45 protein-coding genes and 4 pseudogenes (2 of these 49 only partly in view) are annotated in these 57,671 nt (G+C 33.6%); 34 read left to right on the forward strand and 15 right to left on the reverse strand.

Features of this window, described 5'->3' with window-relative positions:
• On the forward strand, window positions 1-1,829 hold the 3' portion of the coding sequence (locus ACTSKG_RS18460; protein ID WP_464755983.1) for an AAA family ATPase. It extends 754 nt beyond the left edge of the window; 1,829 of the gene's 2,583 nt are visible here — the last part of the coding sequence; the start codon falls outside the window, past its left edge; it ends in the stop codon at window positions 1,827-1,829.
• A 5-nt stretch (window positions 1,830-1,834) separates the two neighbouring features.
• Window positions 1,835-3,124, forward strand: coding sequence for an McrC family protein (locus tag ACTSKG_RS18465; protein WP_464755984.1), 1,290 nt, complete (start codon window positions 1,835-1,837; stop codon window positions 3,122-3,124).
• 36 nt (window positions 3,125-3,160) lie between these two features.
• On the opposite strand, the gene ACTSKG_RS18470 is transcribed toward ACTSKG_RS18465, so the two are convergent.
• The 3 genes from ACTSKG_RS18470 to ACTSKG_RS18480 all read right to left on the reverse strand — a co-directional run bounded on the left by ACTSKG_RS18470 (window position 3,161) and on the right by ACTSKG_RS18480 (window position 7,797).
• Window positions 3,161-4,357 (reverse strand): hypothetical protein, encoded by a 1,197-nt coding sequence (locus ACTSKG_RS18470; protein WP_464755985.1) that lies wholly within the window; start codon window positions 4,355-4,357, stop codon window positions 3,161-3,163.
• A gap of 223 nt (window positions 4,358-4,580) precedes the next feature.
• Window positions 4,581-6,413, reverse strand: coding sequence for a nuclease-related domain-containing DEAD/DEAH box helicase (locus tag ACTSKG_RS18475; RefSeq protein WP_464755986.1), 1,833 nt, complete (start codon window positions 6,411-6,413; stop codon window positions 4,581-4,583).
• A gap of 664 nt (window positions 6,414-7,077) precedes the next feature.
• Complete coding sequence (locus ACTSKG_RS18480) at window positions 7,078-7,797, reverse strand: DUF6615 family protein (protein ID WP_464755987.1); 720 nt, start codon at window positions 7,795-7,797, stop codon at window positions 7,078-7,080.
• A gap of 463 nt (window positions 7,798-8,260) precedes the next feature.
• On the opposite strand from ACTSKG_RS18480, the gene ACTSKG_RS18485 reads away from it, so the two are divergent.
• The 10 genes and pseudogenes from ACTSKG_RS18485 (at window position 8,261) to ACTSKG_RS18530 (ending at window position 22,080) form a co-directional block, all read left to right on the forward strand.
• Window positions 8,261-10,372, forward strand: coding sequence for a type I restriction-modification system subunit M (locus tag ACTSKG_RS18485; RefSeq protein ID WP_464755988.1), 2,112 nt, complete (start codon window positions 8,261-8,263; stop codon window positions 10,370-10,372).
• Window positions 10,373-10,381: 9 nt separating this feature from the next.
• Window positions 10,382-11,581, forward strand: a complete 1,200-nt coding sequence (locus tag ACTSKG_RS18490) for a restriction endonuclease subunit S (RefSeq protein WP_464755989.1) — start codon at window positions 10,382-10,384, stop codon at window positions 11,579-11,581.
• A gap of 20 nt (window positions 11,582-11,601) precedes the next feature.
• Window positions 11,602-14,580: a type I restriction endonuclease subunit R gene (locus ACTSKG_RS18495; RefSeq protein WP_464755990.1), complete on the forward strand. Its 2,979-nt coding sequence runs from the start codon at window positions 11,602-11,604 to the stop codon at window positions 14,578-14,580.
• Between the two features lie 594 nt (window positions 14,581-15,174).
• A complete protein-coding gene (locus ACTSKG_RS18500) occupies window positions 15,175-16,044 on the forward strand; it encodes an ImmA/IrrE family metallo-endopeptidase (protein WP_464755991.1) in 870 nt (289 codons plus the stop codon).
• A gap of 518 nt (window positions 16,045-16,562) precedes the next feature.
• A complete protein-coding gene (locus tag ACTSKG_RS18505) occupies window positions 16,563-16,796 on the forward strand; it encodes a hypothetical protein (RefSeq protein ID WP_464755992.1) in 234 nt (77 codons plus the stop codon).
• A 299-nt stretch (window positions 16,797-17,095) separates the two neighbouring features.
• On the forward strand, window positions 17,096-17,896 hold the full coding sequence (locus tag ACTSKG_RS18510) for a Hachiman antiphage defense system protein HamA (protein ID WP_464755993.1): 801 nt from the start codon (window positions 17,096-17,098) through the stop codon (window positions 17,894-17,896).
• The gene (locus ACTSKG_RS18515; protein WP_464755994.1) at window positions 17,856-20,258 is read left to right on the forward strand and encodes a DEAD/DEAH box helicase; all 2,403 of its coding nucleotides are present in this window, start codon (window positions 17,856-17,858) and stop codon (window positions 20,256-20,258) included. The genes ACTSKG_RS18510 and ACTSKG_RS18515 overlap by 41 nt, the downstream gene beginning before the upstream one ends.
• Window positions 20,259-20,896: 638 nt before the next feature.
• Window positions 20,897-21,064, forward strand: a complete 168-nt coding sequence (locus tag ACTSKG_RS18520) for a hypothetical protein (RefSeq protein ID WP_464755995.1) — start codon at window positions 20,897-20,899, stop codon at window positions 21,062-21,064.
• Window positions 21,065-21,395: 331 nt separating this feature from the next.
• Window positions 21,396-21,560: pseudogene (locus tag ACTSKG_RS18525) on the forward strand (GMP synthase (glutamine-hydrolyzing)); the annotation flags it as partial.
• A gap of 370 nt (window positions 21,561-21,930) precedes the next feature.
• Window positions 21,931-22,080: a hypothetical protein gene (locus ACTSKG_RS18530; protein ID WP_464755996.1), complete on the forward strand. Its 150-nt coding sequence runs from the start codon at window positions 21,931-21,933 to the stop codon at window positions 22,078-22,080.
• A 96-nt stretch (window positions 22,081-22,176) separates the two neighbouring features.
• On the opposite strand, the gene ACTSKG_RS18535 is transcribed toward ACTSKG_RS18530, so the two are convergent.
• Genes ACTSKG_RS18535 through ACTSKG_RS18545 form a run of 3 tightly spaced genes read right to left on the reverse strand, consistent with a single transcriptional unit; the run spans window position 22,177 to window position 23,516 of the window.
• Window positions 22,177-22,821 carry a restriction endonuclease gene (locus tag ACTSKG_RS18535; RefSeq protein ID WP_464755997.1) on the reverse strand — a complete coding sequence of 215 codons (645 nt, stop codon included), beginning with the start codon at window positions 22,819-22,821 and terminating at the stop codon, window positions 22,177-22,179.
• 29 nt (window positions 22,822-22,850) lie between these two features.
• Window positions 22,851-23,009 carry a hypothetical protein gene (locus ACTSKG_RS18540; RefSeq protein WP_464755998.1) on the reverse strand — a complete coding sequence of 53 codons (159 nt, stop codon included), beginning with the start codon at window positions 23,007-23,009 and terminating at the stop codon, window positions 22,851-22,853.
• Between the two features lie 57 nt (window positions 23,010-23,066).
• Window positions 23,067-23,516: a helix-turn-helix domain-containing protein gene (locus ACTSKG_RS18545; RefSeq protein ID WP_464755999.1), complete on the reverse strand. Its 450-nt coding sequence runs from the start codon at window positions 23,514-23,516 to the stop codon at window positions 23,067-23,069.
• A 551-nt stretch (window positions 23,517-24,067) separates the two neighbouring features.
• Here ACTSKG_RS18545 and ACTSKG_RS18550 point away from each other — a divergent pair.
• Window positions 24,068-24,217 (forward strand): hypothetical protein, encoded by a 150-nt coding sequence (locus ACTSKG_RS18550; RefSeq protein ID WP_464756000.1) that lies wholly within the window; start codon window positions 24,068-24,070, stop codon window positions 24,215-24,217.
• A gap of 142 nt (window positions 24,218-24,359) precedes the next feature.
• Window positions 24,360-24,788 carry a protein-tyrosine phosphatase family protein gene (locus ACTSKG_RS18555; protein WP_464756001.1) on the forward strand — a complete coding sequence of 143 codons (429 nt, stop codon included), beginning with the start codon at window positions 24,360-24,362 and terminating at the stop codon, window positions 24,786-24,788.
• Between the two features lie 43 nt (window positions 24,789-24,831).
• On the opposite strand, the gene ACTSKG_RS18560 is transcribed toward ACTSKG_RS18555, so the two are convergent.
• A complete protein-coding gene (locus tag ACTSKG_RS18560; protein ID WP_464756002.1) occupies window positions 24,832-26,325 on the reverse strand; it encodes a BCCT family transporter in 1,494 nt (497 codons plus the stop codon).
• A gap of 635 nt (window positions 26,326-26,960) precedes the next feature.
• Between ACTSKG_RS18560 and ltaS the strand changes: the two genes are divergently transcribed.
• The 4 genes and pseudogenes from ltaS (at window position 26,961) to ACTSKG_RS18580 (ending at window position 30,978) form a co-directional block, all read left to right on the forward strand.
• Window positions 26,961-28,913, forward strand: coding sequence for a lipoteichoic acid synthase (gene ltaS / locus ACTSKG_RS18565; RefSeq protein WP_464756003.1), 1,953 nt, complete (start codon window positions 26,961-26,963; stop codon window positions 28,911-28,913).
• Window positions 28,914-29,526: 613 nt separating this feature from the next.
• Window positions 29,527-29,961 (forward strand): MarR family winged helix-turn-helix transcriptional regulator, encoded by a 435-nt coding sequence (locus ACTSKG_RS18570; RefSeq protein WP_464756004.1) that lies wholly within the window; start codon window positions 29,527-29,529, stop codon window positions 29,959-29,961.
• 139 nt (window positions 29,962-30,100) lie between these two features.
• Window positions 30,101-30,269: pseudogene (locus ACTSKG_RS18575) on the forward strand (ring-cleaving dioxygenase); the annotation flags it as partial.
• A gap of 103 nt (window positions 30,270-30,372) precedes the next feature.
• Complete coding sequence (locus tag ACTSKG_RS18580) at window positions 30,373-30,978, forward strand: NADPH-dependent FMN reductase (RefSeq protein WP_464756005.1); 606 nt, start codon at window positions 30,373-30,375, stop codon at window positions 30,976-30,978.
• 531 nt (window positions 30,979-31,509) lie between these two features.
• On the opposite strand, the gene ACTSKG_RS18585 is transcribed toward ACTSKG_RS18580, so the two are convergent.
• Window positions 31,510-31,935: an exosporium protein C gene (locus ACTSKG_RS18585; RefSeq protein WP_464756006.1), complete on the reverse strand. Its 426-nt coding sequence runs from the start codon at window positions 31,933-31,935 to the stop codon at window positions 31,510-31,512.
• A gap of 257 nt (window positions 31,936-32,192) precedes the next feature.
• On the opposite strand from ACTSKG_RS18585, the gene ACTSKG_RS18590 reads away from it, so the two are divergent.
• From ACTSKG_RS18590 to ACTSKG_RS18655, 14 genes and pseudogenes are all read left to right on the forward strand, one after another.
• Entirely contained in the window at window positions 32,193-34,289 is a 2,097-nt protein-coding gene (locus ACTSKG_RS18590) for a HelD family protein (protein WP_464756007.1), read from the forward strand.
• A gap of 206 nt (window positions 34,290-34,495) precedes the next feature.
• A pseudogene (locus ACTSKG_RS18595) lies at window positions 34,496-34,628 on the forward strand (serine/threonine transporter SstT); the annotation flags it as partial.
• Between the two features lie 383 nt (window positions 34,629-35,011).
• Entirely contained in the window at window positions 35,012-36,640 is a 1,629-nt protein-coding gene (locus tag ACTSKG_RS18600; RefSeq protein WP_464756008.1) for an ABC transporter substrate-binding protein, read from the forward strand.
• Between the two features lie 96 nt (window positions 36,641-36,736).
• Window positions 36,737-37,687 carry an ABC transporter permease gene (locus tag ACTSKG_RS18605; protein WP_464756009.1) on the forward strand — a complete coding sequence of 317 codons (951 nt, stop codon included), beginning with the start codon at window positions 36,737-36,739 and terminating at the stop codon, window positions 37,685-37,687.
• Window positions 37,688-37,745: 58 nt separating this feature from the next.
• The gene (locus tag ACTSKG_RS18610) at window positions 37,746-38,681 is read left to right on the forward strand and encodes an ABC transporter permease (protein WP_464756010.1); all 936 of its coding nucleotides are present in this window, start codon (window positions 37,746-37,748) and stop codon (window positions 38,679-38,681) included.
• A complete protein-coding gene (locus ACTSKG_RS18615; protein ID WP_464756011.1) occupies window positions 38,678-39,694 on the forward strand; it encodes an ABC transporter ATP-binding protein in 1,017 nt (338 codons plus the stop codon). Before ACTSKG_RS18610 ends, ACTSKG_RS18615 begins: the two co-directional genes overlap by 4 nt.
• Window positions 39,681-40,727 (forward strand): ABC transporter ATP-binding protein, encoded by a 1,047-nt coding sequence (locus ACTSKG_RS18620; protein WP_464758067.1) that lies wholly within the window; start codon window positions 39,681-39,683, stop codon window positions 40,725-40,727. The genes ACTSKG_RS18615 and ACTSKG_RS18620 overlap by 14 nt, the downstream gene beginning before the upstream one ends.
• 72 nt (window positions 40,728-40,799) lie before the next feature.
• Window positions 40,800-41,813 (forward strand): mannonate dehydratase, encoded by a 1,014-nt coding sequence (locus ACTSKG_RS18625; protein WP_464756012.1) that lies wholly within the window; start codon window positions 40,800-40,802, stop codon window positions 41,811-41,813.
• Between the two features lie 109 nt (window positions 41,814-41,922).
• Window positions 41,923-42,855, forward strand: a complete 933-nt coding sequence (kdgD, locus tag ACTSKG_RS18630; RefSeq protein WP_464756013.1) for a 5-dehydro-4-deoxyglucarate dehydratase — start codon at window positions 41,923-41,925, stop codon at window positions 42,853-42,855.
• A 9-nt stretch (window positions 42,856-42,864) separates the two neighbouring features.
• Complete coding sequence (gene gucD, locus ACTSKG_RS18635; RefSeq protein ID WP_464756015.1) at window positions 42,865-44,334, forward strand: alpha-ketoglutaric semialdehyde dehydrogenase GucD; 1,470 nt, start codon at window positions 42,865-42,867, stop codon at window positions 44,332-44,334.
• An 82-nt stretch (window positions 44,335-44,416) separates the two neighbouring features.
• Window positions 44,417-45,805, forward strand: coding sequence for a glucarate dehydratase (gudD, locus tag ACTSKG_RS18640; RefSeq protein ID WP_464756016.1), 1,389 nt, complete (start codon window positions 44,417-44,419; stop codon window positions 45,803-45,805).
• 58 nt (window positions 45,806-45,863) lie between these two features.
• Window positions 45,864-46,841: a 2-hydroxyacid dehydrogenase gene (locus ACTSKG_RS18645; protein ID WP_464756017.1), complete on the forward strand. Its 978-nt coding sequence runs from the start codon at window positions 45,864-45,866 to the stop codon at window positions 46,839-46,841.
• A gap of 212 nt (window positions 46,842-47,053) precedes the next feature.
• Window positions 47,054-47,746, forward strand: a complete 693-nt coding sequence (locus ACTSKG_RS18650; RefSeq protein WP_464756018.1) for a FadR/GntR family transcriptional regulator — start codon at window positions 47,054-47,056, stop codon at window positions 47,744-47,746.
• Between the two features lie 592 nt (window positions 47,747-48,338).
• The gene (locus ACTSKG_RS18655) at window positions 48,339-49,517 is read left to right on the forward strand and encodes a NupC/NupG family nucleoside CNT transporter (RefSeq protein ID WP_464756019.1); all 1,179 of its coding nucleotides are present in this window, start codon (window positions 48,339-48,341) and stop codon (window positions 49,515-49,517) included.
• Between the two features lie 524 nt (window positions 49,518-50,041).
• Here ACTSKG_RS18655 and ACTSKG_RS18660 read toward each other — a convergent pair.
• The 3 genes and pseudogenes from ACTSKG_RS18660 to ACTSKG_RS18670 all read right to left on the reverse strand — a co-directional run bounded on the left by ACTSKG_RS18660 (window position 50,042) and on the right by ACTSKG_RS18670 (window position 52,642).
• Window positions 50,042-50,239, reverse strand: coding sequence for a hypothetical protein (locus tag ACTSKG_RS18660; RefSeq protein ID WP_464756020.1), 198 nt, complete (start codon window positions 50,237-50,239; stop codon window positions 50,042-50,044).
• A 78-nt stretch (window positions 50,240-50,317) separates the two neighbouring features.
• Window positions 50,318-51,741, reverse strand: a pseudogene (locus tag ACTSKG_RS18665) (YfcC family protein).
• Between the two features lie 502 nt (window positions 51,742-52,243).
• Window positions 52,244-52,642, reverse strand: a complete 399-nt coding sequence (locus ACTSKG_RS18670; RefSeq protein WP_464756021.1) for a cytidine deaminase — start codon at window positions 52,640-52,642, stop codon at window positions 52,244-52,246.
• Window positions 52,643-53,183: 541 nt separating this feature from the next.
• Between ACTSKG_RS18670 and ACTSKG_RS18675 the strand changes: the two genes are divergently transcribed.
• Together ACTSKG_RS18675 and ACTSKG_RS18680 are read left to right on the forward strand one after the other, a co-directional pair.
• Window positions 53,184-53,438, forward strand: a complete 255-nt coding sequence (locus ACTSKG_RS18675; protein WP_464756022.1) for a hypothetical protein — start codon at window positions 53,184-53,186, stop codon at window positions 53,436-53,438.
• Window positions 53,439-53,590: 152 nt separating this feature from the next.
• Window positions 53,591-53,797: a DUF4083 family protein gene (locus ACTSKG_RS18680; RefSeq protein ID WP_464756023.1), complete on the forward strand. Its 207-nt coding sequence runs from the start codon at window positions 53,591-53,593 to the stop codon at window positions 53,795-53,797.
• Window positions 53,798-53,897: 100 nt separating this feature from the next.
• Here ACTSKG_RS18680 and ACTSKG_RS18685 read toward each other — a convergent pair whose 3' ends face one another.
• The 4 genes from ACTSKG_RS18685 to ACTSKG_RS18700 form a co-directional block, all read right to left on the reverse strand.
• Window positions 53,898-54,746, reverse strand: coding sequence for a YitT family protein (locus ACTSKG_RS18685; RefSeq protein WP_464756024.1), 849 nt, complete (start codon window positions 54,744-54,746; stop codon window positions 53,898-53,900).
• Between the two features lie 347 nt (window positions 54,747-55,093).
• Window positions 55,094-56,479: a DHA2 family efflux MFS transporter permease subunit gene (locus ACTSKG_RS18690; protein WP_464756025.1), complete on the reverse strand. Its 1,386-nt coding sequence runs from the start codon at window positions 56,477-56,479 to the stop codon at window positions 55,094-55,096.
• A 2-nt stretch (window positions 56,480-56,481) separates the two neighbouring features.
• Window positions 56,482-57,045 carry a TetR/AcrR family transcriptional regulator gene (locus ACTSKG_RS18695; RefSeq protein WP_464756026.1) on the reverse strand — a complete coding sequence of 188 codons (564 nt, stop codon included), beginning with the start codon at window positions 57,043-57,045 and terminating at the stop codon, window positions 56,482-56,484.
• 489 nt (window positions 57,046-57,534) lie between these two features.
• A protein-coding gene (locus ACTSKG_RS18700) for an efflux RND transporter permease subunit (RefSeq protein ID WP_464756027.1) crosses the window boundary here: on the reverse strand, window positions 57,535-57,671 show its 3' portion. Its footprint extends 2,899 nt past the window's final position; 137 of the gene's 3,036 nt are visible here — the last part of the coding sequence; its start codon lies beyond the right edge, outside the window; its stop codon occupies window positions 57,535-57,537.

Consider the following 57,671-nt stretch of genomic DNA (forward strand, 5'->3'; position numbering starts at 1 on the left):
AATTAGATGAAAAAAAGGCAAAGCAACCGGACTTTGATCGTCATCATAAAATTTTAACTAAGCCATTAATTCAAGAAGATCAATATTGTTACTACATAAAAATGAATAAAAGCCGAGATTCTGAAGTTTCGTATGAAACACCAGCTGAGATCCAAACGAAAATTCAAGATGGCGAATATAAAAAGGTACAAATGGTGTATCACCTGACAAATGAAGAAATTCGATTACAATCGTTAACTAATGAAATGATCTATCAGAAATTAGATACCGCGTTTGGAAATTTAATAGCATACTACAATTTAGTCGTAGACAAAGTTAAAAGTAATAAACCGGATTTGGAGGTAGTTACTATGTTCGATAAAAATATGATTCTATACGGCCCTCCAGGCACAGGGAAAACGTATAATACGGCAATTTACGCTGTAGCTATTATTGAAAAAAATTCCATCGAATCTTTATTGAGAGAAGATTATCAAACTATTTTAAAGCGCTATAACGACTATAAAAAAGCAGGACAAATTAATTTTACAACATTCCACCAATCGTTTGGTTATGAGGAATTTATTGAAGGGATCAAGCCCTCTTTAGATGAAGATCAAGACGAACAACTTCAGTATAAGATTGAATCGGGTATTTTTAAGGCTTTTTGTGAGAACGCACAGCAGCTTAAAGTTACAAATAATAACGAAGCACTAGAGATTGACGCGCGTGTGTGGAAAGTATCACTAAAAGGAAGTGGTATGAATGAGATAAAGGAAGATTGTTTTGAAAATAATCGCATTCGCATTGGGTGGGATCGTTTTGGTGAAGATTTAACAGAAGGCGAAAAAGGTCCGTCAGGTATCGTCAAAGGTAATTTGAATCGTTTTTATGATGACATGAGTATTGGAGACATTGTATTTTCATTGGCTGACCAAAAGCATATTGATGCAATTGGCGTTGTTACAGGTGAGCCTGAGTGGTTAGGTGATGAAGAATCCTACAAGCGCAGTCGTTCTGTTAAATGGATTTCTAAAAATATTCATGAATATGTGTATGATTTAAACGGCAAGAAAAACTTAACGCAACGAACTGTTTATGAATTGAAAAGAATGTCTAGTGATAGTGTCAACGAGCTCTTGTTAAGGCATTCTCAAGACGAACAAATCACAGTGGAAGAAAACAATAGAAACTATGTCTTTATCATCGACGAAATCAACAGAGGTAATATCTCGAAAATTTTAGGTGAACTCATTACATTAATTGAAACGACGAAACGCCTTGGAGCTCCAGAGGAAATAAAAGTTCGTTTGCCGTATTCAAAAGAAGAATTCGGCGTGCCACAAAATGTCTACTTATTAGGGACAATGAACACGGCTGATCGCTCGATTGCGATGATGGATACGGCATTAAGAAGACGTTTCCGTTTTATCGAAATGATGCCAGATGTGCAACTTCTAAAAGAAATTAAAGTCGGGAATATCGATATTCAAAAAATGGTCTACTCAATTAACAAACGGATCGAAGTCCTATACGATCGTGAACACACTATTGGCCATGCTTACTTCATGTCATTAAAAAATGAACCGACGATTGAAAACCTAGAGAATATTTTTAAGAACGCGATTATCCCGCTTCTGCAAGAATACTTCTATGAGGATTACAGCAAAATTCAATTAGTCCTTGGAGATAATGCAAAAGCAGAAGATTTAAAGTTTATTTTAGATACACCAGTAAAAATGAATACTGTATTTAAAGCTAATCCTGACATCGATATCCCTGATACTAAGTTTACTATTCAATTAGCAGCTTTTAAAAAGCATGCTAGTTATATTGAAATTTACGAGTAAGTCATATGAAGAGAAAATTAGTTGAGTTAAGGGAATATGATGTCATCACAAGCAATCAAGAAACGAGTAAAGAGCTAGGGGCAGTCTATTTAGACAAGGCTTCGTTTAGTCAGTTAGAAAACCTAATTTTAACCTTCAACGAATCAAATGGAGCGGATGCGATTGATTTTTTGTCGATCTCATCGAAAAGAAATGTCGGTAAAATAATTCGAGCAAAAAACTATGTTGGTGTGCTTCAACTAAATAATGGTGTTCAGCTGCAAATACTCCCGAAAATACACGGTGGAACACAGGATGATTCGAAAAAGACATTTTTGAAAATGTTAAAGACACTAAGGGATTTTCCAAGCAAGACGTTTAATGAATCAAATTTAAATACAGAAAAAATGCCGATCTTTGAGATATTTATTCGATTGTATATACAGGAAGTGCAGCATCTTATTAAACGGGGATTGAAGTCAGCTTATTATGAAGTGGAAGACAATCTCAAAGTGTTTAAAGGGAAGATGAATTTCTCACAGCAAATTAAACATAATACAGTGCATAAGGAACGGTTCTATGTACAGTATGATGAATTTGGTTTGAACCGACCAGAAAATCGTTTGATAAAATCAACACTAGTAAAGCTAGCGAAAGAATCTGAGAGTGCAGAAAATATGAAAGAATTGCGAAAGCTACTAGCGAATTTTGAATTAGTTGAGCTATCGCATTTTATTGAAAAGGATTTCGGACAAGTGAAAATCGATCGAAATTCAAAGGACTATGAGACTGTTTTAAAGTGGTCTAAGATTTTTCTACGAAATCAAAGTTTTACAACGTTTGTTGGTACTTCATTTGTACAAGCGCTTTTATTTCCAATGGATCGATTGTTTGAGGATTATGTTGGGCGGAATTTGAGAAGACTGATTCAACAGAAGGAATGGTCAATTTCTTTGCAAGATCGACAGTATCATTTATTTGAGAAACAATTTGCAATAAGGCCAGATATCGTTTTACGAAAGGGAGTGGAACAACGAACTATCATTATTGATACGAAGTGGAAGATGTTAAAAAACACACCAAGTAGCAATTACGGAATTTCTCAGGTAGATATGTATCAAATGTATGCGTATGCGAAGAAATATGCAACCAATGAGGTTTGGCTTCTTTATCCGATTAACGATGAGTTTAAAGGGAATGAGGAAATCTATTTTACCAGTGATGATGGTGTGCAGGTGAAGGTGTTTTTTGTAGATTGTCATCGGATTGAGCTCAGTTTGAATGAATTTATAGTGAAATGTGAATTTCAAATATGAAAGAGAGCCCGATTATTAAGGCTCTCTTTCACCATTTTATGAGCAACTTTGGCAGCAAAATAAATTTAATTCTTCATTCATCGAAAAATCTTCAAGTGTTTCATACAGAGTGCATTTTGGACAGACTGCAACTAATGTTTTGTCTATATAGTCGCTAGCATCTTGCTCTAAATCATAGTTACTTAAAAACAAAATACTTTCGTAGTATATTCTTTCTAATAGAAAATCTGTTTCGTTCGTGGCATGATAACTTTCATAAAAAATAGTGTTTGTAGTACTATGATCTATAATAAAATTTCTGAAATACAAAATCTCAAAATAAGAATTCACTTCTTTTAATTGTTTTTCTAACTTAGTAGCAAAAATTGTTAAAACTTCCATATTAATTCCCTCATTCACTAGATAATGCCATTGAATTCGGACAGCTTGCTGTATATCCAAATGTGAGTTATCAACAAAGTAATCCCAAGTATCATCATAGAGCTCTTCAAATTTAGGTAACAATGCAACGATAAATTCCTCGTATTCTGATTCAGGATCCTTCAGTAAAAATTCGCCCATTTGAACAAAGATCTGTGAAATTTCATCTTTTAATTCATCACGCATTTCAACGTTTTCAATTTGATGAAACGTTTCTTTGAGCTCACGATAAATTTCTACATAATTAACATAATCAAAGGCACCATTTTCATCTAGGACACCATCAGGCATACATTTTTGAGAACAATATGGACCACGGTTATCATGTGCATAAAACGGTTCCTTCCAGAAAGACTTATTACATGTCTGGCATTTCCCATTATCAATCACGACTTCCTCAGATATATAAAGTTGTTTTAGTTTTGGGATATTTTCTTTTAGTATATTCAATTTAAATGATGGCTGCCTTTCATTATTGCGACGGATATCCATATCTAGTGGAGAAAGAACACCAAGCAATTTTTCAGTCAGTTTTTCAAATAGTTCTGGATCATCGCATAAATCAAACCATTTGTTTAATCTAGTCGTTGTTTCTCCACCATTTAAATTAGATGCATTTTTGTGCTTATGAATCGTGATATCTTCATACCCAATATAACGACTTGGGCCAAAAAGATCTAATTCCATTATGTAATACCATTGTTGTACACCATTCGTTTTAAGTGTCATTTCTCCATTTTGTAATTCTAGATTATATCGTTTTATATTTTGCTTTACTTGAACGAGGTCGGTTACTAAGTTTAAATATCCCATGTCTTTATCACTCCTGAGATGATTAATATATTAATTGAATATATTTACCTTATTGTAAGTTGGTCTGATAATAAAGAAATTAATTAAAGAGAAAGCAGACACATATTGAAGCTTGTAAATTATATAAATACAAAATTAAAAGCTATGAGAATTCATAGCCTCTTCAGAGAATTAATTAATTTTTTGAAGTTTAAATAGGACTATTAAATCGGCAAAACAATAATTAAAAATACTGAACTAATCCATCAAACTCACGGCAATTATTTATACAAGTAAAACTCCTAGAATCAGAAAAGGTATTAACTCTTGTAAGTGCAATAAAAAGTGCATTTCTAATTTCCTGTAGTTGATTCTTGTCATTTTGCATTCCTTCTAATAATAAAATTATATGTGAACTTTCCCAACCTTTATAACTGTGATAGCTGCATACTTTTAAACGTCCTTTGCCAGGTTGAAACTTCCATTTTTCATTACGACGAAGATGTTGATCACGTTGACCACTTAAGTCATATACATGTGAAATTGCATATGGCATATTTCTAAAAGCATTAACCATTTCAATACCTGTATTTTCATTCATTGTTATGATCGTAATATCTTCAATAGTACTAGTTCCTTCTAACAATATTTCTGTTATTTTTTGTTGTATTATGGGATATCGATTCTCAAATTGATGCACATTTATCCATTGGATTTTAGTAAATAGATCTCCTTGAGAATTATTAATTTCAATTTTATTTTCGATTCCAAATACATGGTTTAAACGTTCAATTTGGTGAATGATACTTTCAGGTAGTCTATGTGTAACTGATAGATGACCAACTTGTCCTCTGAAGCCTATTCCCTCAATTTCAGAAGGGTTTGTTATCCAGACCCCTTGATCTTCATATATACTTTGAGCTCTATCATACATTACTAAAATTTCCCCATCGGAAGTAAAAAAATTCTTCAAAAACATAATCCATGGGCCACTAAAGTCTTGTCCTTCATCAATCAGGATACAATCATACTTGAGATGAAACGGATGATGAATTCTGATTCTATTTATGATTTGATCCATTGCTTGATTTGTATATTGCTCAATGACTGACTTATGAACCTGTATACCTAACTCAGTCATTAAGATTTTCAAAAAGCCGTGAAAATGAGAGATGGTCAAATGACTTTTTAATAGTTTTCTATTACCTGCTCCGAACTGTTGGCTACACAAATCTCGAATATAATGTCTAAGTGTGATATTGAACGTTAAAATTAAAACACGATGTCCTTCTTTAATAGCTTCAGTGGCTTTAGTAGCTATTATTAAAGTTTTACCAGACCCAGCTACACCGCCCCATCGTCGTATACTTCCTTCTTTTATTGAAACTAAATTATTTTGTTCTTTTGTTAATTTAATGGGGTCTTTTCTTCCACGTGCATAGTCACTCGGACGTAAGATAGCCTCTAGACTATCTACTAATTTTTGCATTGATTGATAACGATCTCTTGCAAAATTAGAACTCTCATAAAATAAACATGCTGGGAACCTTCTATCATCCCTGTTTCCTCTAGTACAAAGTTCAATTAAATCTGCCTGACTCCAGATGAGAGATTTTCTTGGATCAGGATTATTGCAAAATTCAAGAGCTTGCTGTCTATTTGCATTATGAAAATAGACAATAGGTGTAATCATTCCTAAAGCTCTACTAGAATAATGCTCAGTTACTTCGATATATGAATCGAGTTCATATTTTGAAATGAGATCTTTGTATGATGTTACTTGTTTCACAGGGTTATCGGTAAAGTATTTTCCATTCGAACCTAATATTTGAGCATTATTTAAATATTGAGGGGGATTTAAATGCCAATCTTTTACTTCAATGATTAGTATCCCTTTTTCGCGATGAACTAAAATGAAATCAGGATGCATAGAGTTAATGATTGGTTGCTCATATAACGTCCAACCATCAAAAAGAGTTGAGGAACAAATTATTTCTTTTAAATAATTTTCCCCTGTTGTAATCGGTTCTCTTGAATTAGGATTTTCGATTATAGTGACACCCTTTTTAGTGAGCAATTTAGTTCACTCCTTCGAGATCATATATAGGTTTATTTTAATATAAAGTGGTATATATAGGAACTGATATTGTGAAATGTTAACTGATAGTTAAAATACAGGTGGCAGATTTCATGGGGGACACAATATCTAGCTTAAATGAGATTTTTACGCAACCAAACATGAGAGAGCAGGAATTCTATGCATTCGTTTTAGACAAAAACAGAAAGTATATCTTATAGATTACTTTAAATTAAGCTTTTATATTAGTATTCTTATTTAGATTTGAGTAATAGTACTTTTTTCTTTATAGTAAATCCTTCTGCATATTTAACCACCAGTTATAACTTTTGATTCAATAGGATTACGTTCGTGTTAACCAGCTATCCTGGGTTAGAAACATTCTTGTTAATTCAAACAAACGTGACTGTTATGTCTTTCGTGTTTGTTTCTGACACAGCGAACAAAGACAAATGAAAAAAGAAATGAGTTGCAAGAGCAGTGCAAACAGCTTATCGAAGATCAAAGACTGTTGGGCTCGTTTTATGACGAAGCGGAGCGAAAATTTAAAGAAGTGATAGCGGAAAGACAATAAAGAAGATTGTGGAGAACTAATTAAGAGCAACTTCGAATTGAAGTGCTCCTTTTTTAATCAATGAAGTTATGTATTCTTATTCATAATGAACTACAACTTAGTTAATAAGATAAATTTTGGTGTCGGAGTATTTTGAAAGTATGTACGGATATTTTCCCTACTTTGTTTCTTTAACACATAGTCTGGTAATTGATTTTCATATTTAATTACATCTTCATAATTCGGACGCTTATAACTAGCATTCTTATAACCCGAACCATTTATAAAGTTATTTATTTTACGATTATCGCAAAACCATGAATTCATTTCATATAAAGCTTTATTTTTTTGTAAGTATATAGGATCTTTGTATTGCGTAGTAATACTTTTTATATATTTAATATCCTCTGCAAATGAAAAAGTCCATGAATTCTTAATAGTTTTACCTACAAAGTTATAGAAACAATATAATGGAATCATTTTTTTTTTCTTTGAATAGTGTATTAGGCGATCAATCTGTGGAGTGTGTCCTCCAATTTTATGATCTATTTTATCGTATTCAATGCTATCCTTATACCGTTTTTTTGCTTGGATGTTTAATCCAATATAATATTTTGGGTAGATTTCTATCCACCATTCTATATCTGCTCCTGTTGTCGCTTCGCTTGTTGAATGTACTAATGTAGTATCACTACAATTTTTTTGAATCTGATAAACAATTTCTTCAGTTAATGATGGTTCATTATATTTACCACCAGATTTATAATAATCCATTCTCTTTTTAATTATTTTTTCAAGTTTCAATACATTTTTACATGTACATAAAGTCATAAAATATCCTCCTATCAATATTAATTAAGTAAATAATATCATTATTGAATAGAGTATAGTAGTATGGTCACAACTTGGCTAAGTTATTATAGTTAGCGTCAAACTTTCTATAATCAAGAATTTAAGCAAACAGTAGTTGAGTTTTATTCACAGGTACACCAGTCAGTCAATTATCTTGCGAATATTATTTCTGAAGTGACTATTTATAATTAAGTAGAAAGATAGGTAAGTCCGTGTATTGAAATTCTGTTGTGCTTTAAGCTTAAGTTTTGTAATAAATCGGTAAATTTGGATACTTAATATATTGAGCAATCTTTTTCTACCGTTTATCTCTCATAGAACAGTCATTTCTTTTTGTCGTTCAACCCCTCCAGCAAAAATAACACCGACTTTTGAAGATATTGAATGCTATAATTAACTTTGAATAATTTAGTTTATACGAATTTTTATAAGGAGTTTTTTTATGAGTAAACCTTTAGAAATATTATACGAAAATACGGAAATTAATGTTACAAAAGAAACAAATTTAGTACTTGCGATAGCAAATAAATTAAGAGGAACCTATAAGGCAGAAGATTATCAAGACGTGATTATACCAATGGTAATAATTCGCCGTTTTGAGTGTGCTTTAGAAGAGACTAAGGATGAAGTAGTGAGTACATATAAAACAAATCCAAACATTGCTCCTAAAGTATTAGAACGAAAAGCTGGTCACAGTTTTTACAATGTTAGCCCATTTAATTTAAAAAATTTACAAGATCAAGCTGATGATATTAAAGGGAATTTCAAAGAATACATCAAGGGATTTTCAACAAACATTAAAACAATTATTGAAGATTTACACTTTATGAAACAAATCGACAAGCTAGATAAAGCAAATAAATTATTATTGATTATCAAAGCTTTTGCTAATTTTGATCTATCGCCGAAAACCGTTGATAACATGCGAATGGGTTATCTTTTTGAAGATATTTTAAGACGTTACTCAGAAAACGTGAATGCTGGTGATCATTACACACCTCGTGAAGTAATTCGTTGCTTAGCCAATGTATTATTGGCTGAAGGTAGTGATGATATTTACGATGAAGGAAAAATTATAAAAATTGGAGATTTCGCTTGTGGTACAGGCGGTATGTTATCTACAGCCAATGATTTTATTTTGCGCAAAAATTCAACAGCCAAGATCCATTTGTATGGGCAAGAAATCTTAGATAGTTCATATGCCATTTGTCTAGCGGATATGTTGATTAAAGGTCAAGATGCAAGTCATATCCAATTGAAAAATACCTTAAAAGAAGATGCCTTTCCAGATGATGAATTTCGTTTTGTAATCATGAATCCTCCATTTGGTACACCTTGGAGTGGAGAGAAAGCCGAAAATGGAACGAAAGAAGCTGTTGAAGCAAGCAGTCGTTTTAAACATCGAGTAGGAATTGATGGACCAGAAATTACAATGACTCCAGCAAGTGGAGATGCCCAACTTTTATTTATGCAACATGCATTAGCAAAATTAAATAAAGAAAATGGTCGAGCAGCCATTATTACCAATGGCTCACCATTATTTTCAGGTGGGACAGGTTCGGGAGAAAGTCAAATTCGTCGTTGGATGTTAGAAAATGACCTAATTGAAGCAATAATTGGGTTTCCAGATCAATTATTCTATAATACAGGAATTTCAATCTATGCTTATATTTTAAGTAATAACAAACGCCCTGAACGAAAAGGGAAAGTTCAATTGATTGATGCAACAAGCTTCTATAAGAGAATGCGTAAATCAATGGGAAATAAAAGAAATGAATTATCAAATGATCATATTAAGAAAGTTACTCATCTGTATGCTGATTTTGAAGGAAACGAGTATTGTAAGATTTTTTCTAATGAAGACTTCTTGTATAAAGAATATAGCGTCTATCAACCGATGCAACGGAATTATCAGATAACAGAAGAACGTATTCAAGAAATGATTGATAACAATGATTTGAAAAATTTCTATGATAGGGAAAAAATGGAGGAATATCAATTGATGGATCCAATTCCTGCGAAAGAACAAAAAATATTAGATAAGTTTCTCGAAAATCAACAAACTTTTGAAGAAATAATCAAGCGATTAAGACTAAAAGTAAAGGTAATTGAGAAATACAAAGAACCAAAAGAGTTTACGAAAAAATTAAAAAATCTATTCAAAGATTTAAACGTTCCTACAGCAGTGCTCAATAACATAGTTAAATCAATGAGTCGTATCGATAAAACTGCTGAAATTCAAAAGGATAATAAAGGGAAAATACTTCCAGATAAAGACACAAAAGAGATTGAATTGATTCCATATAAACAATCTGTGGAAGAATATATACGGAAAGAAGTTTTACCACATAAACCTGATGCTATGGAGTTCTTTGAGCAAGACTTAAATAAGAAAACAAAGGGAAAATCAACTCCATCTATAAAAATTGGAGCAGAAATACCATTTACCCGCTACTTTTATAAATATCGAGAATCAAAGCCTTCAAAAGAGTTATTGAAAGAATTCAAAGAACTTGAATCAGAATTAAAAGAATTACTATCAGAATTAGGTTAGGTGATTGGTATGAGAAAGACTGGGATTGAGTGGAGTGGTGAAATTCCAAATGAGTGGGAATTTTATCGTTTAAAAGAAGTGGTTTCAATACAGAATGGTAAAGAAATTGAAGTCGAACTTGATGAGGGAATACCTGTCTATGGATCGGGGGGAATATTTAAATATACCGATGGTTATCTTTATGAGGGAAAGAGTGTTTTATTAGGTCGTAAAGGCACGATAGATAATCCACAGTACGTTGAAGGGAAATTCTGGACTATAGATACATCATATTACACTATTGTAAATGAAGAAAAATTGCTAACTAAACTTTTTTACTATATGTGTCAATGTTTTGATTATAAATATTTTCAAACTGGTAGTACATTACCCAGTATGACACAATTGGATTTAGGTTCTATTAAATTACCGATTGCTGATAGTTTTGAACAAAAAATAATCGTCGATTTTCTTGATAATAAAGTTGCAAAAATAGATAAAGTAATTTATTTACTAAAACAAGAAATTGAAAAACTTGAAGAGTATAAAAAATCAATAATTACAGAAGTAGTAACTAGCGGATTAATAAACGGCAAAGAAAATTGGCAAATTAAAAGATTAAAGTATTGTTTTTCTACAAACAAGGGGTTAAGCATTACAAAAGAAAATCTACAACCTGAGGGAATTCCAGTAATTAGTTATGGGCAAATTCATTCAAAATATGGAGTGAGGGTGAATCCAGAGGAAGATGACCTTCCTTTTGTTGATTCAGACTATTTAAAGAAAAAATCTACATTATTAGAGTATGGAGATTTTATTTTTGCTGATACATCAGAAGATATTATAGGCTCAGGAAATTTTTCAACAAATTTTGGTAAATGCAATTTTTTTGCTGGATATCATACTATAATTGTAAAACTTAAGGATTTTCATGACCATGATTTTAGATATTTTATGTATTTATTTGATTCGGAATGGTTCAGAAAGAATATCCAGTCTAGAGTAAGTGGAGTTAAAGTTTATAGTATCACTCAACAAATATTGAAAAATGCTGAAATTATAATTCCGCCGATAGAAGAACAAAAATTAATGGCTGATTATCTGGAGAGTAAAGTACCTGTATTGGAAAAATCTATTAAACTATTACGACTAGAAATTGAAAAGCAAAAAGAAATCAAAAAAACACTGATCTTTGAATATGTTACTGGTAAACATAGATTAATTAAATGATAGATTTGGAGTGGAAAATTGTGATTAAAAATCCAATTCGGGAGCGTTCAGATTACCAACGTTTTATAATTGATTATTTAGTTAGAAATAATGGATATGTAGAACGTAACTATACTGAATCCACTTATGATCAACACAAAGCAATGGATCAAGATGAATTCATTGCATTCCTTAAAGATACTCAACTTGTTGAGTATCAGGAGCTTTATAATTATTATGGGGAGGATACGGATAATGTTATTATTAGTACCATTTTAAAACAGATAGATACAAAGAATGGTACTTTTTTAACGACTTTAAAGTACGGAGTAGATATAGATAATACTCACTTTGAGTTGATGTATCGTAAACCAGGTAATGATTTTAATCGAACATGGAAAGAAAATTATGAGAAAAATCGTTTTACAGTGATGGAGGAAGTCTATCATAAAGAAGGGGAACGGATAGATTTAGTTTTATTCTTAAATGGATTACCTATTATCACGATGGAATTAAAAGCCAACACTTCAGGTCAATCTTATAAGGATGCGATTTGGCAATATCGAAAAGAGCGGGATTATAGAACACGTTTACTACGATTTAAAAAAGGTGCTTTAGTTCATTTTGCAATGGATTTTAAAGAAGCTTATATGTGTACAGAATTAAAAGGAGAAACAAGTTACTTCTTACCTTTTAATCGTGGATATAAAGAGGGAGCAGGCAATGAACCAAACGAAAGCGGGTTCGGCGTAGCCTATATGTGGGAAGAAATTTTTACAAAAGATATGCTGTTATCTTTGATTTCTAAGTTTATTTTTCTAGAAAGAAAAGAAGATAAGGTTAAGAAAAAAGTTGAAGAACGTTTGATTTTCCCTCGTTTCCATCAGCAAAGAGCAGTGCGGCGAGTAACTGACAGCATGCTTATGCATGGGACAAATCAAAACTATTTAATTCAACATTCAGCTGGTAGTGGAAAGACCAATACTATTGCATGGTTATCTCATCAATTGTCGCAGTTGATCGGTGAGGATGGAAAAGCGGTAGTAGATAGCACTATTATTATAACTGACCGAGTCGTTGTTGATCGTCAATTACAACGAGCAATTCAACAAATTGAGCATAAAGCTGGCTTAGTAAAAGTGATGGATGAAGATGCGACTAGCCAAGATTTAGCAGATGCATTAAATAGTAGTTACAAGATTATCGTTTCAACGATTCATAAATTTAGCTACATTGTCGACAATGTACGAGAGTTGGAAAATCAAAAATTTGCAGTTATTATCGATGAAGCACATTCTTCAACAAGTGGGCGAATGATGGATGGGGTGACCGAAGTACTAAGCAAAAAAGCACAACAAATTGCCGATGAAGATGGAGAAGAAATTGATGATCAAGAATTAGTGGCAGCCAAGATTGAATCAGATATTGAATCTCATGGGAAGCAAAAAAATGTATCGATGATCGCTTTTACAGCTACACCTAAACCAAAAACATTGAAAATTTTTGGTGTAAAAGGTACTGATGGTCATGAGAAAGAGTTTGATTTGTACTCAATGAAGCAAGCCATTGAAGAAAAATTCATTTTAGATGTTTTAGAAAATTATACAACCTTCTCAACATACTATAAAGTAATTAGCAAAGTGATAGATGATCCTTCTTTAGATACTTCGCAAGCTAAGAGAGCGATTATGCGTTTTGTTTCTCTACATGATGTAAACATTACACAAAAAGTTGAGATAATCGTAGAACATTTCAGAGAAAATATTCGAAATATGCTTGATGGACAAGCAAAAGCTATGATTATCACGAGTACAAGAGAAGCAGCAGTTAAGTATTATCATGCATTTAATAAATATGTTGCAGAACATCATTATGATAATATTACCCCTTTGGTGGCATTTAGTGGGAAGTTGAAATTAGATGAGGGAATAGAGCTAACTGAAACAGCCATTAATGGTTTTTCTGAAGAAGAGGTACCGAATAAATTTGATACCGAAGAATATCAAGTATTACTTGTAGCTAATAAGTACCAAACAGGGTTTGATCAACCAAAATTATGTGCTATGTACGTTGACAAAAAATTATCTGGGGTTACAGCGGTGCAAACATTATCCCGTTTAAATCGTACTTATCCTAATAAGTACACATTTGTATTAGACTTCGCTAATTCATTTGAAGAAATTAAAAAAGCATTCTCTAAATACTATACTAGAACATATTTGGGAAATGAAATTAACCCGCATGATATTTTTGAGATTGAAGAAAAAATAGAGTTAAGAAACATATTAGATTATGGTGATATCAATGCCTTCAATAACCTAATGTATTTAGAAAAACGTTTAAAAAAAGATCGCCAAAAAGTAGAATATTATCTAGACAGAGCTGTGAAGCGCTTTAATAAATTGAAAAAAGAAGAGAAGGAAGAAGCCTTTTTAGAACTAAAACATTTTGTAAGTTTTTATAATTTCTTAATTCAAGTGACTAGCCTTAAGAATTTGGATTTGCATAAAAAGTATAATTTTATCCGCTTTTTATTGAAAGAAATTGATTTATCGGGAGCAAATGCTGGCGTTGATTTGACGGGGAAGATAGATGCGGAATTTGGAAAACCGAAGATTACTGCTGAAATTACTGGTGGAGATATCAAAGATGGTAAAGGTGAATTGAGACTTCCTGGAGCAGACACACCAAGACCATATGAACCAATTATCAAGAAATTATCTGAAATTATTGAAGAATTCAACATGATGCATGGCACTAATTTTGATAGTGACATTGAAATAGAATCTGTAATGCATGTAAAAGAAATTTTGGTAAAAGATGAAGAGTTAAAACGTACAGCCATGGTTAATAACAAAAATGATTTCAAACTAGAATATAACCGAAGAATTGACGATGCATTGATTGAAGGTATGGATAGAAATCAAAACTTTAACAATACCTTATTATCAAACGACGAACTAAAACTCTCAATATTTGATTTATTTATGGATGAAATCTATAAGCGCTTAAAAGAATAGTGATGAATCATTCATGGATTTTATTATCGACTGAATGGGCAGTAAGGAGAAATATTTTACGAAGACTAATAGTGATTGTACTTGATGAAAAAAGACTAATAGTCTGTGTTAAAAATGAATGTAGAATTAAGAGCGCTCTTTGAGCGCTTTTTTTATTAACTTACTATTGCTTTTGATGAAGGATCAACCAAAAGCAATGATGTAAAAGGTGCCTAAGTTCGTTATATAATGGAAATAGACGGCATAAGATATATATGCGACTGATTTATTTCTAATGTTGTCTTGTATACACAGTTTTTTCATAATAATGGACGAACCGTTTACTCCAAAATTTAATGACTTGATGGATATTATGAACTAAACCTTTTCTTTTATGTCATTTGTTTAGAACTGCTAAACATAGAGAAATTAGATGATTAAGATTTAATGAAGTATCTATTACATCATTATTTGAAGAAACTAATAGTGAAGTTAGTTATATTAATTAGTCATAGGTAAATTCAAGATAACATTCATAGACCAAAATTGAATGTATTAATGAGTTATGTTTTTTTTTAGAATAAGAGATAAATAATTCAGATCGAAGGTGAAATTTTGAATACAAATTTACCTGAGTTAGATAAGTTATTTAGGGATGTAGGGACATATCGCAAAAGCAGCCAATTCGAAAATTTGTTAGAATTTGTAAAGAAGTTTCCTAATATTGCCCCTTATAACGCTATGTTAATTCAAATTCAGAAACCGGGAAGTCTTTACATTGCTACTCTCTCTGAATGGGAACGATTTAACCGTACAATTAAAGTAGGGGCAAGACCACTTGTAATACTACGTCCTTTTGGTCCGGTTTCATTTGTATATGAATTGAGTGATACAGAAGGGACAGAACCTCTTCCAAAAGAAATATTAGAGCCTTTTCAGGTAAAGGGAAAACTATCAGATAAGGTTTTTGATAGATTTATAAATAACCTTAAATACGAAGGGATATATTATGTTGAATCAGATCATGGAACAGGAAGTGCAGGTTATATACAAGAAGATAAAAAGAAAAGAGAAGTAAAGATTGTTAGTCCTAAGAAAGAAATTTGGGTCAAAGTATTATACCAAATGGTAGTTAACCGGAATCATACAAACGAAACTAGATTTGCTACAATTGCACATGAATTAGGCCATTTATACTGTGGGCATCTTGGTACTCCAAAACCTAAATGGTGGGCGGATAGAAGAGGTCTAACAAGAAATGAAGAAGAATTTGAAGCCGAGAGTGTATGTTGGATAGTTTGTGAAAGAATGGGTATTGAAAATCCATCAGCAAAGTATCTGAGCGGTTATCTTAATAATAATGATACTATTCCAAATATAAGTGTTGATACTGTCCTAAAAGCGGTAGCCAATATTGAGTCAATGTTAAAAGGTGGAACTAAACCACGTAAAGAATTAATAACAAGATCAATAGAATTAAAGTGAATCGCCTAATAGTACGCCTAAGTACTATTAGGCGATGTTCCATTGAAGGTTTTAAACTATGATTATACCTTTCACAAAAATTTATATTCTATTACTTCAAATAGCATATACAATCATTTTTTCTTCATCTAAAATACTGAAAGCCTTGTTTCCATATTTAAGACAATGCAAGCCCAATTTTTCTATACTATTTATGCACTAAAATAAATATTGTCCCCCGCAAGCATTTTCTATTAAACGTAGTCAAATACGTAGTCAAACATTTTCGACAGCAGCTATAAAACCTTGAAAACACCGGTATTATAGCATTTTATGAGACGGTTGGTTCGACTCCCGCCGTCTCTATATAACAATTGGCAGTAAAAGCAGTCATATCAACGTACAGGTTAGGGATATTGAAGGGGAGTTGAACCTCGTTGCGATATCCCTATTTTCATCCCTAGAGATAAATACTATATTTATAATGTACTAAATCATAAGACCTTCTAATTCAAACAATGAATTGGGAGGTTTTTTCTATGTCTAGAGGTAGAAATCATGGAGTATTTGCAGTTAGTAGTGATGTGGTGGAATTGCCGTCTAAAAATCATGAGACGAAGCGAGATAGCTTAACAATTAGTAACGCACTAGAATCAGTATTTCAGCAAATGAGGATTGTAGGGAATCGTCAGAGAACAATTGAAACTATCAATACATCTTTGAACAGTTCACACCTGTTAACAAGTTACAGTACGTTGAAGATATTACTGTAGAGTCGTTGTACCACTATTTGGATGTCCTGGAAGTTGCAGGAAGAAGGTTTACTCTAAAAAACAACTAGACCATGCATGAATAATCGAACAATAATAATGGTATAATCATTTGGAATATTAAACTAAAAATGGATACTAAAAAAATGTATAGTTAAAAAGGTAGGAAGAAAAAGGGAGTCTCCATATTTTAGGGGAAGAGTTTTATTACTAATACCCCGAAAAATAGTATAGTATATGTAAAAAAATAGATTTTAAGAAAAGTTATAGAAGAAGTTACTTAAGTTATGGGGGGGACTATATTGTTTAATGCTCAAAATAAAGATATCAATGAGAAGACAGGAGTTCATTTTGTACAAATAGAAACTTTAAATAAAACATTTAGAGAATTTATTGACAATAATTTAAAGACAATATGTAGAGGAGAAAACCACGAAAATGAATTGAAGTATATTAAGAAGCAATTGAAGAATTTTTTTGAGAAAAAAGATGCCGTTAAGAAGTATGGCTCCATTGGAGAATTATTTTCACATTTTTATTTAAGTTCTATTAACTTTAGACCTAAATTTATGTTTTTGAATTTAGAGGAGAACTCAGTGAAAAAAGGTTTTGACGGATTTTATGAAAAAAATGAAATGGTTTGGTTATTAGATTCTAAATCTGGAAAACACGATTCTAAACGTGTAAGCCACCGTTTGAAAATTCAAGAAGCGTATAGAAGTGTCAAAGGTCAGTTAGCTGGTGGGGTAAATAATAATCCATGGGAGAATGCGTTTCAACATGCAAATTCTAGAGACATAAACTCAAGTAGTAAATTATTGAGTACTATTCGGAAATTTTCAAATGAATATTTAGATGAGGAATATGCAGATATGAAAACGCTAAATATAATATTGGCATCAACTATTTATTGGTATGATGCATGGAGCGTTAAAGAAATCGATGAACTATTAGTTGAATTAGAAAATGTACAACAGGATATGGATTTTTCAGAGTTAATAATATTTTGTTCTAACAAAAAGACATTCGAGGAATTCTTAGAATATTTAGAGGAGGAAGATGATGAATTCGAAAGAGAAGTCGCAGTTGACGTTAGTTACTAAAGAAGAAAAGTTTAGTCAAGTATATACGAAATTAATTTTAGAAGAACAATTAAATAATAATGAAAAAACATATATTCTTACAGTGGCATTATTGAGTCTTAGGGTATATCAAGAGGATAAAAGTAAAAAAAGTTATTTAGAATTTGCATATTTTATTATTCTTCAATACTCTCTCAAATATTCTGACTACAAGCCCTTGTATGATTTTAGTGCAGACTTTGGTTTTTATCCTATTACAAAGGAGATTTTAAATCTTAATTTAATAGAAGGGAATATAAAAGATGTTTTAACTAATATTCAATTAGAAAATTTTAAATATAAATCATATATTGAGACACTTGAACAAAATGTGTTAAGAAATTCACTACATAATCTAGAAAAAGAAATTTCTATAACAGCTCCAACTTCTTATGGGAAAAGTGAGTTGATAATTGACCATATAAAAAGTAATTTTGGAAGAAAAAGATTTGCAATTATTGTTCCTAGTAAGTCATTGCTAAATCAAACATATAAAAACTTAAGAAATAATATTAATGATTTTAAAATTATTTATCATGATGAGATGTATAATTATGAAGAAAAATTTATAGCGATATTGACTCAAGAAAGAGCTCTAAGAATGTTGGAAAATGAGGGGCTAACATTTGATGTAATATATATCGATGAGGCACATAATTTATTAAATAGAGACAATAGAAATATTCTATTAACGAGGTTGTTAAGAATAAATAGATCGAGAAACCCAGAAAATAGAATTATTTATTTATCACCACTTATAGATGATTCTAATAAACTATGTCTGTTTAAAGAACAGAAGATAGTAGATAAGAGAATAAATTTTAATTTAAAGCAGCCAGTATATATTTTGAAATCTTCTAGTAATACTCAAATTTATAATAAATTTTCTCACCAATTTTACTTAAAAACAGATGATACTTTAGATTATCTAAAATATATTATAAAGAATTTAAAACAAAAGAATTTTATTTATTTACGAAGACCTAAAGACATTGAGGAGTTTGTAAGGAGAATTTATAATGAACTCCCAGACATAACAATAGACAGTAGACTAGAGAATTTAATAAAGGAATTGGAGTATAGTATTCATCAAGAATATTGGATGATTAAACTTATAAAGAAAGGTATCATTTATCTTCATGGAAAGATGCCAGATATTTTAAAAGAATACTTGGAATATCAGTTTAAAGAAATTTCTACTTTAAAAATTCTTGTTGCAAATCATGTTATTCTGGAAGGAATTAATTTACCTATTGATAACTTATATATTTTAACGGTACATTCATTGAAAGAAAAAGATGCAATAAATTTAATAGGTAGAGTGAATAGATTAAATTATATTTTTAATGGTGTTGAAAATCTTTTGTCAAAGTTAATTCCTAAAATACATTTTGTTGAGAATCCATTTAATAATGTAAATATGAAAAATTATATTGGAAAATTAAGAAGTAATATTTTTGATGAAAAGGTAAAGAATCCAATTTTATTGAATTATGATGGAACTAATACCACTGTAGAAGAAAAAGAAAAAGATTATAAAATCATTTTTGTAGAGGACTTTATATTAAAGGAACATGAACTAGAAGCAGATAAAATTTCTAAAATTTTATTTAAAAATGGTATTCATAACTACATAGATTTTGATACTGATTATATTAATTTACTAATAAAAAAAATCGAGTCTTTTAATAGAAAAGATAAAGAAGTCATCGATATAATTTATGAAGTTTTTTTAAAGGAAAATATTATTCCTACTAATTTTAAAGATGATAATATTTTCTACCTAACATATGAAAGAAATAGAGACTATTATAAAAACTTTATAAATTATCAAAAACAGTATTTGTTAAAAGATTATATTTCATTAAATTTTGCTTATCATAAGGGAAGGATAAGCAGAGGAATAAATCTTTTGTTTATAGGGAGGTCTTTTGGAGAAGTAAACAAAAAAGGTTTGGTTAGTGAATTTTATAATGATAACAAATGGATAAATATTTCTAATAAAACTGATGGAGAACTAATTAATTTAATTTTAATTAAGTTTAAATTAGATTCAGATTTTTTAAATTATGATTTAACAAATTTTATAAATACATTATATGATTTAGAAATATTAAATGAAGAAGAATTTAATGATATCACTTACGGTACACAGGATAAAAAAGTAATTGAGCTCAAAAGGTTGGGAATTTCTACTAATCTAATAAAAAAAATTTCACAAGATTTAATGTTAGAGCATATAGAATTTGATGATAAAAACAATCTTAAAATGAATGCTCAAATATTAAATTATTTAGAGCAGTTAAGAGATATGGAAAAATTTGAAGTTAGTAAATTTTTATAGGTAATTGATACACCTTAGTTAACGTGCATTTATTCTCAACACTAGACGCAGCTTTAACTAGTCTGGTTTTCAGAATCTCTTTTTCATTGCAGTAATTTTGATATATACTTATTTTAGAAGGTCTTTGAACCAAGTTCGTAAATATATAATACTCCCTAGTGAGTAAAACCGTAAAATAAATAAGAATGGAATCGGTGTAAACCCTTGAAACTCTGAGTGTCGGCATAATGCTACCGAATCCTAAATAGGCAAGATACACTCGTAGAAGCTTAAGTGTTAGAGTTTCTGGATGCGGGTTCAAATCCCGCCGTTTCAAAGTTTAAATAGCTAATATCGGTTTTCTAAGTAAGGGATATTAAATGGAAGTCGAACTTCTGTTGAATATCCCTATTTTCATCCAAAGTGATATTTAGAATATCTAATATGAATGTTACTCATTTTAGTACTAATTAAAATTATTATGAGAATTGCGGGAAACCGTCAGATTTAAAGCTATCAATATACCTTTGAACAGTAAAGTTGTAGTACGTTGAGGATATTATAAAGCAACTACGAGAGCTAATTTTGTTGAAATACTAGCGACAAGAGTATTGTTTTCTTATCAAGTATTGAATATGAAGAAATTGGAGGTATCATATATGAATGAAAAAGCTATAGCGGAAGAAATCGAAGCATCAGTAAAGATATTAAATTCATTCGATGATGAAATAAAACAAACAGTTTTAGAACTTGGAAAAAAGATGCTAAATGATGTAGAGTTTAGAAGTTATATCGTAGAACAAGTTATTAATAGCAAGAAACTATGAGAATAGTAGAAAGAATATAGAGGCTTAAGTATAGATCTAAAAAAACGTCAAGGTATTCATTTGATTTTGAATGCGATTTATGTAGGTTTAAAAGCCATGATTACCGAAGATGATTCGGTGATAGTGGCTATTTGGTTGAGTAAAATTTTTTACACGGAAGTGGAATCTGGTTTTATTTAATACAATGGGAAAGACAGATCTGAGTTTTATCGAATGAAAAAAGTTCCCTGTGTTAGACACAACTTCAAAATAATTCTGAATAGTGTCTATGCTGTATGTGACACAGGGAACATACACTAAATATAATAGTAGAAAACGCATATGACTATGAATTGGTATCCGTACAGTAACTTCTATCGACGGAATGACTTCTGACTGGCACGTATCCCTTGGGATGTTAGAAAAAGTAAGTGTTCGTTTGGTAAATGAAGTACCACATATTAACCGCGTAGTTTATGACATTACGAGTAAGCCACCAGCAACAATTGAGTGGTAATAGGACTGTTCAGTAATATAAACTAAACAAGTTATAAACGTAGTCATATCAGTGTCTAACGTACAACTATTTATATTTCAAAAACTACACTCTTTTTTTAGTTATTTATAACAAATAACTAGAAGAGGTTTTTTGTTTTAGTTAAAATTAGCGACTAGATTGATGACTTTAAAATGGATTAGCAATTTTAAGGTCGTAAAGATAAGTATAATGAATACATTTAGCTATTAATTATTTTACTAAGTTTTTACTGATTTATGCAAGGTTAGGCAGTACACTAATAAAGCAAAAAGGTTTACTGCATTAAAATAGGGTATATTATATTTGTTGAATAGATTCTCTTTAAAGACAAGAAAAGTAGGTGAACAAAGTGGGGAAATATACATTGGATACCAAAGGTCAGGTGGCTGTGGCAAAGTATCATGAAAAACACAAGCCTGCCAAATTTGATAAACAGCAGCAACTTGAAAAAATACGTGCGGAGTATTTGAAAAAAAAGCAAAAACAAACAGATAAATAATATGAATGAAAACATAGGAAGACTAAAATCTCCCTATGTTTTTCTTATTTGAAGTTCTTTTTTTCAATTGATGATGTTTGAACTTATTTAAAAATGTTAAGAAACTGAAAGTTCCTTTTGTTCTCTTATTCCTTGGTACTCCCTAATTAAAAGCTTTAAGCCATTACGATCTATCATTTCAATCTCATTATGTTGAGCTGAAATTAAAGCTTTTTTAGTAAAATAACGATTAGTAATTATTATTTTCTTTTGCACATTCCAGTAACCAGCACCTCCACAAACTTCATTTACAGCGTCAACCCCAACTGTCCGTCCTTCTCCGTAACATTTAGCTTGTATGCCAGCTTTAATTTTATCGTTAATAATGATTACATCAATACCATATTCAGTATGGGGAGTTACTTGGGTGAAATAACCCAGTCTGTCATATAGTTCAGCCAAGTATACCTCAAATTCTTTACCAGCCATTTTATCAATTTCTTCAATATCTATTTGGAGCTGTTTCGAATGTTTTTTTAATGGTAACGAAGGAAGAACAATATTGTATTTTTTGGTGCTTACTGAACGAATTCCAATATAGATTAAACCTAATACGAATAAAATTGTTAAAATCTCTCCATAGGGAACTATTTCAGCGATAGTTAATACGGTTAGAAAAAGATATAGGCAAAGGATACTTTTTTGTTTAAATTTCCAGTAATGAATACGATGTGTAGGTTGAAAAGCTTTATGTAATTCCATACTTCTAAATAATCCTATGTTAATAGCAATTAAAAAATCAATAATACAAATGTTGTTGTCACATCATCTTGTAGTGGCTTGATACTCCTAGCAGTTTCCAAACCCATGATAAATAAAATTAAACTAAATATAATCGATGAAGTTTTAGATTGATTAAATCTTTGTTGTTTCGTTGCTTTTCGGTCCATGTTTATTTCAATCCTCTTGATTATGTATTTGACAATATTCTTACCGAAATCCTAATTTCATAATCGTAAAGGGTATTGAAAATAAATTAAAAAGTTCCCTGTGTTAGACGTAACTTCAAAATAAGTCTGAATAGTGTCTAAGTTGTATGTAACACAGGGAACAAACACAATTTTCCCCTGGTCATCGAAAGGTAAAATAATATAAATGTTTGCACCTAGCCCGCTCATCACAGGACGTACATAGTGAAGGCGTTGAATAATGCAAAGTTGTTCAAGCTTCCGAATCGCCCGACGAACAGTCGCATTCGACTTACCGATAACAGTTTCAATCGTTGCGTGTTTTAAATGGGCAGCTCCATATTTCACTGAATACCTTCGGATTACATCGAGCACAAGTTGGTCTGATTTGTTTAGCTCGTTTCGATGGAACGCACAATGTTTAGCAACAGCATCATCCATCTCTGCTATTGAATTGAAACGAGCGTAGTTTTGTAAGTAGTGAGTCATTAGAATTCCACCTTTTCCTTTTTTATAGAAAGGAGTGGCCGAAAAGTGGACAGGGGATGGAAAAGTTTTGTTGATTTTTTGTCGACCATTGTGTCAGAAACTTTTACGTTAATACAAACAAACATGAATTTAATGTTTGTTTCTGTCGCAGGGAACAAAATATAAGAGAAAGTATTCTACAAACGTATTTCAAAAGTAATGCCAACGTTTAATTCAAAGGATAAACCAGCTCCAACTATCATTGCACAAGCTTTTAATTAGTGAAAAAGCTAAATACGCTTGGAAAACCAGTGGAAATGATGTTTTAGATCATTTTGTTGACGTCAACAAAATGGTCCATCTTGGTTCAGGATCGGAAAAAGAAGTGGATGATATCATGCTTTCAAGTTACGCATGTTATCTAATCGTCCAAAATGGTGATCCAAAAAAGAAGTGGTTGCATTAACACAGGGAACAAATTTATAAAGTAAAAAGGTTTATTTCAGTAAAATAAGGTATATTATATTTGTTGAATAGATTCTCTTTAAAGACAAGAAAAGTAGGTGAACAAAGTGGGGAAATATACATTGGATACCAAAGGTCAGGTGGCTGTGGCAAAGTATCATGAAAAACACAAGCCTGCCAAATTTGATAAAAAGCAGCAACTTGAAAAAATACGTGCGGAGTATTTGAAAAATAAGCAAAAACAAACAGATAAATAATATGAATGAAAACATAGGAAGACTAAAATCTCCCTATGTTTTTCTTATTCGAAGTTCTTTTTTTCAATTGATGAAATTCTCTTTCCTTATTATCTCCTAATTCCCCTGTTATAATAATATAAAACAGTAAGGCGGGGAAAATATGACGGAAAAAAACTATGAATCACTTGTTCCAAATCGTATTTTTGTTGGAGGAGTAGATGGTGTAAATGATCTTTTAGAAAATGAAAAAATAGATGTAATATTTGATTTAAGAGTAGCCAAAAAGGAGCATCCTGCAGAAAATTTACGTGTCCACCAACCAATAGCTGACGACGCTCCATATCAAGACAAATCCATAAAAGCAGCGGTTGATGTGGTGGTAAAAGCCTATAATGACGGTAAAAATGTATACTTTCACTGTACTTCAGGAAGAGGTAGAGCAGGTACATTGGCAGTAGCAACTTTAATGGAATTAGGTTTAGCGGAAACAGTGGAAGAAGCAGAAGAAAAAGCAAAATCAATTCGTCCTAAAATCGACGTAAAAGCAGAGCAAAAAGAAGCTCTTAAAAGAATATATAACAACTTGTAAGTGAAAATGCCAAGGGAATGTTAGTTAACCCTTGGCACTTTTTTTATTTTTTAACTTTCATCAATTTTACTTCAGTTCTTAGTGCCATGAATAAAGACACAACCATGAACAACATCACAAACGAAAACGGTAATGCAGCAATGATAATAGTATTTTGTAATGCATCTAGCCCACCGACTGACAACAAAATAATTGCAATTACAGATAAAGTGATTCCCCAAATAAGCTTAGCATTATTCGGAGGAGTCAATGAACCTTTTGTCGACAGCATACCTAAAACAAATGTAGCTGAATCTGCTGATGTAATGAAAAAAGAAGCGATAAGTACTACCGCTAAAACAGAAATCATCCATGATAATGGCATCATGTGAAACATTTCGAATATAGTCAACTCTGTAGAGGAATTTGCTAAATCTGCGACCCCACTTTTTTGCATATCAATAGCTGTCGTGCCAAATGCCGAGAACCAGATTGCTCCAAGCAATGTAGGTGCCACAAGCACACCGGTAACGAATTCTTTAATTGTCCGACCTTTAGATACACGGGCAATAAACATACTTACAAATGGTGCCCAAGAAATCCACCAAGCCCAGTAGAAAATTGTCCAATTATCAAGCCATTCGCGATTAGTTGCATTCAATGGTGATGTACGTAGACTCATTTGGACAATGTTGGCTAGATAGCCTCCAAAAGAGTCCGTGAAAATATCAAAAATAAGTAATGTGGGACCAAGGATGAGGACAAAACCAAGAAGTGCGAGAGCAAGTACTAGATTCGTATTGGATAAGTATTTTATACCCTTACTTAGTCCAGACCAAGAAGAAGCAATAAAAAGAATTGTTACAATAGCGATAATAATAATTTGAGGAACAATTCCGAATGTCACATTAAAAAGGTAGTTTAATCCTGCGTTAATTTGAATGGCACCGATTCCTAGTGAAGTAGAGACACCAAATGCTGTAGCAAAAACAGCGAGTACATCAACGAGGATACCCCATCGGCCTTCCATCCTTTTCCTAAATATCGGTTTCAGTGTTGCAGAAATTAACCCTGGTTCACCTTTACGGAACTGGAAAAAAGCAAGGGATAGTGCAATAACACCGTACATAGCCCAAACGTGGAATCCCCAGTGAAAGAAGGATTGACGAAAAGCTTCTTTAAAAGCCGCATCCGTATTAGCTTCTTCTGTTGCAGGGCTGATTGCAAAGTGAGATAGAGGCTCAGCCGCACCGTAAAAAACAAGGCCAATACCCATTCCCGCAGAAAATAGCATAGAAATCCAGGTAATTGTAGAAAACTGTGGTCGATCTGTATCTTTTCCAAGACGGATTTTTCCATAAGGACTTAAGATGAAAAATACACTGAGTGCTAACATGAATGTCATCAGAAGCATGTAGTACCAACCAAAGGCTGTTGCGACAAAATTTTTAATAGTTGTAGTAATTGCTTCAAAATTTTCGGGTGCTAAGGCTCCATATCCGACAGCCAAAACGATTAATCCCATTGTGATATAAAAAACTTTCGATAGATTCTTCATTTTTCCCCCTAGAATAGAAATTATTAATATAAGTAATTAACCTTACTAACAAATTAGTGTGAAATCAAACGACGCGAATTATTCTATTTATTCTAAGTTATCTCCATATTCTGTGCTATTAAAACTAATGCATCCTATGTGTGCTAAAATAAATCAAAACTAACGAAAAGGTTCGAAGATCTCTGGTGATGGAAAAACATCATTTACATTTTGGCAATAGAGGAGATTGTAGAATGGGAGCCTTTCCTTGCTGTTGCAAGGTTAGCGAGAAGAGTGTGGAATCGGAACTAGAAGAACGGCTAGTGGTTATTGTGAATTAACATATCTCGTTATAAAAAGTTAGGACCGGGTTGAATTATGAAAGTTTCTCACATATGAACCGTCGCGCTTCGCTACCACTTTGTGGAAATTTATAATTTCAATGAACGTCAAAACCTTGATACAACAAGGCTTTGACGTTTTTTAGTGTCATGTTATTGGATATTAATAACTTGACGGAAGTGTAAAATGGGAGTAATCTACGTTAGTTACAAAAAAAAGTTATAGTAAAGTAACATCTATTAAAATTTACTGTCAATAATTTAAATTAATATAAATCAAGATTTGAATAAAATTAGTAAAAGGTTGGTGCGAAAATGAAAAATCTAATAAGTATAAAAGATAATCGTTTAAACAACTTTTTAGGCATATATTTATTAGCTGTTTTGATGTTATGGATTAAAACATATATTACTCAAACATCACAATTTAAGCTAGGTGTAGAAGGACCTCTTCAACAATTCCTTTTAATATTAAATCCACTAGGATCAGCATTACTATTTCTAGGAATTTCATTTTTATTTAGAGGAAAGAAAAAATACACATCACTAGTTATAGTTTACGCTCTTATGTCTATTCTTTTATATGCCAATGTTGTTTATTACCGATTTTTTAGTGATTTCATAACATTACCTACACTTTTTCAAACGCAGAACTTCGGAGATTTAGGTGGAAGTATTCTTACTTTAATAAAACCTTTTGATGTCGTGTTCTTTGTGGATGTATTTGTAATGTTATACCTACGATTCTCAAGAAAAATACAAAAAGAAACAAATCGTTTTGGGTATAAAAAAGCAATAGCAATTATTGCTTTTGCATTAGTAGTATCAATCATAAATTTAGGACTATCTGAAATTAGTCGTCCGCAACTATTAACTCGGGGTTTTGATAGAAACTATATTGTGAAATATCTAGGAATGTATAACTATTCGATTTATGACTCAGTAGAAACGATGAAAGCATCATCACTTAGAGCTTTAGCGGATAGTAGTGATATTACGGAAGTGAATAACTATATACAATCTAACTACGCCAACCCTAATGCAAAATATTTTGGTCAAGCAAAAGGAATGAACGTCATCTATTTACATTTAGAATCATTCCAAAACTTTCTTATCAACTACAAATTAAACGGTGAAGAAGTTACACCATTTTTAAATTCATTAACAAAAGATAAGAATACAATGTATTTCGATAATTTCTTCCATCAAACTGGTCAAGGTAAAACGTCCGATGCAGAATTTATGTTGGAAAATTCTATATTTGGGTTACCACAAGGGTCTGCTTATATTACAAAAGCACAAAATACGTACCAAGCAGCTCCTAGTATTTTAAAAGATTATGGTTATACATCAGCTGTATTCCACGGTAATAACGGAAGCTTCTGGAATCGAAATGAAATTTATAAATCATTTGGATTCGATCACTTCTATGATGCTAGTTATTATGATACGAGTTCTTCAACAGACATGGCTGAATATGGTTTGTTAGATAAACCATTCTATGAACAATCTGAAAGTCTATTAAGTGCGTTACCACAACCTTTTTATGCGAAATTTATTACGGTAGGAAACCACTTCCCATATAATATGAATCAAGACCTAGTAACAATTGATAAAGCCGATACTGGAGACGCAAGTGTTGACGATTATTTCCAAACAGCGCGTTATACAGATGAAGCAATCGAACAGGTCTTCAATCAATTAAAAGAATTAGGCTTATATGATAATACGATGATTGTTCTTTATGGTGACCATTATGGAATTTCGGGTAATCATAATAAAGCGATGGAACAAGTCATGGGAAAAGAAATTACACCATATGAAAGTGCTAATTTACAACGCGTACCATTATTCATACATGTTCCAGGGATGAAAGGTGGAACCAACCACACTTATGGTGGCCAAACAGACCTTCTTCCAACGTTATTACATTTATTAGGAATTGATACGAAACAGTTTGTTCAATTTGGTTCAGATTTATTATCAGAAAAACATAATGAAATTGTTCCATTTAGAAATGGTGATTTTGTCAGTCCTACGATTGATTCAATTAATGAAAAATTTTATGATAATAAAACAGGTTTACCATTAGATGATAGTCAATTAAAGTTCGCAGATACTATCAAAGAAGAAGTGGATCGTAAATTGGAGCTTTCTGATAAAGTCGTGAATGGTGACTTATTAAGATTCTATACGCCAAAAGGATATACTCCAGTTGATCCTTCTCAGTTTAATTACAACAAAGATGCGAATGAAAAATCTAACTAATGGTTTAAATTATTTTAAATGACCTGTAAAAGGGCAATTTAGTCTTGTATAAGCACACAAAATTGAATGCTCAATACTACTATACCTAAAACTACGCGAGTCTTACTTCGCGTAGTTTTATTTTTTTTAAGGAGATATATAACGTTTGTAGAATAGGTATTAGTAGAATTGAAAAGGAAAATTGTTTATGGAAAATAACTTAAAAGGAGTTTACGGTTCCTATAGTATTCCAGACAATTAATCCAGCTTGATGAAGGCTTGCCAACTTTTAAGTTTCAAAGTGTACCAAATCCTTTCGTGTCAAGGATTTGAGTACGCTTTTTGTTTAATTCAATTTCATCTACAAATTTAACATTGAAACCAATCAATTATTAGAATCCATTTTTATCCTGAAAATTCTTTACAAGATGGTGCTGTATTAATAAGAGGAGATAAAATTTATTCTGCAACGAACGTTCTCCCTTTATCTAGTCTCATAAATTGCGGTTTAACTTAAATACTATTTTTTATTAGCTAAAAGTGTTGACAGCAAAAATGAATTCATGGTATATTTATTTCGAATTAAAGATACTTTAATTGAAGATATCATAATTAAAGAATAGGAGTGAAACGAATGGAATTAGCAAAGAAAAAATTGAATGCTGTTTCCTTTATCCTTCGTGCCTCCCAATCTATTCAAGAAGTGATTAGAAAAGATGCAGCTGAATATGAATTGAATCCTACAGAGTTTGCTGTACTAGAACTACTCTATCATAAGGGTGATCAGCCAATTCAAGTGATTGGGAAAAAGATTCTAATTTCTAGTAGTAGTATTACTTATGTGGTAGATAAGCTAGAACAGAAGAAATTTGTTGTTCGTAAAGCATGTCCAGAAGATCGTCGTGTGACCTATGCGAGTCTAACAAATCTTGGTGAGGATTTTATTAATCAGATTTTTCCCCAGCATGAAAAGAAACTGGAACAAATATTTGAACAGTTAACAGAAGAAGATATTGATAAAACGATTGAATTACTCAAACAGATTGGTCATAACGCAAATCAAGTATAAATTTTTTTAATTATATATCTCGAATTAGAGATTTACTAAATCGAGGTAATCGGAAGCGGAATGAACCTTTAAAAGGGATATATGAAGCTGCGATTACAAGTAGTTCAGAAAAAAATATGAATTTTTCATATATGTATTAGGTACACCTTGGCAAAATGGGCCAGTACCGTTGGAATTTGCACTACCGCTTAGGACCAATTCATATTCATATTGCGCAATTTGATTATTTTAAAGAAGTATTGGAAAAAGTAATGTTAATGCGTGAAATCGCACAAAAAGGTTCAATACATTTATTTGAAGTTGGTAGGGTGGCAATGATAGTACGAAATTGAGGCGTCCATGCGACCGATCAATACAGTACGTAGCGCTTAACATAAAAATGAGTACTTTTAAGGAGGTGAAATAGAAAAAATGGGCTTTTTAAGTAAATTATTTGGAAAACAAGAACAACAACATAAGGAGGAAAAAACAATGACAAAATCAAACATAGGTATTATTTTAGGTTCAACACGTGAAGGTCGCGTAAGTCCACAAGTTGGAGCATGGGTTAAAGAATTAGCAGATAAACGTGGGGATGCAAACTACACTATCATAGATATCGCAGAATACAAATTACCACTTTTAGGTGAAGCAGGCGGCGATGCATCAGGAGCAGCAGCATGGTCAGAAATCATTTCAAAACAAGACGGATTCGTATTCATCGTTCAAGAATACAATCACTCAATCACAGGAGCACTTAAAAATGCATTAGATTACTTACGTGAAGAGTGGAACAATAAAGCAGCAGGTATCGTTTCTTACGGTTCTGTAGGTGGAGCTCGTGCAACGGAACATTTACGTGGTATTTTAAGTGAATTACTAGTAGCGCATGTGCGTGTACATCCAGCATTATCATTATTTACAGACTTTGAAAATGGTACAGACTTCAAACCAGCTGCAGTTCAAGCAGATTCAGTAAACCAAATGTTAGACCAAGTTATTCCTTGGACAACTGCATTAAATACAGTACGTAAATAATTTTAAATGTTGTAAATCTCTACATATCACAAAGTGTGCATGAGCATGTACATTTTGTGATTAATTTTAATAAATTTTGAGCAAAACGTTATCAAGTAGATTGAAGGTTTTGCTTAGAATTTTTAGTAGAAAGAGAGGGAACAAGATGAACTATACTATTGCGGGAAGTAATTAAAATCACAATATCAACGGTTTAACAATACAAGCGATATTGGACGGGATATGAACTTTATGTAAATCTCCCTACATATACTCTTGGTAATCAATCTTCTAATCATAATGATTAGAAGGTTTTTTTATGGGCCGAAAACGGGGGATATTTTCGGTACAAATAGACGAAATAGGAATATCTAAGAAACCTGTAACTACAAAACAAAGATACAATTTTTATGGTTAAATAAAGATTTAATACAATCAATACTTATTTTGCTTACGATTAAGACCCAAACATTGATAAGGATAAACAAGATATTAAATGGTGTGCTTGGCCTACTTATAAGGCCAAACACATCATAGCAATGGAATTATCCATTATGATAGAGCAATTGCTAAGCCACTAAAGGATACAGGGCCTACAATTGCAGCTTCTGTCCCACTAGTCAAATTTTGAGCAGTTACCAGGTAAACATGGGTACCTTGTCCAACATTAAAATCTATTGCTTGGAATGTTTCTACATAGTTTACTTCTGATGCAGGATCAGATTCTACTCCTACTTGGGTGTTGAAGATTTCTCTTCCATCGCGGAAGATTCTAAACAGAATTTGGGATGTGCCTGTAACCCCGTGCACTCCTACTGTCGCAATTAATTCTACACGATTTCTAGTTGCATCACTGGGAATCGTTAGTCGAATATTTGCCAATGAAACCCTTAATGGAGAACGAGGAATCGTAATTGGTCTGTTTAGATTAACCCTACGAATGGGTTGTGCTGCTTGGTAATCAATTATCTGAACCACTATAATCACCTCCTTAACTTTAATACTTTATAGTATGCAGTTTAGAAGGAAGAGCTTGGATAATTGAATTAATTTTAATAGATTTCATTGAAACTCAGTGAAATAGCAAAAACGCCAAACCCCCTAGGATTTTGACGTTCAATTAAACTATTTGTTTAACTCAATAGGAACAAACAATATTATTGACTTTGTATATACATATTTTATACAATTGTAACTCGACTGAAATTTTAGAAAGGTTAGGAGGTAGTATCATAATGAGCACTAAATATGAAGCAGAATTAAAGAGATTGCAAGAAGTATTATCTACAATAGATGAGCGAATACACAAGCTAGAAAGTATTCCAGTTTATCATGGAGATAACTATACCGAGCAAGTTCTTGAAAGTATGAGGGAGTTAAATCGGCAAAACTTACGAATTGGTGTACAAGAGCCATACTTTGGTCGGTTAGATTTTAAGGAGGATGGTCATTTAGAACCAAATCCGTTATATATTGGAAAAGTTGGTGTTTCTGATGAGGAGGCGAGGAAACCAATAGTTATTGATTGGCGTGCACCAGTTGCGAGTATGTTTTATTCCTTCAATGGTGGAGAAGAACTAGCTTTTTATCAATCGCCAGATGGATTGGTAGAGGGAGAAGTCTATTTAAAAAGAAACATAGCCATTCGTAAAAGAGAGCTAGAGCGTGTTGTTGATACGTATGTAAAAGGAAGTGAAGATGTATCCCTGACAGACGAATTTCTCTTATACCGATTAGGTGAAAATAAAGATAATAAATTAAAAGATATCGTTTCAACGATACAATCTGAGCAAAATGAAATTATCCGAGCTGAGAAAAATATACCGTTATTGATCCAAGGGGTTGCAGGGAGTGGGAAAACAACTGTCGCTTTACATCGCCTTGCTTTTTTAATTTATGAATATCGTGAACAGCTACAAGCAGATAGAATGATCATTTTCGCTCCAAACAGTTTGTTTTTAGACTATATTTCTGGTGTACTTCCTGAACTGGGAGTAGGTAATATTAAACAAACTACTTTTCCAGAGTGGGCGTTACGTCTCTTAGATAATGCAGTGAAATTGAAACATCCAGAAGAAAAGTTGAAAGAAGCTTTTTCAATTAATCGTGACAATAATAAAGTTATGCTCGATAAATTAAAGGGGTCTATCAAGTTTAAGTCATTTATTGAAAGAAGTCTCATTCAATTTGAAGAAAATCTAGTACCAACAACTGATTTAGAATTATGGGATCAAGCTGTGATAACAGTAGATGAAATAAAGAAGTGGCTATTGGTTGAATATAAGCATTATCCATTAACAAAGCGCAGGGAACGATTAGTTGCACGAATCAAGCGCTTCATAGAGATAGAACTTAAAAAGTTCGAAGGAACCAATGAGAAAAAGCTCTTAAAAAAAGAAGCTAACAATAGATTAAATGCATATATGAAGTTTTGGCCGAAAATGAGCGCTTTATCATTTTATACATCCTTGATGAATCGAAAAGAAATAATGGAACTATTACCTGAAGCGCTTGTTCGAGAAACAGTGAGGAATTGCCAAAAAAAAGAAGTAAATGTAGAAGATTTAGCACCGCTTCTATATATTTATCATCAGTTAACGGGAATCGAAGGCAAACAAAAATTTCATCATGTTGTCATTGATGAAGCACAAGATTTTTCGCCGTTTCAAATTTATATATTAAAAGAGATTACACTTGGTAATTCTTTTACTATATTAGGTGATTTATCTCAGGCAATCTATAATTATCAAGGCATAGATGACTGGAATGACTTTAAAGAAGTGTTTCAAGAAACGGGTTATTATGAACTGACGAGAAGTTACCGTTCTACAAAGGAAATTATCGAATTTGCAAATGAGGTCATTAAGCATGCCGAAGTTCCAGTAGGTCTAGCAACACCAGTGTTTCGAAGCGGTGAAAAAGTGAAAGTGATTGCTACAGATGATCAAATTACCGAAATTATTAAGGTACTACAAGAATTACAAAAAGAAAATCTCAAGACGATTGCAATTATAGGTAGAACAGATGCTGAATGCCGTTCAATACATGAAAAGTTACTAATAGCTGGGATTAATGTGAACGTCATTGAAGCAAATCAAAGTAAATACGAAGGTGGTATTTCCGTCGTACCGGTGTATTTAGCTAAAGGCTTGGAATTTGATGCAGTGCTACTTATTGATGTGGATGCAAGTCACTATAAAGATTCAAAGTATGATGCAAAATTATTATATGTAGGCTGCACTAGATCTCTCCACGATTTACGTATTTTCTATTCAGGTGAAGCTTCACCATTAATTCAAGGAATACCAAAAGAATTTTACGAAAGTAATTAATAGGTGTTTGAAGGGGACTACTCAAGATAAGCTAGAGGTCCTCTTTTTTGCGTTGATTTAGCGAGAGTAGTTGATCTTATTGGAGAAACTGTAACTTTCAAAAGCTTGAACTAACTACCCTGTGTTAGAAACATTCATGTTAATTCAAACAAACGTGAATAATGTAATTTTCACGTTTGTTTCTAACACAGGGAACAAATTTCGCTTTAAAAACTATCTATGCAGCGGTTGCTTCAGGTGTTGGAGGCGGATCACTTTTTACTTATCCCACTGGCATGCAGTTTATTTGGAGTTCCAAATGATGTTGCCATGCAAGTTGTTGGTGTTGGCATTATCATGAACGAGTAAAAAAAGTTTTTCCTATTAGACAGGAAGAACTCTTTTTTATTTTCAATAGATTTTCTTATTCACATTCTATAAAAATAGATAAATATAAATAATTTAATTGACTGAACAATTTGTTTGTCTTACAATAATACATATAATCATAATTATTTGAATATTCTTTTATATATAGGGACAGAGGAGCAATAATGAAAAAGACAATTTTGTCATTTTGTTTACAATAAATTTTGTAAGCGCATTCATATCTGTTGGTATAAAAGGAATTTTCATTATAAAGGTGGTGGTTAACAAAAAGCTGGTTGAAGAAGACATTCACTAGAGGGGATTGCAGTATAATTCATGTTTTTAAATAAACCAAATGGAGCAGGGGGATTTAGATGAAGAAAATTATTAAGTATGGATTGTTCTTAGGTGTGTTGCTTTTTTGGCTTGCGGGGTGTTCCAATGATGAAGCGTCAGGGGAGAGTAAAGCAGGGAATAAAGCTGAGAGTACACCAGGGAATAAATCTGAAAGTACACCAGGGAATAAATCTGAAAGTACAACAGGGGGAGAACTGAGAGTAGCTATCCCTTCCGAACCATCTAATTTAGACACGCATTTAAATACAGCTAGTATTGCATCCATAATTGGAAGAAATATTTTTGAAACACTCCTCACTTTAGATTCACATGGTGCAGTTCAACCAATGCTTGCGGAATCATATGAAGTTTCGAAAGACGGAAAAACGATTGAATTCAAATTGCGTAAAGGTGTTCCATTTCATAATGGACAAGAAATGAAAGCTGCTGACGTAGTAGCTTCTATGAATCGTTGGATACAACTTTCTGCCTCAGGAAAAGAAACATTTAAAGGCGCATCTTTCAAGGAAATTGATGAGTACACTGTCCAATTAGAAATGGTACAACCTACTTCTACTGCTACACTTGTTCTGGGTTATACTGGCGCAATTTCGCCGAGTATAATGCCTGCTTCGGTTATAGAGGGACATGAAACAGAAAAAGTAGCTGAATATATAGGCACAGGTCCTTTTAAATTTAAAGAATGGAAGCAAAATCAACATATTCTTTTAACGAAATTTGATGATTATGCAAGTCGTGAAGAACCTGAAGATGGTTTAGCAGGAAAAAAAGAAGCATTGGTAGACGATCTTTATCTTGTTTTTGTACCTGATTCTTCCACAAGAGTTGCAGGTATTTTATCTGGCGAATATGACGCAGTTATGGAGATTCCGATTGATAATGCGGATCAAATCCTATCGAATAAGGAAATTAATATGCATAATGTTCCTAAGGAAATCCTATTATTATACTTCAATAAAAAAGAAGGCCTTTTTGCAAATAAAACAGCACGGGAAGCAATGTCTGTTGCATTAAATAAAGAAGATGTGTTAAAAGCAGCGTTTGTTAACCCTGACTATTATAAAACAACCCACCACGTGATGTTGGGAAATCAGGAAACACAATGGAATACCGAAGTTGGGAAAAAGGAATATAGTTTTCAAGATAAGGAACTAGCAAAGAAATTGTTTAAAGAAGCTGGCTATAACGGCGAAGAGCTTAGATTGTTGACATCAAGAGATTTAGATCCAATGTATAATGCGGCTATTGTTGTACAAGAGCAACTAAAAAATATAGGCGTAAATGTAAAATTAGAAGTGTATGATTGGCCGACATATACGGAGATGGGAAATGATCCGAGTGCCTACGATATTACTATTATCGCCAATAAAGGGAAACCAGAACCTACTTCTCTTGCATGGGGAAGATCAGATTATTATGGATGGACAGATAGTGAAGAGTTAAATGCAATTACAGCGAAAATGCGTCAGGCACCAACACTAGATGACGCAAAAGCGATGTACGATGAGTTACAAACTTGGTTTATGGACTATAGACCAGCTATAAAATTTGGAGATGGAGATATGCTTTTTGCATCGCGTAAATCAGTCTCAAAATTAGAAGATATAGACGGTCTTTATTTTTGGAATATTTCGAACTCTAAGTAATTTTTGGATACTAATTCATTCTAAATACGACTACCCTATTTTTGAAATAGGGTGGACGTAATTTAGAAACCGTGGTTTAAAAGGAGGTAATCAATAGTGTGGGCTTATATTATGAAGCGGTTATTATCACTTATTCCGGTATTATTCATTGTGTCTCTCGTCATATTTTCCATTATTCATATAACGCCGGGAGATCCAACTTCTTTTATGTTGGGGGAGGAAGCAACAGAGACAGAACTTGCAGCTGCTAGAACTCAACTTGGGTTAGATTTACCTATATATGAGCAGTATTGGAATTGGGTTAAAAAAGCTGCAATCGGAAACTTAGGTCAATCCTATCACATGAATATGTCGGTAAATGAAGCAATTATGAGTCATATAGGGCCAACATTGTCACTAGCAATCCTTGCTGAAATTGTTGCTTTGTGTATTGCAATTCCACTTGGAATCATTGCAGCGGTTAAAAGAGGCACAGCAACGGATCAAACTGTTATGGGAATTTCATTGGTAGGAATGGCTATACCAAGCTTTTTACTCGCTTTGTTTTTAGTATTACTAATTGGAGTAAAACTGCAGTGGTTACCTGTGGCAGGCTATCGTCCATTGGATACTGGGATATGGAATCATCTAAAATACTTAATAATGCCAGCAATTTCTTTAGGGACTATCCAGGCTGCTTTAATTGCTCGAATGACTAGATCCTCTATGTTGGAGGTTTTAAACACTAACTATATTAAAATGGCAAGAGCAAAAGGGGTAGTAGAAAGAAAGGTAATCTACAACCATGCTTTACAAAATGCATTTTTGCCAATTCTAACGGTTATTGGAATTACTTTTGGGGGCTTAGTAACGGGAGCAGTAGTAACAGAAACAATTTTTAATATACCAGGTATAGGATCTCTCATCATTAATTCGGTTTCCAAACGGGACTATACAGTCATACAAGGAGTAGTACTCTTTGTGACATTTATTTATGTAATGTTAAACCTGGTGATAGATATACTGTATGGTGTAATTGATCCTCGTGTTAGATTAGAAGAAAAATAGAAGTTGTAAATATTGAAGATAATTGAACTATAGATTTTAAATAGCAAGGAGGTATCTTGTGGAAGTTATAGGAAGTACATTAGCCTTGTCAAAAGCAAGAAAAAAATTAAAGAAAGAACAACAAGAATTACTTAAAAAACGCTTTATTTCTAACTATTCTTTGATGATTGGATTAGTAATACTTTCAATTTTAGTGCTTCTAAGTGTCGTTGGTCCCTTTTTAATAGGTTATAGTCCATATGAAATGATCGTAAGTAATCGTCTTCAGTCCCCAAATGTAGCTCATTTGCTAGGTACGGATAACTTCGGAAGAGATTTACTTACACGTATTATTTATGGAGCTAGATCATCATTAGGTGTTGGAGTATCAATTGCGTTAATCACTTCAGCAGTAGGTTTAACAATAGGTTTATATTCTAGTTATTATAAAAGATTAGATAATATTCTAATGAGAATATGTGATGGTTTAATGGCAATTCCCGGGATATTATTAGCGATTGCACTTATGGCAGCCTTAGGACCAAAAGTCGAAAATGTCATCCTTGCATTAAGTATCGTTTTTACGCCGTATGTAGCCCGAATTGTACGTTCTGCAGCAATAGTTATTCGTGAGCAAACATTCATAGAAGCGATGAAATCTCAAGGAGCTAGTTCTAGTCGCATTATTTGGCGTCATATAGCACCTAATGTACTTTCACCTTTAATCGTTCAGGCGACATTTATTTTTGCTGATTCTATTATAACTGAAGCCGCTTTAAGTTTTCTAGGTGCGGGGATTCCAGCTCCAGCTCCAAGTTGGGGGAATATTTTATATGATGGAAAGCTGGTCATATTTAATGCATGGTGGATGACAGTCTTTCCTGGTGCGATGATTATCTTAGCAGTCATTGGGCTTAATTCTTTAGGGGATGGCTTGAGAGACATAATGGATCCACATTATAAAAAGGTTAAGAGAAAACGTACTAGAAAAAGTGAGAAGGAGAGTATGATATGACCGACTTACTATTAGAGATAAATGACTTGAAAACAAGTTTTTATACAGAAACAGGGCTTGTAACTGCCGTGAATGGTGTATCCTTTCATGTTAAAAAAGGAGAGATTGTTGGGGTAGTTGGTGAATCAGGCTGTGGAAAAAGTGTTATGTCCCAAACAATTCTCCAACTATTCGAAGAGGGTACCGTAGAATTTGAAGGGGAAATTAATTTTAAAGGAAATAATCTCTTGAGTCTAAATAACAAACAGATGAACAAGGTTAGAGGAAATCAAATTTCAATGATTTTCCAAGACCCTCTTAGCACTCTAAATCCGGTCCACACTGTAGGTCGTCAAATTTCAGAATCTATCATTTTACATCAAAAGGTAAGTAAAAAAGTTGCTGAGCAAAAGGCTATAGAACTGCTCCAATTAGTAGGAATTCCCTCACCTGAAAAGAGAGCAAAGGAATATCCGCATAATCTTTCGGGTGGGATGAGACAAAGAGCAATGATAGCTGTGGCACTTGCTTGTCGACCTGAGTTGTTAATTGCTGATGAACCTACAACAGCATTAGACGTAACTATACAAGCGCAAATATTAGATTTAATGAAAAACCTAAATACGGAATTAGATATGGGAATCATCTTTATAACACACGACTTAGGTGTAGTTGCTGAGTTATGCTCTAGGGTAATTGTCATGTACTTAGGAGAAGTTGTAGAAGAAGCAAGCTTAGAAGAATTATTTTCAAGACCTTTGCATCCGTATACTCAAGGACTTATCAAATCGATACCCCAGTTGGATTGTGATAAAACGCTACCTCTTCATACGATTGAAGGAACTGTTCCTCCATTGACACGTGTACCTATAGGATGCAGATTCGCAACTAGATGTCCATTTGCAGAAGAACAATGCATTACATCTTCACCACCCGTTAGTGAATATTCTCCTACACAAAAAGTAAAGTGTTGGAACTTCGAAAAAATACTTGCAAAACAGGAGGTAGCTGCAGATGTCCATGCTTACACTTGAATCAAGTAATTTGGAATTTACTAATCATGAAGCGTCCAAAATTAATAAAGAAAAAGATGCGAAAGAAACAATTTTAGAATTAAAAAATCTAAAGAAATTTTTTCCTGTGAAAAAAGGTTTGATAGATTTTAAGAAAGAAAAAACATTTGTGCAAGCAGTGAATGATGTTTCCTTTAAACTTTATAAAGGTGAAACGTATGGGTTAGTAGGAGAGTCAGGCTGCGGGAAAAGCACAACTGGACGGACGTTGCTAAAGTTGACGGAGCATACAAATGGACAGGCTCTATATAATGGAAGCGATATTTTTCAGAGTTCTAGTAAAGAGCTAAGAAAAGTGCGGCAAGATATCCAAATGGTTTTTCAAGATCCCTATTCGTCCTTAAATCCTAGAAAAAGAATCGGAAAAATATTAGAGGAACCATTAGTTATTCATAATATTGGAAATGCAAAAGAGCGAGTAGAAATGGTAATGGAAGTATTAGAAAAAGTTGGGTTGCAACTTGAACATTATTATCGATATCCACATGAGTTTTCCGGAGGTCAAAGACAAAGAATTGGTCTAGCTAGAGCACTTATTTTAAATCCGAAAATTTTAATCATGGATGAACCTGTATCCGCTTTAGATGTTTCCATTCAATCACAAGTTCTTAATCTGTTAAAAAAATTACAAACTGAGTTATCGCTAAGCTATCTGTTTATTTCACATGATATGAGTGTAGTTCGTTATATTTCTGATCGAATTGGTGTTATGTATCTTGGAAACTTAGTAGAGGAAGCACCAACTGAAGCATTATTTTCGAACCCTTTACATCCTTATACCCAGGCACTATTATCTGCAGTTCCTGAACCGAAATTGGGTGGAAAATCAGAGAGAATTATACTAAATGGTGAAATGCCGTCTCCATTAAATCCACCATCAGGTTGCGTTTTTCATACAAGATGCCCAGTTGCAGAGGAGAGATGCAAATCAGTGATCCCAGAGAAAAAGCAAATTACTAGTGATCATCATGTAGCATGTCACCTTTACACATAAAAGTAAGCGCTGTCATTGAAAAGGTAGTTAGTCTTTTTATAAAAGGTTAAGTTTGAAAGGAGATTTAACATAATGAAAGTTTCAGTGACTGTAAATACAACGGAATTAACGGATATGGAGCTACAACAAATGTCTCAACTTGGAGTTGACTGTATTGACTTTGGAGTAGGGCATTCTTTTATAGGAGTAAAGGAACAAGGATTTCCTGATCTTGACAGACTATTGCAATTAAAAAGAAGAATTCGTTCTTGGGGAATGGATATCAATCGTGTTACTTTACCTAATCTTACGGAGAAGTTTATGCGAAACCTTCCGGGAAGTGAAAAAGAACTAGAGAATTCTATTCAGGCAGTAAAGGTCTTTGGGGAAGCAGGAATTGAGATTGTTAGGCAAAGGTTTGAAGGCGATGTATTTTATGGCCGTTCTAAAAGCTATAAAGCAATTCAACGTGGTGGAGCGATTACTCGTGGAGAAAGTTTGGGGCTGTTGAAAGAGAAAACAGAAACACCAACCTTTGAAGAACTAGAAAAATGGTGGAACATTTTCCAAAGTGCATATAAAGAGTTAGTCCCAGTTGCCCAAGATAACAATGTGAAAATTGCGATGCATCCTTCTGATACACCTCATCCGGATTCACCTTTTGGTGGGTTAGGTCTACATAGAATCATGGATGATTTTCCAAACAAAAATGTTGGATTTATTTACTGTATAGGTACAAGGGCTGAAGCAGGTGGAAGCTCCTTAGTATTGGATGAAATTAATCATTTTGGCCGAAAAGGAAGAATTTTTCTAGTACACTTCCGTAATGTGAGGGGGAGTTTGCCAACAGCAGGTGCATTTGAAGAGGCACTTTTAGACGATGGTGATTTAAATATGTTCAAATTGCTACTTGAACTTCGAAAAGTTGGTTATGACGGTTGTATTAATCCAGATCATGTACCTATTTTGGCAGGAGACGTTGCAGATTTGGATGAAAAGTGGGCATTTTCTAATATTGGTTGGAAGGAGTCTAGTATAGGATTTGCTTATTCAATCGGATATATTAAGGCACTGTTAGCGGCATTAAATGAGTTCGAAGGAAAGTGATCCTTTCTAATTTATCAGAATATAAAGAATTTTAATTGACAGACTATTATAATTGTCTTACAATAAGACATATAAAGATAGTTTACTAATTTGAAAGGGTGAAGTATAGATGAGCGTACAGAATAGGAAGGCACCGAAAGGGATTTTAGGATTTCCAGTAGCACCGATGGATGAAGAGGGGAAAATAGATTTAGATGCACTAGGCAGAAATATTGAATTTTTAGTAGAAGAAGGATTATCTTCTATATTTATAGCGTGTGGAGCAGGAGAGCTTCATGCAATTAGCAATGAAGAATATAGATCTATGGTTCACGTTGCTGTCGAGAAAACAAAAGGTAAAGTTCCTCTATACACGGGAGTCGGCGGTAATATTTCCCATGCTTTAGAGCAAGCAAAAATTTCCGAAGAACTTGGTGCAGAAGGGTATTTAATACTTCCACCGTATTTAATAAATCCTTCTCAAGATGGTATCTACAATTATTTACGGACAATTATTGAAAGTACAAACTTAAATGCGATTGTTTATCAGCGGGACAATTGTATTTTAGAATTAAGTACATTACAAAAACTATGTGAATTACCACAACTTGTAGGATATAAAGATGGTGAAGGAAATATGGAGAAGAATATCGAGTTTACTCACGAAATAGGAGATCGTCTTGAATGGATAAATGGAATGCCATTAGCAGAAATAACGATGGCGGCCTATGTAAATCTTGGATTCTCGTCTTATTCTTCAGCTATTTCAAACTATATTCCACATATTTCAGCAAAGTACTACGATGCGTTATTGAAAGGGAATAAAGAAGTAGAACGTGAGCTATATAATAATGTAATCTTGCCTATCAATCGAATTCGAAAACAAAAGAATGGTTACGCAGTTTCCCTAATTAAAGCAGGTATGAAAATTGTAGGGCTTCCAGTTACAACTAATGTTAGACCACCAGTAGCACCTGTCGAAGATGTGCATTATGAGCAACTAAAAGAAATTATTAACTATGCATTAGAAAAATATCCGGCTGAGGCAGTACCGGTAAAATAGGAGGACCTTATGACGACAACTACAGAAACGAAAACGAAAACATATTTAAATTATATTAACGGTGAATGGATTGCTTCTGAAACAGGAAAAACGGGAGTAAGTAAAAATCCTGCGAAGAAAGAGGAAGTGGTTGGTTATTATCAACTTTCATCTAAAATGGATACCGAAAATGCGGCTTCTTCTGCAAGAAAAGCACAGAAAGCATGGCGTAAACTTGCAGGAAGTGTGCGTGGGGATTATTTGCTAAAAGCGGCTTCTATTTTAGAAGAGAGAATAGATGATGTTGCTGCAACAATGACGAAAGAGATGGGGAAAACCTTTGCGGAAGCAAAAGGGGAAACTGCACGCGGTGTAGCCATTTTACGCTATTATGCTGGTGAAGGAATGAGATCAGTTGGTGACGTTATCCCTTCATCTGATAGCGAGGCAATCATGTTCACAACGAGAGTACCGCTTGGTGTCGTTGGGGTAATTACACCTTGGAACTTCCCGGTCGCAATTCCACTTTGGAAAATGTCTCCAGCGCTCGTGTATGGGAATACGGTAGTCATCAAACCAGCGAGTGAAGCGGCCATTACATGTGCAAAAGTTATTGAGTGTTTACATGATGCGGGAATTCCGGCAGGGGTTGTAAATCTAGTGACGGGTTCCGGTTCCGTTCTAGGACCAGAAATAGTTGCACATAATGAGGTCGATGCTATTACATTTACAGGGTCTAATACAGTTGGAAAACAATTAGCACAAATAGCTATTTCACAAGGTATTAAATATCAACTTGAAATGGGCGGAAAAAATCCAGTAATCGTCACAAATGATGCGGATCTTGACTTAGCGGTAGAAGCAACAATTAGTGGTGGATTAAAATCATCCGGGCAAAAATGTACGGCGACAAGTCGTGTCATTGTCCAAAAAGACGTATATGAGCAGTTTAAAGAAAAATTGCTTCAAAAAGTAGCAGAAATAACGGTCGGTGATGGTATGGATGCAGATACATGGATGGGACCTAGCGTTAGTGAAAGTCAGCTAAACACGGTACTTTCTTATATTGAAAAAGGGAAAGAAGAAGGTGCTAAGTTACTATTCGGTGGTAACAAGCCAAATGAAAACGATGGGTTAAATGGCTATTTTGTTGAACCAACTGTATTTGAAAATGTTACTTCTGACATGACACTTGCACGGGAAGAGATTTTTGGACCAGTTCTTGCACTGATGCAAGTAGATACAATTGAAGAAGCACTAAATATGGCGAATGACTCTGAATATGGATTAAGTGCTTCCATCTTTACGACGAAAATTAGCAATATGCTTTCGTTCATCAATGAAATGGATGCAGGTTTAGTTCGTATCAATGCAGAAAGTGCTGGAGTTGAGTTACAGGCACCATTTGGCGGGATGAAGCAATCTAGTTCGCATTCTCGTGAACAAGGTAGAGCTGCTATCGAGTTTTATACATCTATTAAAACGGTATTTATTAAATAAGAAGAAGTGAGGGGAGTTATGCGATAAGAGCTTAACTCCTCTATTGCTCAACATTCTAATAATACTTAGGGAGGGCTTTTAGATGTTCATTGATACGATGAAAGATAATTCCAATATAAACCAATTTAATGTGGATGGGAAAAAAACGAGTACACCAATAATACAAAAGATGACTGTAATTCCAGTGGCAGGTCATGATAGTATGCTGTTAAATTTAAGTGGCGCTCATAGCCCATTTTTTACAAGAAATATTGTAATCCTGGAAGATAATTATGGAAATACAGGAGTAGGGGAAGTGCCAGGTGGGGAAGCAATACGCCAAACACTAGAAGATACCAAAGCATTCGTCATTGGGGAATCAATCGGTACATACAATTCCATTTTAAATAGAGTTAGGAAACAATTTGCTGTACGAGATGCTGCTGGACGCGGTGCGCAAACATTTGATTTACGGACGACAATCCATGTTGTAACAGCACTGGAGGCAGCATGCTTAGATTTACTAGGGAAGTTTTTACAAGTACCTGTTGCTGAACTCCTTGGAGAAGGGAAACAGCGCAGTAGTGTTGAAATGCTTGGTTACTTGTTTTATATAGGGGATCGAAACAAAACAGATTTACCATATGGAAGTGATATGCGCTCCAAAGATGAATGGTTCCGATTACGTCATGAGGAAGCGTTGACGCCTGAAACGATTGTCACACTTGCGGAAGCAGCTTATGAACGCTATGGTTTCAATGACTTTAAACTAAAAGGTGGGGTTCTTGCTGGTGAAGAGGAAATTGCGGCTGTTACCGCGCTTGCCAAACGGTTTCCTGAAGCGAGAATTACGCTAGATCCTAACGGAGGATGGTCTTTAGAGGAAGCAATACGACTTTGTAAAAATCAGCATAGTGTGCTTGCCTATGCGGAAGATCCTTGTGGAGCAGAAAACGGATATTCAGCTCGTGAAGTAATGGCAGAGTTTCGTCGTGCAACAGGACTACCAACAGCAACAAATATGATTGCAACGGACTGGAGACAAATGGGGCACGCAATCCAACTTCAAGCCGTAGATATCCCGTTAGCAGATCCGCATTTCTGGACTATGCAAGGCTCTGTTCGAGTAGCGCAAATGTGCCATGAGTGGGGTTTGACGTGGGGATCTCACTCGAACAATCATTTTGATATTTCTCTTGCTATGTTTACCCATGTTGCGGCTGCTGCTCCAGGGAAGATTACAGCAATTGACACACATTGGATTTGGCAGGATGGTCAGCGTTTAACGAAAGAACCTCTTCAAATTAAAAAAGGGAAAATCGATGTTCCAACAATTCCAGGTTTGGGTATAGAAATTGATATGGAGCAGATTGAAAAAGCGCATAAACTATATGTTGATCAAAAATTAGGAGCTCGTGATGATTCTTTGGCGATGCAATATTTAATTCCAAAATGGGAATTTGATAATAAACGTCCGTGTTTGGTACGATAAGTTAAATCATAAGGAATTTAGTAAATCAATGAAAGACGTTAATTGGGGGAATGAGATCATGCCAAAAGTAATCGTTTATAGAAAAGTGGATCCACAAATTTTAGACTATTTACGTACAAAGTGTGAGGTTGTCTATTTTGAAAATTTAGATGAATCGACTTATCCGCAGTTCATATCACATCTTAAAGATACATATGCGTTGCTAGGATCCGGTTTAAAAGTGGACGAGGAGTTATTGCAAGAATGTCCACAATTAAAGATTGTAAGCAATATTTCTGTTGGATATGATAATTTAGATTTAGATCTGTTAACAACACGAAATATTTTGGCGACAAATACGCCAGGAGTGTTGAATGAAACTGTGGCAGATGCAGTGTTTGGGGTACTACTTTCAGCTGCTAGAAGAATTCCAGAGTTGGATGCATACGTGAAGCAAGGAAAGTGGGATGCAACACTTGGAGAAGAATTATTTGGATACGATGTTCATGGTAAAGTAATAGGTATTGTTGGGATGGGGGGAATTGGAAAAGCGATAGCGAAACGAGCAAAATTTGGATTTGGTATGGAGGTTCTTTATCACAATAGAAGCCGTAATGAAGATATTGAATCTACTTATGATGCACAGTATTGTAGTTTTAGCGATCTTTTGAAGCAATCTGATTTTGTTTGTAATATGGTTCCCCTCAGCGAAGAGACAAAGAATATGTATAGTACAGATGAATTTAAATTAATGAAGGAAAATGCCATCTTTGTGAATGGTTCTCGTGGTGCTGTCGTAGATGAAGATGCATTAGTTCAAGCATTAATCAATAAAGAAATTGGTGGAGCTGGACTCGATGTTTACAAGCAAGAACCTATTGATGTAAATCATCCGTTGTTAAACTTTCCGAATGTCGTAACTACACCACATATTGGGTCAGCGACGAAAGAAACAAGGCTTAAGATGGGAATGTTAGCCGCCGATTCTGTTTTAAAGGTACTTGCAGGGGAGTACCCAACAAATGCATTGAATAAGCTAGTAAGTCATGAAATCTGATTTTACTCATAGAGGAGAATAAGGATTTATAGATGGACGATATAAGTCGATCAAGTAAAAAAAAATGGCATTATTTTTACAGGTAATTTTGAGTAATTTTCAAATTTATAAACCTGTATAGTAATGTCAGTACATAGCGTTTTAGTGTATAATGAAGATAAGAAAATGAGTAATAAATAATGAAAACTAGAATTAGAAAAGGGGGGTGTAAGATGAAGGAGTACCTTATGGATACAGTCAAAAGAAGCACCCTTTCTCAACAAGTGCTAGAACAAATCGTTCAGTTATTAATGAGTGGACAACTGAATCCTGGAGACAAACTGCCTGCAGAAATGACATTAATGGAACAGTTTGACGTAAGTAGACCCGTACTACGTGAGGCACTTAGTTCATTAGAAACATTGGAAATAATCACTAGAAGACCTCGAGGGGGTACTTTCGTAAACGAACGAGTTGGTAGTAATCCATTTAAAGTAATGCTTGCTTTATCGATTAATAATGTCCCTGCTATCATTGAAGCGCGTATGTCTTTAGAGTTAGGACTAGTAACGATGGCGGCAGAAAAAATATCGGATGCACAATTGGAAAAAATAAAAGAAACAATTGATTGGATTAGGGAAAATCCAAATAGCGAATATGGTCGAATCGATAAAGAATTTCATAGATTAATAGCACAAAGTGCAAATAATCCAGTTGTCGAAGGGATGATTGAATCACTTTTGATCACACATGAAAAAACCGATAGCTTGATTACTTACAGGGAACCAGGTATTACAGTTGAGCATCACGTAGCTATTTATGAAGCATTGAAAAAAAGAGATCCATATGAATCATTCAAACATATGTATAAACATTTAAGCTATGTAAGAAAAAAAATATTGGATGATCATGTAGCTAAACATTAAATAAGATGCCATTTTATATAAAGAGCCCTTTGAAATTCCAATTTCAAAGGGCTATATTATTGGTTCTGGGCATATAGGAATTCAGTTACTTGCTCCTGCGTTGAAGCTCGTCGCAGAGAAGAACTTGTCCCTGTCTTAGGAACGTTTACGTTAACTCAAACAAACGTGAATGTTATGAATTTCATGTTTGTTTCTGACACTGGGAACAAAGCTTATTTAAAAGCCACGATTACCGAAGTTGATTCGGTAATCGTGGTTTTTGGTTGAGTAAAATTTTTTAACACGAAGGTGGAGTTTGGTTTTACTTCGCTGAGGTAGAGATAAATAATGAAGGAACTCTATAAATAGTTGATGACTAAAAGGAAATAGCAGCAAGGTGTAAAGACAATAGTTGAATTTAATACAAATACTTGTGAAATAGGAGCGTATATGTACTAATTTCGCTTTATTTATGAAACCGCTATCTTAAAATATAGTATTCCTTTATTACATGGAAAAAATAGTATTTGATATGATGAATTATCAATGTATACTAAGAATAGAATGGTCAGACGTTCGACCTTCTGGAAATACAATTTTGTGGAGGCATTACATGAATTATTTAATCTCAATCGTAGGCTTAATTGTTGTGCTGGGTCTTGCCTGGGTTGCAAGTAATAATCGTAAAGAAATAAAAATTAGACCAATAATCCAAATGATAATTATTCAAGTAATTTTAACTTTTTTACTACTGAATACTAAATTCGGATTGATTCTTATTAAGGGAATCGCAGCCGGTTTTGCAAAATTACTAGAATACGCTAATGATGGAATCAATTTTGTATTCGCTGGCATTGCGAATGAAGGACAAGCTCCATTCTTCTTAACAGCTCTACTTCCTATCGTATTCATTTCGACTTTGATTGGAATTTTGCAGCATATTAAAGTTCTTCCTTTCATTATGAAATGGATTGGTTGGGTAATCAGTAAAGTAAACGGCATGGGTAAGTTAGAGTCATACAACGGAGTAGCGTCCGCTATTGTTGGACAATCTGAAGTATTTATTACCGTGAAGAAACAGCTTGGGCAATTATCCCCTCAACGTCTATACACACTATCTGCGTCAGCGATGTCAACTGTATCGATGTCTATTGTGGGAGCATATATGACGATGATTGAACCGAGATATGTTGTAACGGCAATCGTGATTAATTTATTTGGAGGATTCATCATATCTTCTATTATTAATCCTTACTCTGTAACCGAAGAAGAAGATCTCCTTGTTGTGCAAGTAGAAAAACAAAGCTTCTTCGAAATGTTGGGCGAGTATATTATGGATGGATTCAAGGTTGCAATCGTAGTTGCGGCAATGCTACTTGGATTCGTTGCGCTAATGTCAGGGGTAAATAACTTATTTGATATGATATTTGGTGTCACATTCCAAGAAATTATTGGTTATGTCTTTGCTCCATTTGCAATTTTAATGGGTATCCCTGTTTCAGAATCAGTAACAGCAGGTGGTATTATGGCTACCAAATTAGTTACAAACGAATTTGTAGCGATGCTCTCATTAAAAGATTTAGCGTCAGGCTTGAGTGAACGATCAATCGGAATCATTTCTGTTTTCCTTGTTTCTTTTGCAAACTTCTCTTCCATTGGAATCATCTCCGGTGCTGTAAAAGGACTTCATGAAAAACAAGGTAACGTTGTAGCACGTTTCGGCTTGAGACTTTTATACGGAGCAACGTTAGTGAGCATATTATCAGCGATTATTGTAAGTCTTATCCTCTAGTTAGAAAAAGTGTTATCCAAAAACCCTAATAAAATCAACATCCCAGCGATTACTTCTAAGTATTCCTGGACACAAAAGGACGTCAAATAAACCTGTTTAAGTGAGTAGGTAAAAGTTGGATATGAACTTTAATATTTTTATCTCCTTTTGCCTACTTTATAGATTACCGAAGCCTTCTAAATCAATTGATTAGGAGGTTTTTTTGTGTCTAAAATATTTGGTGTCCCCAATTCGCGAATAGGACGGTGTACCTTATGATGTAATTTTCATGTTGGTTTCTAACACAGGGAACATGAACCTTAGCTAGAACCAAAAAGGCGATTCGTCTCACGGAATGTGTGATAAATCGCCTTTTGTTTTGTTAAGCATATAAAGCTAAATGAATCATTAGTTCAATTCCAGCTGGTATAGCTGCCTCATCAATATCAAATTTCGGATGATGGTGAGGATACTGGCTTTTTTCACTTTGCATCCCTACGTTAATAAAGGCACCTACTTTTTCTTTTAAGTAGTACGCATAATCTTCAGCTCCGAGTACAGGCCACAACATTAGGTGCAGAAAATTTTGGATCGATCGGGATGCCAAATTCGTTTAATTTGCCTTTTACATATGCAGCAGTTTCATATTCTTGACCAGACAACTCAGGGTACATATGAAAATGTCTGCGTTGTTCAATTGTCCAAGCGATTAAATCTGAATCTACAAGATTTGTTTTGTACATAATAAAACCTCCGATAGTCTTTTTCAATTATGCCGAGAAAAACTAAATTCAGTAAGAGTTGGACCTCTCGCTGAATCGTTAATACGGTCCGTAATGAATTATTTGAGCAATAATTAAGAAAAGAATAGTGATGACTATTTGGATCAATAGTAAAGGTAGGACCCATTTTACCCATTTAGTATAGGGTATTCCTGCAACAGCAAGTCCAGCAAGTAATACGCCTGATGTTGGAAAAATAGAATTGGAAATACCATCCCCAAGCTGGAAAGCAAGTACTGCAGTTTGTCTTGTCACGCCTACAAGGTCAGATAAAGGTGCCATGATTGGCATTGTAAGTGCTGCTTGCCCACTTCCTGACGGGACAAAGAAGTTGAGAAAGAGCTGTAAAAAGAACATTCCGATTGCGTTCATAATTGGAGATAGCTGGCTTAAAAATGTTGATGAGTAAAATAAAACAGAGTCAATAAGTTTCCCATCTTGAATAACAACGAGAATTGCTTGTGCAAACCCGATGATTAAAGCACCACCAATAAGGTCTTTCGCGCCGTCTATGAAACTGTCTGCCATTTTGTTCGGACTTAGTTTACCAACAACTCCGATAATAATGCCAAATAGTAGGAACAAAGAGGCGATTTCAGTTATATACCAACCCAGTTTGATAACTCCGAAAACCAATACGACAAAGTTTAGTAAAAAGATGGATAGAATCCATTTATGACGAGTGGTTAGTTTAACAGTAGAATCGATGTTCACTTGATTTCCTACTTGTACGTTTCCGATAAACCTCTTTTCAGAATTGGCTTTGATTTTTTTTGCATAACGGTAAACGTAGATGACTCCAACAAGGTATAACGTAGCGAATAATACAATTCGGAGACCGATCCCTGAGAATGTAGGCAATTCAGCAATACTTTGTGCGACCCCAACATTAAATGGATTTAAGATAGCACTCATGAATCCGATATTTGCTCCGATTGATACAATCGCAAAACCAACCATTGCATCTAGCCCTAAAGCAATGGCGAGTGGGGTGATAATTGCAATGTATACAATGGTCTCTTCAGACATCCCCATTAATGTGCCACCTGCTCCAAAAAACAACATAAGAACAGGGATAAGCAGTAATTCTCGATTGGAAAGTTTGGCTGTTAAATTTAGTATCAATGCATCGAGAGCGCCTGTTGTCTTTAAAATTCCAAAAGCCCCGCCAATAATTAAAATGAAAAAAATAATGCCGGCACCATTGACCAAACCAGTATGAATACTAGAAAAAATATCAAAAAACCGACTGGAGATGAATCTGTTAAATGAAAAGAATCAGGAGTGACAATCGTACGTCCATCTTTTTCTACTCGTTCATATTCTCCAGCTGGCATAATGTATGTCAAAATAGCCGAAATGACAATCACAAAGAAAAGTAATACAAATGCATTAATGTTCAGAGCTTTCTTGTCTTTTTTTTGAGAATGATTTTGGTGTGTAACTTCGATGTTTTTTTCCATTCCATAAGCTCCTTATAAGTTTGTTTGTGAATTTTTATTCAATTTATTGTAAGGTATATTCATTCGGTGTGCAATGGAAATTTTTATTTTGTTGAGAAATAAAGTGGTAGATTAGAGATGTTATAAGTATTTTAATGAATTCAAAAGTTTACTACAAAGTTCAAGCAAATCAAAAAGTATGCAAAGTGTAATTAGATATATGCATAAATAGACTGAAATTAATAAATGAGGTAAGGGTGATAAAATTCAACGCGAGTCAATTGGTAAAAAGATAATCCTAAAAAGTTAGGAATAGGGAGTAATGCGAAGTGGAAGAAGATTTAAAATAAAAAACTCCAGCCCTTTTTATTTACTTAGGGGAAGGGGGGATACATTGCCGACACAATACTTAACAGAATTCTAATAAAAATGAACAAATAGAAAGAGCATGTTATGAAAAAAATCAATCATAACATGCTCTTATTATATTTATGAAGCAATCTTTAGTTCAATAAGTATTAATTTACATCTCTAAATCCGTAAATGCGTAAGGTAATAAATCCCTCAAAGTTAATTCTAATATATCTTTGTTCTCATTTGTTAAATATACAGGCATTTCGGGTAAACAGAATTCCGCCATAACTTGTCTGCAAATGCTACAAGGTGGAAGAAAATCTACCGTGTCACCTGCGACAGCTATCGCTTGAAAATCTCCCTTTCTATAACCGTTTGATATCGCAGTAAAAATAGCGGTTCTCTCAGCGCAATTAGTTGCACCTAATGAAACATTCTCCACGTTAACTCCATTTATTACAGTACCATCTTTTAATAATAATGCTACTCCAACTGGGAATTTGGAATAAGGTATATATGCTGCTGCTTTCATTTTACGTGCACTTTCCATTAATAGCTCTTTATTCATATTTTCCATCCTCCATAAAAAAGAATGAACTTTTCACAGTTCCCTTAACACCAACATTTTGTTGGCAGGACTTCTAATAATATATATAAAAAAATATTTGTCAATATCTATGTTAACAACAATCCTGTGTCAGAAACATTCATGTTAATTCAAACAAACGTGAATGTTGTAATTTTCATGTTTGTTTCTGACACAGGGAACAAATTTCAAATGATTCCGCTAATTGGTATAATGGTCGTATAGATTCTCAAGTAGCCGATGAGGTAGTTATCCGTAGATTCCGAATTTCCAAGTTATTAAGATAGAATAGATTAGAAAAGGGGGAAATATAATCGAGAAGAAAAGCATATTTGCATTGATCATATACTTCATAGTTACGAGCATCTTCCTATTCTACTTTTTTTACGATACGAAAGAATACGAACGTATAAATTCCCTTTCCTACTTTTTATCAACAACTCTAACATTATTTATCGTAACGTGTTGCTATATTTTGTTTATGGCTTTTGGTGATAAAAAAGATAAAGAGATACTCTTTAAAATGATCGTTTGGTTCATAATTGGAATTGGGAGTACCACGTTGTTATATGAATTTGTCAAACCGAGTTATTCTTATGCAGAAGCGAAAGCAGTAGTAGAGCAAAGATACAAAGTAGAAGTTATAGACAGTCATTTTACAACCACTGTTGAAATAGAAACTGGTAAAGAAGTCTACCGTATGACTGCAATTAAAGATTCAAAAAAAATCGAATTAATGTTTAATCCGTATACAAAGGAGATAACATTTCTCAAATAATATTGTTGAAAATATTTTCTTTGTGTCAGAAACATTCATGTTAATTCAACAAACGTGAATGTTGTGATTTTCATGTTTGTTTATGGAGCATTGGATAAATTTAAGAAACAAATTATAAAAGTGGTATAATCAGTTAAAACGGGAGGTATGATATGGAAATTTTATTTATAACTGTTATATTAGGTTTAATATTTATAGGTGTCCTTTCTTTTACACTCTTTATACGGAGATTACTAATAAATACTTCACAATCGCAAAACCCTCAAATCCCTCAACCTTCTAAGAATTCTGATCAGAAGATTGAGCAAAAACTAGATAGGATTATTGAATTATTAGAGAAAAGTAGTTCTAATTCGTAGATATAAAAATACAAAACTCCATAAATAACTACCTTGTATTAAATACTCATAATAAAACCGCTTAGAAGTCAAACGCAATCCAAGCGGTTTTCTATACATTTCACCATATTTGATGAAATCGGCCAATAACGTTTTGAGTTGAAATGACGCTAACGAATGCATGTGAATCGATTTGCCTCACAATTTTTTTCAAGTTTGTTAATTCCCCTACTACCGTCACACAAAATAAGACCGTTTTTTGATCATGAGTAAATCCACCAGTTGCATCCCACATTGTTGTTCCTCGATGTAAATTTAAATTGATCTCGTGACTAACTTCTTCGCCGCTTTTAGTAATGATTAAGACCGATACACGATTGACGTGACTTAAAATGATTTCATATGTTTTCATCGTCGCATACATCGAAATAATCGTGAATAAGGCAACTTCACTACCTAAAATAAAACCGGAAACGATGACTATCAGTACATTTACAACTAAACTGGCTTTTCCTATAGATACATTCTTATATTTCGTAATAATTCTAGAAAGAATATCTAGTCCACCTTGTGAGCCACCTCTTCTTAATACAATCCCACACCCTATCCCATTCAGTGTTCCGCCAAAAATTGCAGCTAGCAGAGTATTTTCCGTCCATAAATGTTGAACGGGCAAGAGATACAAAAATACAGATATTAAAATGATGGCAATCATTGTGTATATACTAAACTTTGTCCCTAATAATTTATAGGCAAGCACCATTAATGGGATATTTAATATAAAATAAAAAACGCCAACATTAATCGGGAAAAAGTGATGAATAAATTGAGCAATCCCAGTTAACCCACCAGAAATTAATCCAGAGGGAATAATCAACATATTAAGTGCAACAGCAGAAACAAACGTACCAACAATTATTGAAAGAAAATCTAAAGCAATCGTTGTACCTTTTTTCTCGGTAATTGACATATGTAAGCACTCCTTTAAAAGAACAGCAACATCCATTCCTCTATGTTGTATCTACGATCATCTTCTTATACATGCAACTCCAAAGTGAGTGAGTCCTTAAAGCCTCAAACAATTAAAAAGAACAGTAAAACTGCTTGTAACAGAAACTTTCAAGTTTGTGGAAGCATAAAGCTTTAATTCGGAACAAAAATACACTGCTCTATAATTGCTAGTTTAAATAACAATTACGGGACAGTGTATTTTTGAACTCTTTTATTGTGTTAAAGATATAAACAACTACCGTGTTTTAGAAACATTCATAGTTATTCAAACAAACGTGAATGTTGTAATTTTCATGTTTGTTTTTGTCACAGGGAACGTTTTCTCATAAACAATGAAAGGACAACATTGATAATAGCTAAAACTAAACTTATGTTAAACACAAGTGAAGATCCAGAAACAGCGGATACAGCTAGAGTAGTCCCATCTGTTAAAGAACTTGCTTGTTGTGCTGAGAAAATGGATACCATTACGGCAATACCAATTGCTCCTGCAACTTGTTGAGATGTTTGAGAAATAGCAATACCATCTGGATAGTACTGTTTTGGTAATGCATTTAATGTATTTGTCTGAACGGATGCAAGTACCATACCGATACCAAGCATCATGATAATATGTGTAATTACCATAATCCATAGCGCAGTTTCTGTTCCATATTGTCCATATAAGGCATAGCCAATGACAACTAATATTGTACCCGGTGTAATGACGGCACGAGGACCGTATTTATCAAATAGTCGGCCAATTATCGGAGCTAGTAAACAATTTAATACACTACCTGGTAATAGAATAAGACCTGTTGTGAAGGCAGTAGCTAATAACGCCAATTGCATATACATTGGTAAGACAACAAGCATAGAAAGCATATTTAAAAATGTAATCATATTCATCGTAAGCCCAAGTACATATTGAGGGTGCTTAAATGTTTTCAAATTTAACATTGGTGTATCCATCTTTGTTTGACGAATTGCAAATAAAATTAGGGCGATGAGTCCCACAATGACTGTGCTTAGGACAGTCATGCTTGTCCATCCAAACTCTCCACCGACACTTACCCCATAAACAACGCCACCAAAACCGATTGTTGATAAAATGATAGATAAAATATCTATCGAAATTTTTCTAATTTCATTGATATTTGGAATATAAATGAACCCGAAAATGAGTGAGAATACTAAGAATGGAATCGTAAACCAGAAAATCCAGTGCCACGATAAAGTATCTAAAATAAGACCTGCTAATGTTGGACCAAATGCTGGACCTGCTAAAATGACTAATCCCATAATCCCCATTGCGCCGCCTCGTTTATTAGGAGGGAAGATGGTAAAAATAACACTTTGGGTTAACGGCAAAATAATTGCAAGCCCAGCTGCTTGTATGACACGTGCTATCAAAAGCACGCTAAATACAGGTGCTAGTGCAGCTACGATTGTTCCAATAATTGATAATGTAACCGAGGTAAGAAACATTTGACGTGTTGTAAATTTTTGCATTAAAATCCCTGTTACGGGCACTAAAATCCCTAGAGTTAAAAAATATCCTGTTGCCAACCACTGAATTGTGGTCGCCTCTACACTAAAAATGTTGGTAAGTTCGGCTAATGCTATATTTAAGGCTGTTTCACTGAAAAGACCAACAAAACCTGCTACTAACAAGGCGGTCATAATTGGCCCTGTTTTAACTTCTTTATTCACTTTTAAAACTCCTTCAATAAATTATTAGTTAATACTTTTGATATAGTTCTTAAGGGATCTGTTGATTTTTGGGTTAAACAAAGCATCATCGCACCTTCGATAGAAGCTGTCATGAATAATGAAACGGAGGCAGCTGATTCAATTGAATGGCCATCTGAAACTAGTTTATTACGGTATATGTCTTGAATTTTTTCATAGAGTTCTCCACAAGCATTTCTTACAGGCTCGCTGAAAGATGCCATTTCGCTCACAATACTACTAAATGTATAGCCCGTAACTGTACCGTCTGTTTCTATGTTTGTAATTAACTTTTCAATCATTGCATATGTTGCTTCTTGTGTGGACAGATGGTGATGGAAAATCGTTTCGATATCCTTTGTAATTGCTTCTTTTAAAGCATGTAGACAAGCAATTAATAATTCCTCTTTGCCATTTGGAAAATGATGGTAGAGTGCACCTTTTGTTATATTACAAGCTTTTAATATTTCATTTAACCCTACACCTTTATATCCTTTTTGTTGAAAAAGCTTTGTTGCTATGTCGACTAATAGCGATTTTGTATCCATTTTCCATATTCCCCCTAAAAAACATACTGACCGGTCTGTTTGTAACTATAACAAAATATTTTTCTATGATGTAAGTGTTTTTTTATTTTTATTACAAAGTACGTTCACAATTTAGACAAAAGTGTTAAAAGACTCAAGAACAAAATAAAGAAACCAGATCGTTTAAAAACCTGGTTTCTTTAATGAGTTAATTTTATAAATAGCATTTAAAACATAATTTATTGATTGAAGCGACAAGCAGCGAGATAAGTGAGACAATGAGCGATTACAAAAGACGTGAATGCGGCGGTGAAGGCTCATCGCTCACCCAGCGGGGTCTGTTAAGCATACAAAATAGGAAGAGAAAATCCTAATAAGTAATTAATTTTAAAGGTGATTATTGATAAGTCCCCTTGTTTCGTGTTCATTGTTGCCCGCGGAAAGCGAGCACCGGAACGGAAAGCAACAACAGGTAAGAAAGCGCCCGCCTATATTATGCTCCAATTTCAATTATGAAATTGAAGTATCTTGCTCTACCTCTCGAGTCAATCTCTGTTTCTTAGACTTCCTAAAATAAAATAATTCATAAATACATGGAATGACAATTAGCGTAAGCAAGGTTGCCATGGCTAATCCACCGATAACTA

Source organism: Psychrobacillus syltrankelensis, assembly GCF_055454035.1.

Coding starts and splice junctions, on each gene's coding strand:
- ACTSKG_RS18490 (WP_464755989.1), top strand. CDS start 10,382: ATGAGAAAGACTGGGATTGAGTGGAGTGGTGAAATTCCAAATGAGTGG.
- ACTSKG_RS18570 (WP_464756004.1), top strand. CDS start 29,527: ATGGAATTAGCAAAGAAAAAATTGAATGCTGTTTCCTTTATCCTTCGT.
- ACTSKG_RS18645 (WP_464756017.1), top strand. CDS start 45,864: ATGCCAAAAGTAATCGTTTATAGAAAAGTGGATCCACAAATTTTAGAC.
- gucD (WP_464756015.1), top strand. CDS start 42,865: ATGACGACAACTACAGAAACGAAAACGAAAACATATTTAAATTATATT.
- ACTSKG_RS18695 (WP_464756026.1), bottom strand. CDS start 57,045: ATGGATACAAAATCGCTATTAGTCGACATAGCAACAAAGCTTTTTCAA.
- ACTSKG_RS18680 (WP_464756023.1), top strand. CDS start 53,591: ATGGAAATTTTATTTATAACTGTTATATTAGGTTTAATATTTATAGGT.
- ACTSKG_RS18650 (WP_464756018.1), top strand. CDS start 47,054: ATGAAGGAGTACCTTATGGATACAGTCAAAAGAAGCACCCTTTCTCAA.
- ACTSKG_RS18545 (WP_464755999.1), bottom strand. CDS start 23,516: ATGACTCACTACTTACAAAACTACGCTCGTTTCAATTCAATAGCAGAG.
- ACTSKG_RS18485 (WP_464755988.1), top strand. CDS start 8,261: ATGAGTAAACCTTTAGAAATATTATACGAAAATACGGAAATTAATGTT.
- ACTSKG_RS18480 (WP_464755987.1), bottom strand. CDS start 7,797: ATGACTTTATGTACATGTAAAAATGTATTGAAACTTGAAAAAATAATT.
- ACTSKG_RS18540 (WP_464755998.1), bottom strand. CDS start 23,009: ATGGACCGAAAAGCAACGAAACAACAAAGATTTAATCAATCTAAAACT.
- ACTSKG_RS18620 (WP_464758067.1), top strand. CDS start 39,681: ATGCTTACACTTGAATCAAGTAATTTGGAATTTACTAATCATGAAGCG.
- ACTSKG_RS18505 (WP_464755992.1), top strand. CDS start 16,563: ATGTCTAGAGGTAGAAATCATGGAGTATTTGCAGTTAGTAGTGATGTG.
- ACTSKG_RS18600 (WP_464756008.1), top strand. CDS start 35,012: ATGAAGAAAATTATTAAGTATGGATTGTTCTTAGGTGTGTTGCTTTTT.
- ACTSKG_RS18675 (WP_464756022.1), top strand. CDS start 53,184: ATGATCGTTTGGTTCATAATTGGAATTGGGAGTACCACGTTGTTATAT.
- ACTSKG_RS18625 (WP_464756012.1), top strand. CDS start 40,800: ATGAAAGTTTCAGTGACTGTAAATACAACGGAATTAACGGATATGGAG.
- ltaS (WP_464756003.1), top strand. CDS start 26,961: ATGAAAAATCTAATAAGTATAAAAGATAATCGTTTAAACAACTTTTTA.
- ACTSKG_RS18560 (WP_464756002.1), bottom strand. CDS start 26,325: ATGAAGAATCTATCGAAAGTTTTTTATATCACAATGGGATTAATCGTT.
- ACTSKG_RS18580 (WP_464756005.1), top strand. CDS start 30,373: ATGGGCTTTTTAAGTAAATTATTTGGAAAACAAGAACAACAACATAAG.
- ACTSKG_RS18470 (WP_464755985.1), bottom strand. CDS start 4,357: ATGGGATATTTAAACTTAGTAACCGACCTCGTTCAAGTAAAGCAAAAT.
- ACTSKG_RS18535 (WP_464755997.1), bottom strand. CDS start 22,821: ATGGAATTACATAAAGCTTTTCAACCTACACATCGTATTCATTACTGG.
- ACTSKG_RS18655 (WP_464756019.1), top strand. CDS start 48,339: ATGAATTATTTAATCTCAATCGTAGGCTTAATTGTTGTGCTGGGTCTT.
- ACTSKG_RS18670 (WP_464756021.1), bottom strand. CDS start 52,642: ATGAATAAAGAGCTATTAATGGAAAGTGCACGTAAAATGAAAGCAGCA.
- ACTSKG_RS18465 (WP_464755984.1), top strand. CDS start 1,835: ATGAAGAGAAAATTAGTTGAGTTAAGGGAATATGATGTCATCACAAGC.
- ACTSKG_RS18590 (WP_464756007.1), top strand. CDS start 32,193: ATGAGCACTAAATATGAAGCAGAATTAAAGAGATTGCAAGAAGTATTA.
- ACTSKG_RS18685 (WP_464756024.1), bottom strand. CDS start 54,746: ATGTCAATTACCGAGAAAAAAGGTACAACGATTGCTTTAGATTTTCTT.
- ACTSKG_RS18520 (WP_464755995.1), top strand. CDS start 20,897: ATGAATGAAAAAGCTATAGCGGAAGAAATCGAAGCATCAGTAAAGATA.
- ACTSKG_RS18515 (WP_464755994.1), top strand. CDS start 17,856: ATGAATTCGAAAGAGAAGTCGCAGTTGACGTTAGTTACTAAAGAAGAA.
- ACTSKG_RS18555 (WP_464756001.1), top strand. CDS start 24,360: ATGACGGAAAAAAACTATGAATCACTTGTTCCAAATCGTATTTTTGTT.
- ACTSKG_RS18615 (WP_464756011.1), top strand. CDS start 38,678: ATGACCGACTTACTATTAGAGATAAATGACTTGAAAACAAGTTTTTAT.
- ACTSKG_RS18660 (WP_464756020.1), bottom strand. CDS start 50,239: ATGTACAAAACAAATCTTGTAGATTCAGATTTAATCGCTTGGACAATT.
- gudD (WP_464756016.1), top strand. CDS start 44,417: ATGTTCATTGATACGATGAAAGATAATTCCAATATAAACCAATTTAAT.
- kdgD (WP_464756013.1), top strand. CDS start 41,923: ATGAGCGTACAGAATAGGAAGGCACCGAAAGGGATTTTAGGATTTCCA.